Source organism: Marivirga atlantica, from assembly GCF_016734805.1.
GTDB classification, from domain to species: Bacteria; Bacteroidota; Bacteroidia; order Cytophagales; family Cyclobacteriaceae; genus Marivirga; species Marivirga atlantica.
In genome coordinates this window covers 922,743-980,413 of record NZ_JAERQG010000002.1, presented here as the reverse complement: position 1 = coordinate 980,413, position 57,671 = coordinate 922,743, and the positions used below count along the sequence as shown (strand labels likewise).

Here is a 57,671-nt window from a genome sequence, read left to right as displayed (position 1 = left end):
TTTGCGGTGCTTGTATATGATTCAAAATCTTCTGTAGATTACCCTGCACAAAGTGATCTTGCAAGGTTTTTACTTTATCGAGACTTCTTCTGAGCTTCTCTTCCGTGATCGGTTTTAGTAAATAATCGATTGAGTTAAACTCAAATGACTGCAGTAGGTATTTATCAAATGCTGTGGTAAACACAATAGGAAACTTAATAGGATGCTGTTTAAAGATCTCGAAAGAGTGGTCATCCGATAGCTGAATGTCAACAAAAGCTAATTCTGGCTCAGGATTATTTTTCAGCCAAGTGAGCGTGTCTTTTACACTTTCCAGTATAGCCACAACTTCAATAGATGCATCGATCGATTTTAGCATCTCTGCTAATTTGGCCTGCGCGGGTAGCTCATCTTCAATTATGATAACCTTCATTGTCTGTAAGAGGTGTTAAGGGTAAACTCACTATAAATTTATTATTTTCCTGATAGGCATCAATACCATGTTTCGTCACCAGCTGAAACCGCTCGTTAAGATTTTTCAAGCCAATCTTTGATGATGACTGCTTGTTCCCCTTCTCACGTAAATCATTGATCACATATAGTCTGTTGTCATCTATGTACAATTCCATCATGAGGGGACTATTTTCGCTAATCACGTTATGTTTTACAGCGTTTTCAAAGGCCACAAATACCGAAGTAGGAGGTATGAGGTAATCCTTTTTGGCTGTACTGCTGATCGCATTATTAATCTTCAGTGCACTCCCAAACCTGAGGTGGAGTAAGTCAATATATTGCTGGGTAAAGGCTAGCTCATCTTCCAACAGCACATATTGATAATCCTTCTGCATTAAAATATAGCGGTACACTTCAGCAAGGTTTTCGGTAAAGAGTAATGCCTTGTTCTGATCTGATTTCACCAAATAGGAAAGCGTATTCAGAGAGTTAAACATAAAATGCGGATCAACCTGATTTTTGAGCACGGCTAGTTCTGCCTCGGCTGTAGCTCTTTGTAGTTGCTCATTTTTGATCGTTTCACTTTCCTTTTCTTTAACCAGAAAAACGGTTTCATACACATGGGTTACAAAAAGCACACATATCACATTGATAAACACAACAATCTCGATAGCATTCCAATCTGTTTTGGGGAAACCAGCCATCGCATACCATGCACATAGCCAGGCAATGGTTAATGGGGCTGTATAAAAGATGTTATTCATGAAGAGCAGAATCAGTTTCTCCATAGGTTTATCGAACCAGGTAAATCGCTTACGGGTTCTGAATAGGAGGTATCTGTTACCCTGCCAAATCAAATAGGAGAGTCCGATAAAATATATATAGCCCAACCAGTATAAGGGACTTCCAAAGCCTAAATCACCAAATAGGCCTGCCACATTGGGAATCAGCAAACCGAATGACACCACCCCAATGAACATGAATTTACCATCGTTCAACTGAACTTCTGCTTTGGTCAGATTTTTTTCCGTTTTGTCCGCTAGTATTTCCGTTTCGGGCATTTTACCAATTTTCGTGTCGATAAAGTTTGTAATTTAATTTCATTATCAAAAAAAATAACGCTTACACTAACATTTAAGAACTATGGAAACTTTAAACTATTGGGCAATTTTAGTTGCCGCCATTTCTACTTTTCTCATTGGAGGTATTTGGTATTCACCTGTAGGTTTTGGCAAAGCCTGGATGCGTGAAAATGGCTTCACTGAAGAGGATTTAAAAAATGGCAATATGGCCAAGATCTTCGGAATAGCCTTTGTGCTTGGTTTAATTTCGGCTATTAACCTGGCCATGTTTTTAGGACCTGATGCTGATTTCTCTATGGGCGCTTTCTATGGATTTTTAGCAGGTTTCGGTTGGGTAGCCACCTTTATAGGTACACATTATCTGTTCGAAAGAAGGTCATTGAAGCTATTTCTGATCAATGCAGGCTACAGCATAGTAGCACTTACCATTATGGGATTAATTATTGGGGCCTGGAGGTAGACATTAAGAATGTTAAAAACTACTCTTACAACTGGTTATCAACATGATAAAAACTCTATCAGGTGGTTGATGGAGTTTCTATCATTATAATGTTCATGATATTTTATGCTATTTCAATACATGCTCAAAAATGGTGTTGAGCATTTCATTGCGCATTTTAGAATTGTTCTGGTTAATGAAGAAAAGAATTCCCCAATTGGCTTCTCTATTATAGCAAAGCATGGAAGATTGTCCCATTGAGTCACCGGATTTGAGGTAAATTGTTTGATCCGCTTCGAAGTATATATTAGTCCCCAAGCCAACCGCTTCATTTTCCTCTGAATAGTAAGGCACTTCTGTTAGCTTAGCTGCCTTACCTATAATGCTGTTCTCATCTAAAATAGCCCTTAAATAATTCAACATATCTGATGTGCTTGACTTCACTAAGCCTGAAGGCCCCAAAACATTCCATAAAAAAAGCTCCTGTTTTCCACCTTCTCCGTTATAACCTTGGGCTGTATTGACTACATCAAATTCACTGGTGAAGCTACTTTCCATGGCCAGTGGCTGAAAAATAAGTTTATTCAAAAGCACTTCGTAGCTAACACCATATATTTGCTCTAAAATTTGACCTAGCAGGGTATAACCTACAGTTGAATATCTATAGGTGCCATAGTCTTTTAAACTATTACAGTTATTAATCATGCTGGTAAGCATTTGCTGATCTACTATTTTGGTAGGCTGCTGCGGGTCTTTTTCTATTAGCTCTACAAAGTCAACATCAGGCAAACCAGATTGATGAGAGGCAAGGTCAGAAATACTGATTTTATGCCGAAGGTTTTTATTGAGTTTGTAGATTGTTGGCAGGTATTTATCTATATATTCATCTAGCTCTAGTTTTCCTTCTAATACAGCCTGAGCTATCAGGTTTGACGTCATAATTTTAGTAATTGAAGCAATCTCGAAGAGTGTATGTTTATTAACAGCTTCACTCACATCTCTACTTAAATTACCATAGGAAGTATAGAACTCTTCTCCATCCTGAAAAAAGCCCACACTTATGCTTACTTCAGGATTGGCCTTGTAGAAGCTGTTCACAATAGAATCTATACGTTCTTTGGTACCTTGAGCTTGTGCAACTGTGTTGGTTAATAGTAAAAGGGCAATAATTGTTAATGCAGTTTTCATCGTGTTTATTTTTTTGATTTAATGATGATACAAATCTGCATCTCAAGACATTTACAATCGACCGAGAACGAAATGTCGAACACATTTGTAAAAAATAGAACGTTCGACTTTTTGCAAGAAATTGATTAAGAGCAATTTGCTCTATAAGCCGTTGGTGTGGTGCCTGTATGTTTTTTAAAAGCAATATTGAAGGATGACTTCGAGTTAAAACCAACTTCATATAAAATTTCAAGAACGGTAAACGCTTTTTTATGAGGATCGCACAACAACTCGGTGGCTTTTTTGATTCTATAGGAATTAATGTAATCAAAGAAGTGACTGCCAATTTTATGGTTGATCAAAACCGATAATTCCCGAACAGGTAGGGCTATTCCATCGGCAAGTTCTTGCATGCTAATTGAGGGATTAAGGTAGGGTTGTTCCTGCATCATATAATCATGCAGTTGCCGAATGCGTACATCATCAAGCTTATCAGCATTTCGTAGATTACCATAATCCTCTTTCATAATGGACGATACCAACTTAAGTTTGGCATCAACATTTCTGAATAGCTCGGGATGTTTTAAAGATTTCAATAAATACCAGCAGATAATACCTAATTGGAATACATAAAGTGCCACACGAAATAGGTAGGAGATATGGTCGTAGCTCGAGAATTTTAATATGTTTTTGAGTAGAGCCATTGTGTAGAATAGGGAAATGGCTACAGCTAATTGAAATAACCAGTTATAGGCTTGCAAATTCCTTCCAGCCTTGTTTTCCAGGTAGAGCCTTTTTGCTCTGGTGATCACCAAAAAGATAAGTATGAGGTAAATGAAAACTTGTAGATGCAGCAATACATGATTTGATTGTACTTCAAATGCTTCTTTAAAATTGGAAAGCAGTTCAATTTTTCCAGCATCATCCTGCAGATAAAAGCGTGGCAAAAAAATCAGGTTAACTACCAAAAAGGGAATAGCATGTAGCAGATGTTTTGGCCTCAGCCTAAAATCAGAATAACAGGCCGATAATACATACAGGTATAAAGTAGGCAGTTGTAGAAATATAACCAGGTTACGTACCATGGCTAAATCAGACATTAAACCATCAGCAGAAGTTATGAAATATCCACTCACATCAATTACTGTAAGCAGCAAAAAGCTTGCAAATAGGTAGTTGCTTTGCTTGTTGGGCGATTTAAGCGAAAATAGAAAAACTGCCAGGAGTAAGGAAACAAAAATGGAAATGACTACAACAACAAAAAGCAGATTGGAATACATGAATAAATTTTCTTAAAAGCATCAGCTAAATTGTAGATAGCCGCTAAAATCAGCTTGGAAAATAATTGATTCCGCTAATAAATGCTAATTATTAAAGTGCATTAAAATACAAGCTTAAAAACATCCGGCAGAAATATGAGCGTGAAGCTGAAAAATTGCTGACTAACCTATTATCATTGCAATATGAATGAAGTCTCCATTGTCAGCATAATCAGTGTTTTCTTATTCATGCTTCTGGCTGTCTTCTTAGTCATTCATAAGTCTGAAAAGAGGGTAGGGAACAAGCTGTTTGCTCTTTTTCTGCTGCTAACTTCCATCGATCTATCAGGGCAGTTTTTAGGAGATTTCTATAGGAGCAATTCCATAATCAACCAGATTCGCTTAGGGCTGGCGTTGGTTCAAATGCCACTTTTCTATCTCTATGTGAAGAAAACTTGTTTTAATGATTTCAATATAAGTTTAAAATCATTGTGGCATGTTGTACCTGCCTTAATCTTTACAGTAGTATTCATAGGCTTGGGAGTTTCTCAGCAATTGGAAATAGTCTATATCATTACTATTCAGGTGCAGTACTATGCTTATATAGTAGTTATTATCTTAGTAATACGTAAATACAAGCACATTCACCTTAAATTTCATTCGCTGCAAAGTGAAACCTATAAATGGTTAATGACCATTACTATTCTATTTCTGATCGGTAATTCAATTGTGCTCTTCAGAGGTGTTTTTGAAGCTTTTAATGAATTTCAAAGATTCCCATTACTGAATTTAAGCATCGCTTTATTTGGCTTGGCAGCGGCCTCCTGGTTTGTGCTCAATACCATGCGCAATCCGGAATTATTCACTCGTGTGAATGAAAAATCTAGTATTGCTAATAAGACCATCGAAAATGGCGCTCAACTTGAAGAAGATATTGATGCACTTTATCAATATATGGAAACTCAGAAACCTTATCTTGAAGAAACGCTGACACTTCAAGATCTATCCACTAAAACCGATATTCCCGCTAAAAGATTATCCTATTTAATTAACCAGAAAATAGGTAAGCATTTTTTTGATTTCATTAACGATTACCGCATTGAAGATTCTAAAAAGTTGCTTCTGGAAACTGAGTTGACCATTCAGCAGATTATGTATGAGGTGGGCTTTAATTCTAAATCTTCCTTTAATACCGCTTTTAAGAAAAGTACTTCACAAACACCTTCAAGCTTTAGAAAAACTACTTCTTAGTTAAAAACAGACTTTTTTGTATTAAATGGTTCGACTTTCGGATAATCGAACCACCAATTAAACGCTATCACATTCATTTGTCGGAAAGTAAATCAACAACGAATTAAACCGAACAAATGAGCAAATTAAAAACTATTGGCGTTATAACGCTGCTGATACTAGCATGGACTGTTTTCGTGGTAATGGGCTTTATCAAGGGCTATCTGCTGCGTTCCATCAGTTCAGATGATTCTCCTGAAGCTTTTATTGAAGCAGTTAAAGCATATCCTGAGAAAGAATTTGTAGGCAGCCAGGCAATCGTATTAATTGAAGATGGAAAAGTAGCGGCAAAGGACTTTTATTCGCTTGATGAAGTGGTGGACAGCCAAACTGTTTTTCCTGTAGCTTCCATTAGCAAATGGGTAACGGCCTGGGGCGTGATGAAATTAGTGCAGGATGGAAAGCTGGAACTAGACGCAGCTGTCGATCAATATCTTAACAAATGGCATTTACCTAAAAGTAACTATGAGAATAATAAAGTAACCATTCGCAGGCTCTTATCGCATTCATCCGGAATAATTTGTGATATAGAAACAGATCAGTTTAATCCACAAGCCAAGGAAGTGCAGCAGATAACAGACCTACTCACTCGCTATAAAGGCGATGATTTTATTTATTTTGAGCCGGGTTCACAATATGCTTATTCCAATATTGGCTATGCCATTTTGCAGCTTGTAATAGAAGAAGTATCACAGCAATCCTTCGCGGATTATATGGAGCAGACTGTTTTTGAACCTCTGCAAATGACTCATTCTACTTTTTCCATAGATGATAGGTCGGACTTAAAATTAGCACAGCTCTACGATGAGAATCATCAGCTTACTAAACCTCATAGAGATGTACCGCTCGCAGCTGGTGGACTGTTTACAAGCGTGGAAGATCTTAGCACATTTATACAGGCGCATCTCGAGACTAATCCTGTTTTATCGCAAGAAACGCTTGACCTGATGCTAGCGCCTCAGACCTATATTCATAACATAGCTGTATATGGTCTAGGTCCTGATTTTTATAGCCAATCAGATAAAGCTTCAAAAATCATAGGTCATGATGGAGTAGGAGGCATTGCTGCCTTGAATACAGCCGCCAGGATAGATATGAAATCACATGATGGAATCATCCTCATTAGAATGGGCAGTTTTTACACCGCCTCTGAGTTGGCCGATGAATGGATGTTCTGGAAAGCAGGCATTACCGACCGTGTTGTGATGGAAAGAAATATGCCTTTTTTGGCCATCCTTTTAGGAGTAGGCTATCTAATTATAGGGATAAGCTTTTTCCTGATTAAGAAAAATACAAATAAAAGGAAGCAATCCTCTCAAGGATGATGCTTCCTTCTGCGTTTCTTTATCTTGGATCCAATAATTTACCGGAAAATAGGATGGTGCCACTATTTCTCTCTCTTATGAGGAAAATAAAAGGTTGATTCACTCTGGTGGAAGGAGAAACAGAGGTGGTTTCTATTCCTATAATGGTAACGGCAGCAGCCTCTGATCCTTCTTCATTCACTTCTAAAAAAGATTGATGGATCACCTTACTGATCGCTAATGGTCGCTCTTCCTTAAATAAATTATTTAAGCCTCCCAATGGCATTCCCATATTTACAAGAACATTTTTTAAATTAGACTTAAATTCAAGTTGAAACTTAGGAAGGTACAGCTCTCTAACATAAGTAGTGGAATCAGCCAGCGTATTATTTAGCGTATTTACATCAATTTTTGCTGCAAGCCCATTAATATCTGAAGGACTATCAGGCATAATCATAGTGAAGGCGTAATTTTCATTTCCATAAGGAAGCTCAATGATCTGAGCTTTTAAAGTTTCATCATAGGCCATCCAGTGTTTCACTTTTGCTGTCATGGTAGGCACTTCAACCGATTGACCATTCGCTAAGAGAAAGGTGGTTTCATTGGTAGCATCCGGGTCAAATTGGCTCGTCCAGTTGGCTTTAAAATAGATGGCATTGATTAAAAACATGACTTCATCAGGACTAATAGACTCCAGTGCATTTTTAATTTTGCCATTAGTTTCCTCTTCTATCCAGCCATTCAATTCATTTAGGGTCGCTTCACTTCCAAAATTACGTTCAAATATATCGGCCTGATAATGAGTAGTTAAAACATCGGCAAAATCCTGTTTAATGGTAAATTGATCTGAATACCAATTGGAGTTCGCTACATTTAAGCTTACAGAATTATCTAATCCGTAAATATATTCCACCAGAGAGCGGTAAGATTCATTCATTTGCTCCACTGATAATCCACTTAAACCTAAAACTTCCATAAATTCATCCTGGCTAGTCTGATCAGCACCATTCAAAAGCATGGAAAGAGCTGTATTGACACTAAAGGAAGAAATGAAATAATTTTCATTGGGCTGTTCATTCTCAATTTCTGCCATTAGATCAAAGGTGAAGTTGTTAGCTGAGCTGGCAATCTCAGCTTCACTGGCAGATAGCGGCCTTACTATTGGCTCAGGCAAATTGGCTTGAGTAGCTTCATCACAGGAAGTTGAAAAAGTAAATAAGGAAATGAATAAAAGGACAATTGAAAGCTGCTTAGACATAAGATTTAATTAATGGATTCGGGTTACAGACACATTATTTAACTATTGAGTTGGACTCTAGTCGTTAAATTCTGTAAATGGATAATTCCTAAATTCTTCTATCGTCAGTAGCATCACCTTTTTCATACTCAATCTTAAGTATCTGCCAATGGAATTCACCAGCAGGGGTTTTTACGATTGCTTCATCACCTGTCTCTTTGTTTAAAAGTGCTTTGGCAATAGGAGAGTCCATAGAAATATAATCTTTATTGCCAATAAGCTCCTCATAGCCTACAATGCGTAAGCGCCTTTTAAATCCTTTTTCACTATTTTCAATTTCCACCCAGGCACCAAACATCACTTTACCTTCTTGATGTGGGTGGTACTGTACTACTTTAAAGTTATCTATGCATTTGCGCAAATACCGAATGCGACTATCAATTTCTCGGAGGCGCTTTTTGTTGTAGTGGTAATCGGCATTTTCAGAGCGATCGCCCAAACTGGCTGCCCAGGACACCTTGGCTGTAACATCCGGACGGACAACTCTCCATAAATGATCATGCTCTTCCTTTAGTTTTTGCAATCCTTCAGCAGTAATCATTTGCGAGCGGTTGAGTTTTGGTAGCGTTGATTCCGGTATTTTTCGTCTCATGTGTAGATGATATTTTCTGAAAATGTTCGCAAGATAATATATTGATGATAAATTAGGGAGCAAGCAAATAGATGCATAATAGAAAACTCTCAACCCCGAGTGTTCTGGAAAGCTGGCATTGCTGACCATGTAGTGATGGAATGCAACATGCCTCTTTTAATTGGTCTCTTAATTCTTGGGTAGGTGTTTATTATCGGAGTGACTATTTAGTTTGTGAGGAAGGGGAGAAGGTAGTATTAATTTGATGAAAGATTATCTGCATCTTATCGGCCTTTCAAACGAAAAATGCCCAAGGTTGGGTATTTACATTGATCTATTTTGTAATGAATTTCACTCATGTAACTTACTTCAATAAATATGTCAAAATATTTTCTATTAGCTATTATATTTATTTTAAAGCTTAATTCGATTTTTAGCCAAGATGACAATTTGGAAGATTCCACTAAAATAGAAGGTTTTGATACTGAAAAAATTAATAATATTATTAAAGAGGCTAACCAGATTTACGATGCGAGTTCTCAGGAATCTGAAAATGTTATTGTAGTTCAAGAGCTGGATTTAGCGAAGGAATTAGAAAATGTAAATAGTTTTAATGAACTGCGACAAGCAATTGCAGCTATCAATGATAGTAAACAAGACAGATATAGCAAAGATCTTTCAGCCTATAAGCTCAAGTATAAAACCGCAATTGCCATAACACAAAAAATAATTCAAGAAGCAGGTAAACTAGAAGTACTGTATCGAACTTTAGAAATATATAGCGATTTTGCTCAAAATGCTAACCCAACTAACTATGATTCATTTGAAAATAATTTGGAAAGGATTAAGGGAGGAAAGTTTAAATCCAGGATAGAACTTCCTGACATAGAGATTTCAAATCCATATATTTCTATTGCATACTCTTTAATCGGAGGAATATTTTCAAAAAATAAAGATAGGCAAGAAGCGATTGAAAATATGACATGCGTAATCGATTACACAATGAATTTCAAAACAGATCTGAGATCAATAGATAATACTATTAAATATTTAGCCGCGTCTTCTATGAATCTTAAAGAAGAGGGATATAGTATTTTTACTATACTTTCTACGCATATCGACTATTCACATAGCTATGATGAATTTGCACAATTTAAAATTAACGGAGAAGACGATCCCATGGAAACTGCAAGAGCAGAGTATTTCTCACAGTTTGCTGATGGAGAAACACTTGATTATTTAATCAGTAGATCTTCCGAAATAAAAAAATTAGAAATTAAATTTTTGCTCCTGAATAGCTATATACAAAGTTATGAGAATTTATTATTTGAAGGTCTGAGTTATTATACATCATTTATTCGAGTTGTTGAGAAATATCAACAAAATGAATCCGATGATTACCCTTGTATCACTGATAATGATAGGAGTGACTTTGAAACCATGAGAGTAACTCTTGAAGAGACAAAGGAGACTTACAAACAAGCTTATAATAGTGTTATAACTACCTCAGATAAGTTAAAGCTCTTTTTTGGTGGCTAATACTCTTTTTGATTTGGATGTATTCTTATCTCTTAATTGATAAAATCTTAAGAATTTTTGGGAATAATAACATAACCTTCTTAATACTACTAAATGTTGTATTTCATATATACATCTCATCCAATAAGATAATTCTATTTCATTTCATTATATTCGATTTCCAATAATTGAAGTGTTAATGAACAGGATTAAAGAAATCCTTGAGTCCAAGGGAATCAAGCAAACTTGGCTAGCCGATAAGCTTAAGAAAAGCTATAACATGGTAAATAGCTATGTGCAAAATCGAAGACAGCCGAGTATTGAAGATCTCTACAAGATTGCCGAAATATTAGATGTAGACGCAAAAGAACTATTAGTCAGTAGTAAAGATGAAAAATGAAGCTCATGCACGCATAAGGATAAACAACCTCTTGGAGGAAGCTGGATGGCGGTTTTTCGATACAGACGAAGGACCTGCCAATATCTTATTGGAGAATCATGTGAAGATTACTCAAGCAGAAGTTGATGCATGGGGGAATGATTATGAAAACGTTAAGAATGGTTCACTTGACTTCTTGCTCGTTGATTCTGACAATAAGCCAATCTGTGTACTTGAGGCAAAGAAAGAGAGTCTTCATCCTTTAGTGGCGAAGGAACAAGCAAGAAAATATGCCAAGACAGTTGGCGCTCAATACGTTATCCTTTCTAATGGGATAGTTCATTATTTCTGGGATACTGCTAAAGGAAATCCTAAACCAATTTATAAGTTTCCTTCTCCCGATGAAATTGGAGCCATTAAGTCATGGAATCCTGATCGTACTTCTTTAGCAACTGAAACAGTATCAAGCGATTATATTGTCGCTGTTCAAATGCCTGATTATGCTGAAAAACCCAAATGGAATGGAAGCATTCAAGACAGCAAAGATTTTATTTGGTCAAATGGGTTACGGTTTCTTAGACATTATCAGTCAAAAGCAATAGAGCATTTACAAAAGGCAGTGGCCGCTGGGAAAGATCGGTTTCTTTTTGAGATGGCAACCGGAACAGGTAAAACGCTGACTTCTGCGGCTGTAATTCGACTATTTCTAAGAACTGAAAATGCCAGGCGTGTACTATTCTTAGTAGATCGACTTGAACTGGAAGACCAAGCATGGAAAGCATTTACCAATTATCTGAAGCCAGATTATAGCACATTCATTTACAAGGAACATAAAGGTGACTGGCGTAAGGCAGAAATAGTTGTTACTACTATTCAGTCATTAATGCATAATGACAAGTATCGTTATGAGTTTTCACCTACAGATTTTGATTTGCTTATCTCTGATGAAGCCCATCGATCAATTTCAGGAAATGCAAGAGCTGTTTTTGAATATTTCCATGGTTACAAATTAGGATTGACCGCTACTCCAAAGGATTACTTAAAAGGAGTTGATCCTGATAAGGTTAAGGACAATGATCCTAGAGAAATCGAGCGTAGAATGCTGCGTGATACATATTCTACTTTTGGATGTGAAGGTGGTGATCCAACATATCGCTATTCGCTTCTGGATGGAGTAAAAGACGGATTTCTAATTAACCCGAGTGTGCTTGATGCCAGAACTGAAATAACAACACAATTGCTTTCGGATGAAGGTTATGCTGTGATTGTACCAACTGAAGAAGGAGAGGAAACTGAAACATTTGTTTCAAGAGATTTCGAAAAGAAGTTCTTTTCTGAGAAAACAAACACAGTGTTTTGTCAGACATTTTTAGAAAACGCTCTTCGAGATCCTATTACAGGTGAAGTTGGGAAGACGATCATATTTGCAGTCAGTCAAAACCATGCAAGAAAGCTGACTGAGATATTGAATGATTTTGCAGAGCAGCTTTTTCCACGAAAGTACAATTCTGACTTTGCAGTTCAAGTGACTTCTCAAGTCGGAGATGCTCAGCAAATGACCATCAACTTTACAAATAACAATCTCAGCGGAAAAACAACATGGTTAGAAGGCTATAAGTCCTGTAAAACACGAGTTTGCGTCACAGTAGGAATGATGACCACAGGCTATGATTGTCCTGATTTGCTAAATATATGTATGATGCGACCAATTTTTAGTCCGGCTGATTTCGTACAGATAAAGGGGAGAGGTACGAGAAAGAATACTTTCGAGTTTACTTATAAAAATGAATTGAACGAAGAAGAAACAAAACGTGAAGAGAAAGAGGTGTTTAAGTTGTTTGACTTCTTTGCCAATTGTGAATACTTCGAAGAAAAGTTCGATTATGATGAAAAATTAAAATTACCTAAACCCAAAAAAGGTGCTGGTGAAGTAGGTGGCGGTAGTGTGGATTTAGATAAATACACAAACTACAATCCAGATCCCTTACTAATGGTTAATGAGCAGCAAATCGGATATGAGGGAATGCGCATCGATCGAGAGCTCTTCAAAAAGTTTGAAGATCGAATCATAATGGACGACATCATTAAGAAGAACGTTGAGCTTGGCAACTGGGAACAAGTAGTAAGCCACATTCAGCAAGAAATATTTGACAAACCAGAAGAATATTTCAATTTGGATAAGCTGCGAAAAGCAGCCAAAATCGACCGAAAGGTCAGTATACGTGAAGTTGTTGAGAAGATATTTGGGATTATACCAAATTTCAAATCAAAAGATGATTTGCTAGAAGAAGAGTTTGACAAGTTTATCTCAATTTATCCTCCAGAAGAAGACGTCAACTTGAGAGCCTTAAAGTATTTCTTCAAGGCCTACATTGTTGATCAAGATATACGGCAAATCATCGAAACAAAAGATTTCCATGCATTACAAACGCATCCAGCGCTTACTATATCACAGTTCAAGGCAGTAGCTAGCAAGTATCGTGAGGTAATACCAGTTTACATTAAAGATTACATTGATTTAGAGCGTTTTGCTGCTTAATTAAGAAATATGCTAGACACAGCAACAAAGAGACAAATAGACGATTGCAGGGATATCCTGGTTGGTAAGCTACCTGACCCTAAGGCTCAAATAGAACAGATCACCATTGGCCTGATTTACAAGTTCATGAACGACATGGATCAAGAAGCCATTGAGCTAGGAGGGCAGGCTAAATTCTTTTCCAACTATGAAGTGCCTGACCCTGAATTTCCAAATGACCCCTCAAAAAACAAAACCATAGAGTTTGAAAAATACAGTTGGGATAAGCTTTTTGATTCTAAAGTAACCGCTTCGGAAATGCTTCAGCTGTATTCTGAGGCAATTGAAGGAATGGAGCTTAACCCTAATATTCCTCAATTATTTCGGGACATTTTCAATAATGCATATCTACCATATCGCGATCCAGAAACACTCAAGCTCTTTCTGAAAACGATTGATGGGTTTGAATATACACATAGCGAAAAGCTAGGTGATGCCTTTGAGTACTTGCTATCTGTAATGGGATCGCAAGGAGATGCAGGTCAATTTCGTACCCCAAGACACATTATTGATTTCTTGGTGGCAATCGTTGACCCTGGAAAAGATGACACCATTCTTGACCCTGCTTGTGGTACAGCGGGTTTTTTGATTTCTGCATTTAAACACATCAAAAAAAAGAACAACAACGAACTCACACCAGATGAGCGAAAAAAGCTGATACGAAACTTCGTGGGCTATGACATTTCGCCAGATATGGTTCGTTTAAGTTTGGTGAATTTGTACTTACACGGATTCTCCGACCCACATATTCACGAGTATGACACGTTGAGCAGTGAAGATAGATGGAATGAAAGTTTTGATGTTATTCTTGCTAATCCACCGTTCATGAGTCCGAAAGGTGGAATTAGACCACATAAAAAATTCACTATTGATAGTAATCGAAGTGAGGTGCTATTTGTGGATTACATTGCTGAGCACTTAAACCCTAAAGGAAAAGCAGGAATCATCGTTCCAGAAGGAGTTATCTATCAAAGTGGTAGAGCTTATAGGGAGTTGAGAAAAATGCTTATTCATGACTCTCTCTATGCTGTAATAAGCTTACCTGCAGGTGTATTTAACCCATATAGTGGCGTAAAAACATCAATAATTTTATTAGATAAAGAAAGAGCAAAAAATAATGAAAAAATTCTATTTGTAAAACTAGATAATGATGGATTTAGTTTAGGTGCCCAAAGAACAGCGATAGAAGGCAGTCAAATAAAAAAAGCAACAAATGCTATCCGTAATTATTTGATTGAGGGTGAAATAGAATCAGATTTAGCTTTTACAATCGCAAAAGAAAAAGTCCTAGCAAACAACGAATGCAATTTAAGTGGAGAAATATATAAAATAAAGAATGTCGTCAACACAAAGTATCCACTCAAAAAGCTCTCACAAATTTGTTCAGTGCAAGCCGGAGGTACACCCAGTAGAAAAGAGCCTTCCTACTGGGGCGGAGACATTCCATGGGTAGGGTCCAGTGTTTGCAAAAACAGCTATGTAACAGCATCGGAAGAGTTTATAACCGAAGATGGTTTGAATAATTCTTCGACCAAGCTTTTCAAAAAAGGAACTTCGTTAATCGCACTTGTTGGTGCAACGATCGGTAAAACAGGGTATCTAACTTTTGATTCATGTACAAATCAAAATGTAGCTGGATTATATCCATTAGATGAAAAAAGTCTTAATAAAAAGTTTCTATTTCTAGCTCTTAAGAATTTATACTCTCATTTTATGAGTTTAGGAGAGGGTAAGTTTAGAATGGCAAATCTTACATTCGTAAGAAACCTAGAAATACCTGTGCCTCCCATTGATATTCAAAATGAAATAGTAGAAAGAGTGGAAAATTATCAATCTGAAATTTCTCAGCTTAAGCATGATATTAAACTGAAAGAAGAAAATATTCTTAGTACCGTGAACACCGCTTGGGAAACTGTTTGATATGGAGTCATTTGAACAATATCATCACTACAGCCAAAATCTACTTCTTGCACAGCATGAAGTATCTGAAATAATCAAACATAGTTTGACAAGGGGAGAGGTTCGTGAAGATTTCATCATTCAGTACCTAACCAAGACTATTCAAAATTGTCAAGATCATCTGAAACGTGGGTTTGTCAATCTCGGTGAAGAGGAACAAAGTGGTCAAGCAGACATTTTGCTAGTGAAGAAGTTTGCTGAAACTATTGATTTAGGAAATCGCGGGAATGTGATAGTCAATCCTGAAGATTGTCTTATGGTCATCGAAGTTAAAAGCACAATGACAGGAACATACTTGAATGATTTCAATGCTGAAGCAAAAAGAATTAAAGCATCGAATCCTGAGGTTGTTTGTGGGATGTTTGGGTACAAAGCTGATCTGGAAAAGAAGACAATTATGAATCGTTGCGGCTATGATTATGATTCCTCAACAAAAACCTATTTTGATTCAAAACGTGATCCACTGCCAACATTTTATCCATTCATAGACTTTATTCTGCTCTTAGATAAGGTAGATGACGATGAAACCGAAGAAGATTTAGAGTTTCAGGGAAGGAATCAGCTATTTATGAGGAAGTCCGTTGAGGAAGATGCTCGATACTATAAGGGAGCTGATGATCCGGTAGTGCGAAACTTGGTACGTTTAGTTAGAAGCCTTTTACTGTCATAAAATGAAAATGGATGTTTAGACTACATAGTTTCAAAGTAGGAGGGCACCCTCAGCTCGGATCATTAGAAATGGAATTTGCTCCTATTGATAGCAAATCAAAAGAACCATTTTCGAGTGTAATAATCGGGATGAATGGCACTGGGAAAAGTTTCCTTTTACGTACTATTACCGACCTCTTTGATGAAATCTATCAAATCCAAAATTCTGATAAAAAGCGAGATCGTATTCCTTATACCTTTCACATTAAATACTCTCTTGGAAAAAATACCTACGACATAGTTTCAAGCAAGATGCTGATGATGCTACATAAAAGCATTGACAGAAAGGATGTGCATGGCATTTATTACTTCAAAAACTTATCTGCTGACGAGAAATTATTTAACGACAAGTTACCCCTTGAACCAATTGTCAAGTCAAATCAAATTGATGTTGCCGAATTAGAACTGCCATCACAAGCTTTAGCAAGTTCAACACAATTGAATGACAGGTTCAGATTTAAAAAGAGCATTGAAGGTGATTTTTACCAGTACATGGGAGTAAAGCGAAGTGCACAAATAGCTTCGACCAAATCATTTGAGCGAAATACTGCTGGATACTTGTATAAAGCTGCTCAAAAAGAAGGGTTCTTAAGGAATATTGAAAGAGTACTGAGTGATTTCTTAAACTTTGAAAAGCACCTAAAAATCAGGTATTCTACTAAGTATAAGGAAGTGTTTTTTTCGGGTAATGTAACTCGTACTGATTTAGATAATTTTTTCAACAACTATCAAGAAAGAAGAAAAACAGAACCATGGGGAAAGTGGAAGTATGATCAATTAGTTAAAGAAAACCCTGAGAGGCTTGAAAGGATCATGAATTTTATGGATCGACTTTCAAATGTTCTCCTGCACAAAAAACGATCACCAGCACGATGGTTTATTGTTGACCTTATCGAAAGAAATATAGATAACCGAGATTTAGAGCTCATTGAAGACTTAGATGATCTAGATGTTCTTGTTATGGACAGAATTGAGGTGGTCAAATCAGGTAAATCAATGAGCCTTAGCCAAACTAGTGCCGGTGAAAACCATATTGTCATGTCGCTGCTTGGAATCTTGGCCAATATTAAAGATGATAGTCTCATTCTAATTGATGAACCAGAAATCAGTTTGCACCCAAATTGGCAAATGAAATATGTCCATTTGCTTAAACAGATGTTCAAAGAAGAGTATGGATGTCATTTTCTAATAGCTTCTCACTCACATTTTATAGTATCTGATTTGGAAAAAGAAAGCTCTTCAATAATTTCTATGAAACTGGATGATGGAAAATTAAGAGCTGAATCTCTGAGCCAGCCAGAAACTTTTGGTTGGTCAGCTGAGCAGGTACTTTTTGATGTTTTCAATGTAGCAACATCGAGAAATTACTACTTGAATAATCTGTTATCAGACATTTTAGAGTTGATGGCGGATGAAGATTCAAGTAACGAAGAGATAAAACAAAAAATTCAATATTTAAGATCCTTAAACCTGAACCTGAGTGTTGAAGATCCAATGAGTGAGATCGTAGAGGCATTATTTAAAAAATTAGATAATGCTTGATAGAGATAATAGATATACCGGAATTATTAGGCCTGCAACAAGCCTCAAATTACTCATACATAAAGAGGTCAAAAAGAAACCTTTATCATCTTCTGTTGACTGGTCAAATTACGCTACTGTAAAAGCTGAATTACGAAAATTTTACAGCACCGAACAGAAGGGGATGTGCGCGTATTGTAGGATGGATATTGAATATGATGGCAAACACGATGATCTTGAACATATCATTCATAAAGACCATCAATACTTATGGATGTTAGAACCTCGAAATCTTGTTTTATCTTGTAAGACATGCAATACCAGTAAACACACAAAGTATTCACTTAAAGCTGGTTATAGATTAATTACGGCATTTCCTTATGATACAAACCATTACAGAATTTTACATCCACAACTTGATCCTTATGAGAATAATATAAGAACGATTGACAATTATTTTGTACAAGCAGTAAGTCCAAAAGGTTTTATGACCATACTGATCTGTGACTTATGGAGGCCACATTTAGCAATTAAGAAAGCTAAATTGGATAAAATTGATAATCACGGGGTTGTTAAAAGGGCTGTGCACCGAATGAATGATTTATCTCTACCAAAATGGGAGCGTAAGAATTTAAGAAAATTGATAAAGGATGTGATTGCAAAGCGTCCTCTTTAAGTCGCAATTATTATGTTAAGTAGAATCAATTGAGCGTTGGCCAGCCAAAATACCCGGGCGTGGGTTGGCTTTTGTGCGGCTGATAGGTGATTCTTTTACTCATACGCACATGGCATGCCGCACAACCTTTCGTGAATCTCGTAAACTCGATTTGGCCAGGTTTTTTGAATACTTTTCATCAAGGGAAAAGTATGAGCCCAAGCGGCCTGAGCGTCAATGCGAACACTGATGAAAGCCAAATGACTCGTGAGCTATTCAGATTCCGATAATGGCTTTTAAGAGATTTCGGATATCCGCTGCGCTACTTCCGGAATGACGAATTGGTGGTGTGCTGTGCTAAAACAAAGCGTTGATAAGCAAGTGTTTTACAAGCAAATTCCTAATCGCTGAGAATCGCGTATTTGAAATCAAACTGACCAATCGTACGGATAACGAAAAATAGAACGATGCGGATGATGTAGCGCACTAGCCCCGTTATCGAACTATGTTGCAAAACTAATTTTATGTTAACCATCCGCTGCACGTCTGGACACAAATTCCTAATTATGTTATATAATTTATATTATGTTAAGTTACTAAATCTCATACCTCACCCTTCTGTTTCTATGACATTATCAAGTAATCTGATAACTACAGTTAAAACTGATAGCTAAGCCCTACTGAAGCAAAGTGAATTAAAGAGAAATTATATACCTGGCTGTTGTCGGCTCCGCCTTCAATGATTCTGTAACCGGCACGAAGCTTTAGTTTCTCAGGAATGAAATGATAACGAAGTCCAAGCAGCACATCTTCGGCTCGTCCTTGCGGTGCAGCCAGCGCATCACCTTTTAAAAGAAAGTCTAAATGCTCTGAGCAATTATATTGCACGTCAAAGCTCAGTAATGGAACTGCGCCTAAGTTTGTGGTTTCATCATTTGTATTATCATCGCTTACCGCAATGCGCGCATCACGAATTAAAACCGTAGCCCCTGCAGCAAGCTGCCATTTATCAGTATCAATAAACCTATAGCGGTATGATGCCCTGTATGTATTGAATTCATATCGGGCCGTAATGTCAGCCGTATTCGCACCATATATGTTGTCTCCAAACTCAATTGGTCTTGGGTTTGATTTCTCGTATTCAAAAGCCAGCGGTGCTGCTGTTAATTCAATAGTATGTTTTTGGCTGATAGTCCAGCTCAATTCAAAACGTGCGTAAATAGCGAGCTGCGTAGGTTCAAAATCATCTGTGAGTGAAAATCTACTTCCCCTATCGGTATCTCCATTCGGATACTGCACATCATTATAGCCATTAAAAGCAGCTCCACTTTCTGCTGTAATATTGACCTGTGCCTGGCTTGATGAAATGATGAAAAGTGATAATATGGTGATTCTTAAAAAGTAGTTCATGATTTTTAATTAAAATATGTTGTAGCAACAAGCGGACAAAAACATTGTTCATTTGCTTGTGATCAGCTTTTAGAAGCATCACTCAATAATAAATAAGAATCATTTGGTAAGCTTGTAGGTTACTAATTTTATTAAGCATACCTTTGCACAGTATTAGTTACTAAGAGAGTCGTTTTTTATTGTTTCTCATCATTGATGTTTCCTTAAAAGTTCAGCCCTGTTAGTTTAAAGTTTGCAATTGGCAAGCTGGCTGAGTTAAAGTCCATATTTGTATAGTGGATCTTTTTAAAGTGAATCTGCAAGACCTCCCTGACAAAGATTTCTTCATTATTCTCGCTCAATAAAACAAATGAGTAGTTACTTTCGGTTTAACCGGATATGCTTCTCACAAGCGAAATTTGAATATTATAAGCACTTATTATTAAGAAAATTAATTTTAACGCGGAAATCGACAACGAATTCCAGTCCACATTAAGACAACGCGTAAACGCCCATTTTAAAAACAACAACATTACCCGTTTCGGTGAAACACCAATGCTTTATAAAAGCATTTTTATGGTGAGCCTGTTCTTCGGTCCCCTATTGGCACTATGTATTTTTCAAGTTTCCAGTCCTTACCTATTATTTGCACTTTATATTATAAGTGGTTTTGGTATGGCCGGTATTGGCATGGGTATTATGCATGATGCCTTGCATGGTTCCTTCACTAAAAATAAGCAGCTTAACAAGCTGATGGGCTATTCCATTAATTTAATTGGCGCAAGTGCTTCTATCTGGAAAATTCAACACAACGTATTACATCATACTTATACCAATGTGCCTGAAGCCGATGACGACATTAATGTACCGGGCGTACTGAGGTTCTCCCCTAACAGCAAACATCGTTGGTTTCATCAATTTCAGCATGTATATGTATGGCCTTTTTACTGTCTGGTAACCATCATATGGACTACCGTAAAGGATTTCAGCAAGATCTCACGCTATTACAATATGGGCTTTCTGAACAAGAAAAATGAAGTACGAAATGAAATTTTGAAAACCATTCTCTGGAAAATTATCTTCTTTTCATATACACTCGTTTTACCAGCGCTTTTTATACCACAATCATTTTGGCTGATTTTGCTAGCACATCTGTGTATGCAATTTATTACAGGCTTATGCTTGAGTATCATTTTTCAAATAGCACATGTAATGCCTTCTTCTGAATTTCCTGTTCCTGATGAGGCTGGACTTTTAGAGAACAACTGGTCATTACATCAACTAAGTACAACAACAAATTTTTCTCCCAAAAACAGGTGGTTTTCCTGGCTGATTGGCGGGCTTAATTATCAGATAGAACATCATCTATTGCCAAATATTTCACACGTGCACTATCGTGATTTATCAGTAATAGTAAAGCAGACCGCTGAAGAGTTTGGCCTGCCCTATCACACCAGGAAAGATTTTTTAACAGCCATAGCGGATCATACAAGAATGCTCCGTGACTTAGGCAAAAAGGAAATGGTAACAGCAGTAGCTTAAGCCGGAGTACTTATTAATTAAAGCAATAAGAATGCAAGTTATAAATAGAAGAAAATCGAACAACAAACCAGCCAATGCTGCTGGCAGATACCGTTCAAATAAGCCAAATAATGGCAATAAGAAGAATAAAAGGGTTTCTACTTTAGACCCTAAGCAATTGATTAATAAATCTGTTCAACTTACTGAAGAACAGGATTTTATACCGAATCAATCATACGAGCAATTACCGATAAATATTAACCTGAAAGCTAATTTGCTAAAGAAAGGTTTTGTATTTCCTACGCAAATTCAGGAAGAAACTTTGGCTCATTTAAAAGCCGGAAAAGATTTAATAGGTATTGCGAATACTGGTACCGGTAAAACCGGAGCTTTTTTAATACCGATGATTGACCGTTTACTTGAGCAGCCTAAGTCGTTTAAAACTTTAGTGGTAGTACCTACAAGGGAATTAGCCGTTCAGGTGGAACAAGAGTTTTTAGCCCTTGCTGATGGACTTAATATACATTCTGCATGCTTTATTGGTGGTACCAATGTGCAGAAGGACGTAGCGCAGTTGAGAAGAAGAAAGGATTTAATAATCGGTACACCAGGTAGGTTAATTGATTTGGCCAACAGAGGAGATCTTCAGCTAGCTGATATCTCTAACCTGATACTAGATGAGTTCGATCGAATGTTGGATATGGGTTTCAAAAGAGACATCAAAAAGATGGTCGATCTGATGCCACAGCGTAAGCAAACTATCCTATTTTCTGCTACTGTAGATAACAGTCAGAAAAGCTTGATTGACAGCATGTTAAAAAATCCTGTAGAAGTAAAAGTTAATGCCGGAACTTCCGCCAGTGAGCGTGTAGAGCAAGATATTATCAGAGTACCTCAGGGAGCTGATAAATTTAAATTGCTTACTGACATGATGTATGATGCAGACTTTGAAAAAGTACTTATCTTTACGGAAACTAAAAGACAAGCTGATAAGTTAAGTAAGCAGCTCAACAATGTAGATATATCAGCCGATCAGATTCACGGAAATAAATCACAGAATTATAGAAACCGCGCTTTAGACAAGTTTAAAGCTGGCAAAGTAAGAGTTTTGGTTGCTACAGATGTAGCTGCCAGAGGTATTGATGTTTCAAACATCAGTCATGTAATCAATTATCAATTACCATTAAGTTTTGATAGTTATGTTCACCGTATCGGTAGAACCGGAAGAGCGGGTAAATTAGGTAAGGCTTTCACCTTTGTAGATTAAGCAAAGCCCATTTAAAAAGTAAATAATTAATACAAACAATAATATAATGAAAGAAGGAGTAGTAAAATTCTTTAATAACACCAAAGGTTTTGGTTTTATTAAGCCGTCAGATTCAAGTGAAGATGTATTTGTTCACGAAACTGGTCTTATTGACGAAATTCAAGAAAATGACAAAGTTCAATTCGAAGTTGAGCAAGGAAGAAAAGGTCTTAATGCCGTTAACGTTGAAGTTATCGACTAATTAATAGCTTTTATAAAAAGGTAAGGGGAATGCATTGATTTGTATTCCCTTTTTTTATGCCTATGTTTTATCGCTTAATCACATTAAATGCAACACTCAGATAATTACCTGATTCATCCACCACGTACATTTCATGGCTTCCAATACTCGATTGTATAGCTATTTGATGTGTTTCCTCAGTTTGGCCAACATAATCACCATCAACATACCAGAATACTTTGGCCGCTTTATTCTGATGGGCTAATTCAAAAATAGCGCTACCCTCCTTCCCATCTAATTCTCTTGGGATGAATATATTGGTAAAGTTTCTTGGGTAGATCATTTCCATCGGCTGTGAGGCTGATTGGCAGTCAGGCAACCATTTAGGTATTTCTTTGAAGTTGGCATGATGTGGCTTGTAGAAATAAGCCACAGCGGGCGGTAACACTAAATAGGATCGCTCTTTTGCTTTGTACATCGGATAGCAAGAAGCGTTTACCCTATACTGCTCACTTTCATTGAGGAATAGCCTTTCATGATAAGGACAAGTCTTTAGTAGCTTTTTGCTATTATTGATGTAGGCATAGTTTATTGCTTCACAGGCTTGAGTAGCAAGGTAACCACTCTCAGCGCACAACTTGGTTGACTTAAGAGCCTTTAAAGGCATATGAAAGTCTTGCGCGCCATCATCAGCAACCAAATCCATTAACTGAAATAATAAAGGAGCTGCAGTTCTCACACCCACTAAGCCAGGACGACCTTCTCCATCTGCATTACCTGTCCAAACCACCGCCAAATAGCGCTGGTTGATACCTACTGCCCAGGCATCTCTAAAACCGAAACTAGTACCGGTTTTCCAGGCTATTTCCTGAGAGGAAGTAAAGCGCTCCCAACCAAATTCTTCACCCGGTCGCTGAAGCTCTTTCATGGCCTGCAGTGTTAACCATGAAGCACCACTTGAAATGTTTAACTCACTGGACTTAAGTTTCTGATTTATTGATAGTTGAACATCTTCATTGATAGTGTTTTCTGAAGCACCTCTGGCTATTTGCATATACATATAAGCTATTTCCCAAGGACTTATTTCAGCTCCTCCTAGTATCAAACTCAGACCGTAATGAGAGGGATCATTCTTTAAATTCTCGAAGCCCATGCTCTTCAGGCGATCGTAAAAAGGTGCTACACCAAAATCTCTCAATAAGTTTACAAATGGAATATTTAAAGAACGCGCCAGCGCATCATCAGCTTTTACCGCACCATAATATTGATGGTCAAAATTCTTGGGGCTAAAACCTTCATAAAAGATAGGGATATCGGTCAACAATTGCTTGGGACTAATGAGCCCTTCATTCAAAGCATTTGCATACAAAATAGGTTTTAGCAGACTTCCCGGGCTTCTAACCGAACGAATGATGTCTACATCCTCTCCATGCGAAGCTCCTGAATTAGCATTCCCTATATAGGCTTTTACTTCCTGCTTCTGCCAGTCAACAATCAGTGCTGCAGCATTGTGGATTTGATTGGCCTTGAGTTTCTGCACATACTGATTTAGCAGGTCTCCTGCCCTATTTTGCAATCGCTCATTAATCGTTGAATGATGAATCTTACCACTTGCATGCTGATGTCTGTTGTACAACAGATGCTGTGTCTGTTTCGGAAAACTAATCTGCTCTTCAGGAATATCTTCAATTATAGCCAATTGATAGCTAGTTGAATCAATGATTGCTTCGGCTAACAGCTTTGATAATAAACGGTTTCGTTTTTCAATAAGCTGATCGTTATTGCTGCCGGGAAATAACATTGCAGGTTGATTAGGCAGAACGGCCAATAAGGCTGCCTCAGCCCATGACAAGGCATGTGGTGCTCTACCGAAATAGCGATAACTGGCAGCCTGTATCCCTTCTATGTTGCTTCCGAAGGGTGCATAAGTGGTGTAAAGTTTAAGAATTTCTTCTTTGCTTAATTGAGCTTCCAACCTCAAAGCCATTACCATCTCTTTGAGTTTCTGAATGATGGTTCTAGGCTGATTGTCATAAGCCATACGTGCTAACTGCATGCTCAAGCTGCTTCCACCTCTAACCACCTTTCCGGCTTTTATATTGGCCCAAAATGCTTTTGCTAAAGCTATCGGATTGATACCAGGATGCTGATAAAAATAGGCATCCTCAAAAGTGATAAGAGCTTTTTTGTATCTATAAGGTAAACTATCAACTTCAGGAAACCGCCATTGCTCATCTGCAGCTAAAACAGCTCCCAACAATTGACCATCTTCCGCAAGTAAAACTGTGGATAATGGCCGATTGACAATACGTTTTGGTAAAGGCCAGAATAGAAGCATTATAGCAGTAATTAAGATACTTACTGCTATAATGCTGTATTTGTGTTTCAGAAGTAGTTTCAAGAACGAAAGCTACTAAAAATCACTTCACTACATTCACCCATTTACCTCTTACTGAGGCAAATATGCTTTTATCATACATGGCTTCTGCCTGTACAGCTGGTAGGTAATATTTCCCTTGATAGGCGGCATTCAGATTCACCTCAAACCTTTTACTTTTACCAACATTCAGATCGAAATATGTAAGTACCCTATCATCTCTGATGTCTTTATAAGTTGCGCCATCTTTGCTTTCACTTCCTCCCGTTATGCGGCTATTCAATATTTCCCAACCTGAAGGGAATATTTGGGTGAGTGCCAGTTGCTCCAAATTGCCTCTACTGCCAGGGTTTGAAACTGTTACAATTGCTTTGAAGTCTGTTCCTTGCGTAATGTTTTCCACATTCATTTCATTGTCATTCGCATCATAGTATTTCACATCAATTTTAAGGTGACTATCATCTGGAAGCTCCACTCCTTCCAAAGGAATACCCTGACGGATCAAGCGTGCATAGATAGGTGCATCTATCTTGTTTGTGATGCTCAAATCCGCACCAGCATCTGGCTGCTCAATCAAATATTGCGTGAAATAACCATTGGTTTGCATTAAATGATCTTCTCCATCAATGCTTAAATTGGCCTGCAGGCTAGCACTGGAAGGGAAATCTTCCGTGTAGGCAGCTACAGCAATAAGACAATAGGCTGTAGTTTGTGTACTTAACCACTGATCGGCATCACCTAGTTTCTCAGCTAATTGATTAAGCATTTCAAAGGCCTCTTTACGCTTACCAAGCTTTACCAAGGTTTCTAAAATAATGGCTTGATCTCTTACAGAAGAGCCAAAAGTACCTCCCAATTCTCTATAAGCTTCAATCGTTTTGGTGGCATTCTCTACCATCTTCAAGCCTACATCGGTATGACCTGCCTGAGCATAGGCATTAGCAAGCATCCATCTGGCCTGAACGCTTAAATCGTTTCTTTCGCGCATTCTGTTCATGGCCGACATAGCCGGAGAACCATGTAAGGCCAGAGAGAATAAACGATATGCCTGAACGAGATCCGACCTTCGATAGCCGGAAGATGAACCCGTCCATTCATTAGCCAAGCGCTTTTGAAAGGATACAAAGTTTTGAATCATGTCATTAGGAACTTGATAGCCCTTTTTCTTAGCCATTAAAAGAAAATGACCTGCGTAATTGGTACCCCATTCATTTGCTGTTAACATGCCCGGCCAATAAGCAAAGCCACCATCCGAAACCTGGAAATTACGCAATCGGTTAATAGCTGCGTTGATATTATTCTGAATTTCAAACTTTCTGGACGACTCAATTGGCAATAAATCAGGAAGAAACAGTTGTGCAAAAACCGATGAGGTAGTCTGCTCCACACATCCATGAGGATACCTGATAAGGTAGTCAGTTCGCTGCTCTAAGTTAAGTGCTGGTAAGGTTGATAGTTCTACTGTAGCCTCATTAGTAGCAGTCATGCCTAGCGGTTTATAAGCTAAGTTCCAGCTTTTTCCTTTTTCCAGCAGTTGATCTTCCATAGCCAGCATCATTGGATTGGAAGGTCTTACCTGCATGGCTACATCATAAACAGCTTGATGCTTTCCTGAAGTAGCCTTAATTTGAACTTTACCATTGCCCAAGGCATTAACTGCTTCAATAGGGAAATAAACGATGGTTTCGGCATTGCTATTTAGGCTTACTGTTTTGGATTTTGTACCCACCGCAGTAAGCTGACCTGTAGTATTGACTGTAATAGTTGCTTTTGTAATTGAAGGATCTCTTACAAATATGGTAACAGGCATTTGTGTAGTTTCTCCTGGTCCCATCACTCGAGGAAGTGTAGCTAACATCATTAGCGGTTGGTTTATGGCTAATGAAGCGTCTGCTGCTCCATATTGACCTGCTTCATTGGCCGCAATAAGCATCACTCTTAACTCTCCTCTATACTGAGGAATGGTAAATTGATGCTGCTTTTGTTTGCCAGCCTCTACATAATAAGGCCCCATAAAGCCTACCACAGGCTTAAACCTGCTTTCACTCTTTTCTTCCAGCGGCCCGGCTTCATCACCACCTACTGCTAAGAGCTTGCCATACTTACCTGTAAAAGAACTCATTACGTCTTCAAATAAATCCCAGGTTTTTACACCTAAAGCTTCTCTCTCATAAAAATGATCCCAAGGCTGTGGTGTTTTGTAGTTGGTTAATCCCAGCAAACCTTCATCTACCAAGGCAACCGTGTAGGCCATTGGCTGATTGTTCTTTTCACTCACTTCAAATTGAATAGTCTCTCCAGGTTGGGCATTCTTGGCAATCTTTAGTTCAGGTAAAAGCTTGGTTCCTGCATCTTCTACCATAATGTTTCTTACGCCATAAAGTCTTATAGGCAAGTCATTATAAAGCTGTTCATGTGGTTGAATAACAGCTACATGAACGTAAACATTTGGAGTCATTTCTTCGGTAAGCTCAAACTCAAAAACAGTTTGCTCATCTTCTAAAGGAATATAGTGTTCCTGAATAACAGCCTTACCCGTTTCCAGTGAAATGTAGGCATGTCCTTCTTTGCCACCAGGAATAATTACTTGAACCTTTTCACCTGTTTTTCCTTTGTCAGCACTTAAGTTGAAGTTTAACAAATCTGCTCCGCCCATTGACTTAGCCATGGTACCATACCAATCTGATCTTCTGAAATAAGCTACCTGACCACTTGTATGACCAGATTCTTTGTCCTTTACTCTGATGTAATACCTGCCCCATTCATTATTATTAATGTTGAGTGTTTTACTGGCTTTACCATCCTGATCTGTGGAAACAGAATAAGTTGATACAGGCTTATTGTAGCTTCTGCTGACATAATTGCTCACATTGTCATTACCGTAATCCCACCACCAGCGCCAGTTTAACTTATAAAGCTCAATTTTTATATTTTTATTAGCCAGCGGTTCACCTTCCTGATTTACTGCGGCAAACTGAATGGTATTATCCTTTGAAGTATACATAAGTGGTACACGGCTATTCTCCTCAGTTGATGGTACATTAATACCTACATAACTCTTATAGGGAGAATACCTGACAGCAGCACTACCTATGCTGAAATCACCACCTTCTTCGAAAACTTTTCCACTTAATCGAAGATTCAACATACCAGGTGCTTGCTCTGTGTTTTCCACCTTTATTGGAAAACGCGCATTGCCCTGATTATCTATTTTACTATCAAAAATAACTTTCTTGGCGCTGTAAAAATCTTTGGCCTGGTCATCAAATTCATAAGCTAAGAAGTTATCGAACTTCGTGTTGGCTTCTGAAACACTCATTTCAAACTTAGCATCCAAGTTTCTTGCTGTAGCACCATGTAACCAACGTACAGCCAAATCAGCATAATTTCCTTCACCTCTCTTCAGGATTTCATCATCAAATGTTAAATCTATTTTGAGACGATTCGGCTTAACTGTCTCAATCTTAAGGTTTTTAGTGAAGGTAGCACCACCAGCATGCACCCTGCATAACCAGTTGCCTGTAGGTGATTCTTTATCTGTATGAGGCTCAAAATAATAGATAGGACCTTTCTTTTGCTGCGGCTTAATAGTAGCAAAAAGTTGGCCTTGAGGGGTCAGTAACTCCATGAACACAGGAGTGCCCTGGGCAATCTTCTTAAATTGATCTTCCAGTACAAAGTTAAGATGTAAAGTATCTCCTGGTCTCCAAACGCCTCTTTCGCCATAAACAAATCCTTTAAGTCCCTCTTTGGCAGCTGCACCAGCCACATCAAAATTACTCAATGATAAAGCATCTCCATCCTGAAGTTTTAAGTAGGCCTTTTGACCATCCTTTTCAGCTACAGCCAGAAACGGGGTTCTAAACATATCAAGTTGAACCAAACCATTTTTATCAGATTTACCTTCGTTGATTAATTGATTTTGATAATCGAAAACCTGAATATTAGCATCAGTTAATGGCTTTGAATCAACAAGATCAGTGGTAAGCATGTGTATTTTTTGGTTTTCAGCCAATTTAGCCGTCAATCCGATATCGGATGCAAAAAGAATTTGTTCAACACCTCTTCCCTGCCTGTAATACATACTGTGACACGGATTCTCTCGTTGGCTCCAATCGTAATCGTAGTAGTAATAATCGTTGTAGGTATCGTCCCAATCAAGAGTTCTTGGGTCTTCCGATATTTCTTCAATTTGCTCATCAGCATCCATTCCCTGACAGTTATAAACCGCCATGTCCATATTGAAGTCAACATCTACCTGGTAAATAGCACCAGGCTCAGCTCTAAAAATGTCATTAAGATCAAGTGAGATATTGCTCCATGAATAATAATCAGTAATTCCTGCTTTAATCAAAGGAATTATCTTTTTCACGATTGGTCTTCCCACTCTTCTGAGGTTATAATCGCCTCCTAAATTGTTATTTTGTAAATACTGATGGATGTTATTAGGGAATATTCTAACTACTGTTACTTCAAGGGCCTTTACACCTACTACCTGAAGTGGTAGCACCAATTTATTACTGGAGGGAATGATATAGCCATCTCCGGCTACTGATTTCACCTGCGGTTTATAAGTAGACACCTGTAGCTCAAATGAAGCAGCTTTGTCCAATCCGAGCCCTCTTCTGTTTTTTAGGTTAGTCAAAACGTTAAGATTAAGCTTACCACTGAAATCTTTACCTAGTGCATAAATTTTAAGGGTATTTTGGTCTACAGTAGTCCTGATATTATAACCTTTCACCTGCAAGCCATCCTCTAATACCTGGTTAGGATTAATAGGATCAGAAAAGACCACACTGATATAAGGTGCTCCTTCGCGCTCAACTTGAGCTGAAAGTACTTTAAAACTATCCTTAGAAGGGATTTCAAGTACTGTATTTCCTTCATCATTGATTTTTAGTGGTTCTCCATTCCAACTTACATTTAACTCACTATCATCTTTTTGTCTCTTTATTCCTTTGATAAAAAAAGTGTGGGTTTTCTGTTTAGGACCATGCTCATAGCTAATTTCTAAAGATTCTCCTTTGAAATTGGCCGCTAACATTTTTTCAACGGCATCATTATCTACCCAATCAGAAGTCTTAATACTTCCCTTATATTGAACGATGGTGTAATCTTCATCATTTGCATTCAATAGCTTATCAAATTCTACGGCATAACTTAAAGGAATAGTTTGAATAGGGAAGGTAAATTCCTTCGGGAATTCATCGTCTAACTCAAACAGCTGAGACAAGTGAATAGTAACCTGATAGGTTTTACCACTTTCCAGGTGTTCTTCAGGTTCAAGCATCAATACAGACTTAGATTGCCAGTTGGCTTTAACCTTTACCTTAGGACTTATGTTAAACAACTTTGCTGATGCCTCACTACCAGCTTCAATCCCTGCAACATCATTATTAAAAGTGATAATTATGGGATCAGTTTTAGAGATAATCCCTGAGCTTACGCTATTCAAGTATTCCGCAAACTGTCCAAGATTTGAGGGCTGTTCACTGTTATTTGGCTCATTTTTAGAACAAGCTGATAATAGAATAATTAAAGCGAATGGATAAAGCAGTTTTTTAAACATGGCTGTGGTTTGGTTAAGCTAGAGCTAAGTTATAAACTTAATAGGATAAATTTAATTGAGGGTTTTTAAATATATTAATAAAATCAGAAGACTATCCATACACCTTACTCAATAATTAGAAGTATTGTATAAATAATTGGTAAACTGACATTTATCATTCCTCAAAACATACAGAGCGTTAAGAAAAAGGAGATATTAGAACCTATAATTAAAAAGTCAGGATATACATAGGTTATAATTTATGTTATGAGAATAAGCTTTTGTTGATTGTAGTAAAAACAATAAGCTCTTAATTCTGTATATTCATAAAAAACAAAACTATGGATTTAACAGAATTTATTATCCGGCTTATTCTTTCAGCTATCGCTGTTTTTGTAACAGCTAAAATATTAAGTGGCGTAAAAGTTTCAAGCTTTGGTCAGTCTATCTTAGTCGCGATTCTTCTGGGTATAGTAAATGCAGTAGTAAAGCCAGTGCTCGTTTTTCTAACCATACCTATTACTATTATAACACTTGGCTTATTCCTGCTAGTTATAAATGCGCTAATGATTATGCTGGTTGATAAGCTCTTAAAAGGATTCGCTGTTAAGAGCTTCTGGTGGGCCTTTTTCTTCAGTATTATATTATCCATTCTAAATGGATTTCTTCAGTGGCTATATTGAGTATTTAGCGATTATAATCTTATAATCAACTATTGAACAGCTCGTTATTAATTAAAAAAAGTCTCAAGCACATAGTGCATGAGACTTTATATTTTAACAGGATTACTGCTATTAATATGTTTTAATTTTAGCCTATTCCCATAGCTATCAAATCAGCCAATACTACAATTGATTCTCTCAAATAAGGATCTGAAATTTCTGAATCAGAATTGATTTTTTTATCCTCTCCATCACTCTCCTTCAAGGACTCATTCATCGCACGCTCTTCATTATGTTTCTTCAATGCTTCATCATTCTCTTTCTTTCTTTGCTCATAATTGAGACTCAAGATATGTTTTTGCTGATTCACCAATGATTCCTCAACATCCTGCGCCAGATTTTTGAGATAAGGGGCCTCAGCTAAACGTTCTTCATGCTTGGCTTTTAACTTAGACCTTATATCATCTGTTATAAAATTAGTTTGCTGATAATCAGTGCCATCAATCTCATCCCATTCTAATGCTCTTTCATAAGAACTCTCTCCAAAATTCTCAGCCTCAAAAGGAGAAGGAAGTTTTACATCAGGTGTAACACCTTTATGCTGCGTGCTGCTACCATTTACTCTGTAGTATTTAGCTAAAGTTAGTTTTACCTGTCCGAGCTTATCTTCAACTTTTGGAACAAATTGGTTTAGAGAAATAAGGTTTTGTACTGTACCTTTTCCGAAGGTAGTTTCACCTACCAATACTCCCCTATTATAATCTTTCATAGCTCCAGAGAAGATTTCAGAAGCTGATGCACTAAATCTGTTCGTTAAAATGGTCATTGGTCCATTATAAACCATAGCAGGATCTTTGTCTTCCCCAACTTCTACTGTACCATCAGTATTTCTAATTTGTACCACAGGACCCTTTTCAATAAATAAACCACTTAAGTCAATGGCCTCTTGCAATGATCCTCCGCCATTACTTCTTAAATCTATAACAATACCATCTATGTTCTGAGATTCAAAGTCAGACAAGATTTTCTGCACATCGTTGGTTGTACTTCCATACTCTTCTCCATTTTGATATGCTTCAAACTCCAAATAAAATGATGGAATTGTTATGATGCCAACATTGTATTTTATTCCATCTCTGTATACTTCTCTCACTTCACCGATAGGAACTTGATTATCCAACTTAATTTTATCTCTTACTATAGTTATTTCTTCTGCAATACTGGTTGTTGGAGACTTACCGGCTTTCACGATTTTTAATCTTACAATTGTTCCCTTAGGCCCTCTTATTAACTGAACAACATCATCTAATCTCCAACCAATTACATTTACAAATTCACCTTTTACGCCTTGGGCTACAGCCAGTATTTTATCATCCGTGTTAATAAGTTTGGATTCAAACGCAGGTCCTCCAGGTACTACCGAAGCTACTCTTGTATAATCATTTTGAGTTGTTAAGGTAGCTCCAATACCTTCAAGTGATTGGCTCATTCTAATTTGAAAGTTCTCAGATGTAATAGGCGAGAAATAATTAGTATGTGGATCAAAGCTTTCGGCAAATGTATTCATATATAGCTGAAAAACATCTCTACCTTCATACTCTGATATAGTATTAGTTAGTCTTTCATATCGTTCTATTAACTCTGATGCTATGGCTGTATCTGCTTCTCCATCCAATTTTAACTCTAAGGCTTGGCTTTTAATCACTTTCCTCCATCTTTCATTCAAGGCTTCTTCATTAGCTGCCCAATCCAAAGAATCGCTATCAATAACTATGTATTCGTCAGTGGTGTAATCAAAATTGAAATCCAATTCATTGGCTACAAATTCAATACGTTCTACAAATCGTTCGCGAAATGTATTGAAAATCTCATAAGCTGATAGTAAATAACCAAGTTTTATATGATCATCTAACCTGTCTTCAAAGCGGCTCAAATATTCAATATCCTCTTTTAAGAAATATTGCTTATTGGCATCCAGCGTTTTGATGTATGAATCAAAAATTATTTTGGACAATTGATCGTCAATTGCTGTCTTTTCATAGTGATATTGTGATAACAAACCCGCTACTAAGCGCGCTTCCATTGACTCTTCTTTGGTAGGTGAAAGTTTAGCTACTTCTTCTGTTTCAACCTGAGAGAAGGCATTGAAACCAAACAAAAAGACCAAACTGTATATCAAAAATTTCTTCATATTATATCTTTATTATGACTTGTCGACAATCCTTTCAAAAGGAATTTCTACCTAATAACGTAAAAAGCCCTTGCTTGTGTTCGTAAATTTTGATGAATGGTTATACCGCAAGTGGTAAGATACTTTTTTCGGGACGGTTTTGCCAAAGAAAATCATTAGGATTTTCTGTATCGAGTGATTTGATAGCTTTATCCATCATATATTTAATGTATTTATTAAATCGATGTCCCATCCAAACACTTGAATTTAAAATTACAGCATAAGTGAAGCCATTGCTTTTCCGGTAAAGAAAACATGAAGTACCAGACAGCGTTCCGGTTCGCCACCAATTATCTCCTCTTGTTCCTTTCCAACCATAGGCATCTAAATAGCTGTTACCTCCGGTCATTAGCTTTATACTCTCTTTATTTAGAATACCTCCATACTTATTAGTAGGGTCGATAAGAGAAGCAATCTTTACCAGTTGTGTGGCATTGGCTATCCATCCTCCGGCTGCTCCTAGTGTTTTTACATCGTTACCACCATACGGTTTTGGGCACTCTGGGTAATTACCATCAAATGAAGGATATTTATAGGCTGAAGGATAATCATAATAATGAACTTCAAAAGGCTTTCTATCCCACTCATAATTGCCTGCGATTCGCATACCCTTTATACCATTTGGCTCCAGTATATTCTCATTTATATAGTTTTCATACGTTTGCCCGGTCTTTTGTTCAATGATTTCACCCAATATCATATAGCCAAAATTTGAATAAGCATATTGAGTTCCTGGCCTATACCGCAGTCTCCTTTTTTGTAACACAAAATCTACGATGTCATGAGCAGTTGGCGGTCCAGATAATTCCATTATTCTTTTAATTCTTTCCGCCTGAAACATAAAGTCTCCATCTCTCCAACTCCAACCACCTCTATGATTAAGCAGATGACTAACCGTTATTTCTTGATGCTTTTTATCTTTGATTTCCGAATAGCTGGATAAAATACCTGATTTACCAAATACTTTTTCGTTTAGGTCTAGCTTTCCATCTTCTACCAACTTCATAATCCCAACAGCTGTAATAAGCTTTGAAGCACTGGCAATACGCATCATATGGTAGGTCTGTAATTCTTCCCCCGTAGTCTCATTTGCAAACCCATACCCCTTGGAGTAAATCAACTGGTTATCTTTCAGTACAGCTACAGAAGCTCCTTTGATAGACCACCTTTTCATAAACTTCTCAACCTGGCCATCGAACTCCGGATTTATATCAGCAGAATCCATTTTGGGAGCAGGACTAACTGGTTCTAAATCAAGAAAATCGAGTTGATTAAGAGAGCTTGCATCACCCTGTTGAATAAACGCAACCTCTGATGTTGTATAAAAAGCTGCTCCTAAAAAAGTGAGCGCTAAAACCGCAATAGTAATGTAAGTCTTCTTTAAATTAAATTGCAAAACCCTATTGTTGTTGTAATAATCAGCGCAAATAGTCTATATTTTGACTAATTCGCAAATTTTAAGGCTGTATAACATGGGTAGCTTAAAAAAAATTCATTAAAACCTGATTTCTAACTCTACTAATATAAGATGAAACAATCAGATTAAATTTTACTTTTATGGTTCGATTCAGTTAATGTTTTAAAGTCATCGTTAAATTTAACACCTCTTTCATTGAAGTATTCAAACATACCTATAAACAAGAAATATGATTATATAATTGGAGGGGCTGGTCTTTCAGGCTTAACATTAGCCCTTAAATTATATGAATCTGGATTGCTTGAGAAGCATACGCTGCTTTTGATTGACCCAAGCGACAAATCCGAAAATGATAGAACCTGGTCATTCTGGAATAAAAAATTACCTAAGTTAACTTATTTACCTATAAAAAACAGTTGGGATAATGCCCTTATCAAATCCAATAGCCATAACCGCACTGAAGATTTACTGCCTTACACTTACTACAACATTGAAGGTATCGATTATTACAATTATGTAAAAAACAAGCTAAAAGATGTTGCCAATATTGAATGGTTAAAAGACACAATCATAGAGGATGAGCCACATAAAAAGGAAGTATTCACCAGTTCTGCATCAATAGCATATACACACTATTTCTTTAAATCACATTTTTTTTCTGATGAGTTAAGCACTCTTCTTTCAGATAAGGACAAATCAGATTTCTTTCTATGGCAACACTTTTTAGGTTATAAAATCAGATTTAAAGAAGACAGATTTAAACCTAATCAATTTACATATATGGATATGACTATACCTCAGCAGCAAGGAGGATTAAGTTTTATGTATGTATTACCTTTTTCTGAGAACACCGCTTTAGTTGAGTATACTTTATTTAGTAACAAGCTTCTTGAAAGAACAGCTTATGAAGAAATGCTCTTGTCCTATATTAAGACTGAATTTGGTGATGATTACGAAATCGAGGCTGAAGAGTACAATAAGATTCCGATGTCCACAAAGATTAAAATTGATAGAATCAACAATGTGATCCCTATAGGTACTTTAGGTGGTGTGGTTAAAGCTAGTACGGGGTATTCATTTTTAAGAAATCTTAAGCATGCTACTCACATTGTGAACCAATTGAAAAGAGGAACGGATAATTTTAAGTATCCTATTTCAAAAAGGCATCAATTCTATGATAAAGTGTTAATTAATGTAATAGCCAGCCAAAAGTCTGAAGGTTTAGCAGTATTTAATGCTTTATATAAAAATGATTTAAAACTGCTTTTCAAATTCTTAGATGAAGAAACTACTATTTGGGAAGACTTAAAGATTATGAGATCAGTACCTACCTGGCCTTTTATAAAGGGAGTTTGGGCCTCTCTGTTGGATTAGAATAATTCTTTTCCCAGCGGAATATTTGCTTCAAACATGGTTTCTTTTTCCGCATTTGAGTAATTGAGGATAATGCTTCCATTCAATTTTTTAGTAACAAGCTTACAGATGTAAAGCCCAAGACCTGGCCCTTTTGGTAGTTCTGAACCAACGAAAAACAAATCAAAAATTTTCTGCTGTTGTTCATGCTTAATACCTATTCCGTTGTCAGCAACTTGAATTTTTAAATAATCATCAACCACACGAATATCAATTTTTACCCACTTTTTCAGCTTCAAAGGATCATAAAACCTTATTGAATTAGCAATCAAATTCTTAAGAATTAAATGCGCTAGTGATGGGTCTATCAAAATATGATCTTTTACTTCTGAATTAACCTCTATATCTAAATGAGAATATGGCTCCTCATACTTTAACCTCGTGAAAACAGTATCCAGAATATCATCAATAGTTACCTTCTGCCTGGAGATAGGTCGTGCCGTTATTTCATATACATTACTTAACCTGGTAAGCATTGTATCCATTTGATCAGCTGATTGCTGTAAGTGGATCAAATGGTCTGTAATGTCATCACCATTACGATATTCCATGTTAATCAAATGACTAAGGCCTTTAAAGCGGGCAATCGGGCCTCTTAAATCATGAGCCGATTTATAAATAAAATCATCTAGCTCCTTATTTTTCTCTTGAAGTAATCTGTTTGATATAGATAGCTCTTCTGTTCTCTCTTGAACTTGTTGATCAAGGTTTCTGGCAATATTTAAGAGCTTTCTATTTTGCTCCTGAATAATGCGTTTGGCTTCATTCACCCTATTTCGCTCAAGATCTAAAAGCTCATTTTGAGATTGAATCTCTTCTAATGCTTCTCTATTTTCTTTATTCTTTATTAATAAATCTTGTTGAGCAGCCTCAATTTCCTCTTTTTGTTCTTTGATGAGCGAAAGAGCAGCTTTATAATCTTCGTTTTGTGCTAATAATTCCTGATGTTTTTTCTCGAGAATTTTGGTTCTATCCTTCACCATACTTTCTAAGTATTGGTTATGCATTTTAATGCGCTTGGAACCTAAATTGATAAAACCGAATGCAGTACCAAAAATACCGAACCCTAATGCAGTCCATATAAACAGACTAAAGCCATCATCTTCCGAAAATAGCGAAGCTGTATTATTAGCTGTCACAGACGAAGCCCATAAAGTTTTTGACTTTGATGGGTTTTGGTTAACAAACTCACTTTCAGAATAATGGAATCCTAAAAGCGAGAGGCTGCTAATAATAGTTAATACAATAGAGTAAAATATTATTTTCCTCACACAAATTGTTTATTAAAAAAACACAATAAAAGATTTAATTCGTTCTATTAATTATTAAATCTTTAAACTTACACATAATCAGATACTTAGCTTTTTGTAACTGAAGTGTTAATTTAATGAAAAATAAATCTGACAAACAAGATAAACTGCAATTATTTATACAGTAGTATTGAAATTTTAAGAATAATTGAACTTTACTCAGAATTAATGTTAAAATAAAAAAGCCTTCTTATTAGAAGGCTTAAGTTATTAACGAGTGAACTATGTTTTATTTGCCAAAAGGATTGAAACCGGCTAGGCCTCTCTTGCTACCACTAAGCTTATTCATGGTTTTCATCATTTTGCGCATATCCTTAAACTGCTTGAGGAGATTATTAATTTCTTGAACAGAAGTACCGCTACCTGTAGCAATTCGCTTTTTCCTGCTTCCATTCATTAACTCAGGATTGTGACGCTCTTCCGGTGTCATTGATCTAATGATAGCTTCAACAGGCTTAAAAGCATCATCATCAATATCTAAGTCTTTAATTTGCTTGCCCATACCTGGTAGCATGCCCAACAAATCTTTTATGTTACCCATTTTCTTGATCTGCTGTAGCTGAGACAAGAAATCCTCAAAATCAAACTGATTCTTTCTTATCTTTTTAGAAAGTCTGCTGGCTTCTTCTTCATCGAAAGTCGCTTGTGCTTTCTCAACTAAGGAAACCACATCACCCATACCTAGAATCCTTTGAGCCATCCTGTCAGGATAGAAAAGGTCTATGGCTTCCATCTTTTCGCCAGTACTTACAAACTTGATTGGTTTGTCCACCACGTTTCTGATAGAAAGGGCTGCACCACCTCGTGTATCACCATCTAACTTTGTTAGAACAACACCATCAAAATCAAGTCTTTCATTGAAGGTCTTAGCAGTGTTTACCGCATCCTGACCTGTCATTGAATCTACAACAAACAGCGTTTCTGAAGGATTAAGGCCTTTTTTCAATGAGGCTATTTCATCCATCATTTGCTCGTCTACCGCCAAACGACCTGCGGTATCCACTATAACTACACTTTTGCCATTATCTTTGGCGAATTTTAAGGCATTATTAGCAATTTCAAGGGCATTTTTATTCTCTGGTTCAGCATAAACCTCAACACCAATTTGCTCACCTAATACTTTAAGCTGATCAATTGCTGCCGGTCTGTAAATATCACAAGCAGCTAGTAAAACCTGCTTGCCTTGTCCTTTAAGTCTGTTGGCCAGCTTACCACTAAAAGTAGTTTTACCAGAACCTTGCAAACCAGAAATCAAGATAGTTGCCGGTGAACCTGATATCGTAATATCCTCCTGCTCACCACCCATTAATTTAGCAAGCTCCTCCTGAGTGATCTTAGTTAAAAGCTGGCCCGGAGAAACAGCAATTAATACATCACGACCTAAAGCCTCTTCTTTTATTTTATCAGTTACTTCTTTTGCTACTTTAAAGTTTACATCGGCATCAACCAATGCTCTGCGTATTTCTTTAACAGTTGTAGCAACGTTAACTTCTGTAATTTGGCCCTGCCCCTTTAAGGTTTTGAAGGCGCGGTCTAATTTATAACTAAGATTATCAAACATATTTCTATATACTAAAATCGTGAATCAGGCTGCAAAAATAATAAATTTATTGGCTTATGTGAAGGATTACCGCTAAAGTAAACCGATGTTGTTTATATTTGATCAAAACGCTAGGATACTATTTTATTTACAATAAATAGAAAGAGCATTTTGACCTTCGGCCTCCCCAAGCTCAGCTGATAAGTTAAAATACCTACACGCTTTACTTTGGTTATTCTGCTTAAGGTAAAGCTCTCCCAGATAAAAGTTGGCGAGAGGCAAATCTTTCTTTTTATTTAATGCCGCTTCAAGTTGTCTTTCAGCCTCTGAAAATTCTCCCTTCTTCAAGGCCAGCACTCCTAAGTTTCTATAGACATAAGGATTACGTTCATCAATCGATATACTCTGTCTTAAATCTGATTGAGCTTTTTCAAAATCACCTATCAAGGTATGTATATATCCCCTATTGTTTAAAAAGTAAGGCTGAAATTTATTAAGAGAGATGGCTCTATTGGCACTATTCAATGCTTCTTCTAACGCTTTTTGATCAGTTTGCACAAGAGCCAACAAATTCCATGCATTGGCTTCTTCATTATTTAGCGCGATTGCCTTTTCAACCAATTGCTCTGATATTTCCAAACTATCCTGAAAGTAATAAACACTAGCCAGATTGGTGAAAATCTCTGCATTATCTGGGTCTAAGGAGGCTGCTTCGTTAAAGCTTAGTTTGGCTGTTTCATATTGTTTTAAGCCTACTTGAGCTAATCCTTTTGCCAAATAAACAAATGATGAATCTTCATACTTCTTAAGTGCTGGCTCAAGATCATCAAGCGCTCTGTAATATTCACCGGCATCATAAAAGGCATTACTCCTATTATAATAAGCTCTCGTATAGTCCGGATTTAATTTAACAGCTTCATCGTAGGCATGAATAGCCTCATAGATATTCCCATTTTTGTATAATATAATGCCTTTAGCATTCCAGGCTACCGGATTTTTCTCATCCAATTCAATAGCCTCATCGATATACTTGATTGCCTTTGGAGTCTGCCCTTCAGCTACCAAATTAAAGCTCTTGTTAATCAGTTTCTGTTGTCTTTCTTCCTTTGAAGCACACGATACAAATACCAGCATGAAAGAAATGGAAACAAGAAAAAAAAGACTTGAACTTGATTTAAGCATAAGGTACTTTTTTCAGTTTCACGCCCACCTCATTCTCTATTTTCTTGATTAATTCCATGTCATACTTAGTAACAAGTGCCATGCTTATACCTCTATTACCTGCTCGGGCTGTTCGTCCACTTCTATGGATGTAGTAATCAATTTGCTTAGGAATCTCATAATGGACCACATATGCTAAATTAGCTACATCAATTCCTCTTGCGGCTACATCGGTAGCAATAAGCATTTGAAGCTTTTTGGTTGTGAATGAACGAAGCATCTTTTCTCGCTCCTTTTGATTCATATCACCTTCAATAATGCCTACCTCTAATTTTCTGGCTGACAGCTGATCATACAAGCCTCTAGCAGAAGCTTTGGTATTACAAAATATGATGCCTCTCTCCTTTTTCTGAGTTTGCAGAAAGTAAAGCAGTACATTGATTTTATCTGACTTTTCACACAATACGAATTGATGCTCAATTTTTTCGTTCACCAACTGATTACCTCTTACCTGAATATGATTGGCATCGGGCTGCAGAAATGTTTTGATCAGGTTTTTTATTTGCTGTGGGATGGTAGCGGAAAAGAGCCAAATCTGCTTTTCTTGCTTCATAGTAGCAAGAATAAATTCCAGGTCTTTTTTGAAGCCCATACTGAGCATTTCATCAGCTTCATCAATCACTACAGTTTTAGCCTGACGAATGTCAATATCCTTTCTTCTTATTAAGTCTGCCAAACGGCCGGGTGTTGCCACAACAATATGGGTAGGTTTTCTAAGCGCTTGAATCTGTTTCTCTATTTTCTCACCACCAAAAACACATTCTGTAAAGACTTTTTCAGTGTATTTAGTAAATTTAAAAAGCTGCTTATTAATCTGTTGAGCAAGCTCTCTGGTTGGTGCTATTACCACAGCCTGTATGTATTTGTCTTGAGGCCTAATATTCTCAAGAAGTGGTAAACCAAAAGCAGCCGTTTTTCCAGTACCAGTTTGTGCCTGTGCAACTAAGTCAGACTTGTTTTGAAGTAAAAACGGAATTACTTCTGCCTGAATTCCGGTAGGCTCTTTAATATTTAATTCATTCAGCCCTTTTATCAAGTCAGCTGAAACGCCCAATTCTTTGAATGACATTTTCTAATTTACTAGTTATTTATATTTCTTTTTAAAGGGCTTCTTACGATTCCCTCCTGAATGTTTCCTTTTGTTAAGCTCATACTTAGGCCCTTCTCCTAACCTACTTGGCAAACTTGTTGTTTTTGAAACCTCTCTTTCGATAAGCTCTTCTATTCGAGTGAATTTCTCAACATCCTTTTCGTTTATAAAAGTTATTGCCTCACCTTTAGTTGCTGCACGTGCTGTTCTACCCACTCGGTGCACATAATCTTCGGCATCTCCAGGCACATCATAGTTAATTACCAAGCTAATATTTTCAACATCTATTCCTCTTGAAATGATATCTGTACCTACTAGTACTTGTAGCTTTTTTGCCCTGAAATTTCTCATGATTTCCTCCCTTTCGGACTGATCCAAATCACTATGGAAAGATTTAATTTGAAGAGGCAATTCATTTAACTCCTTTGATAGTTCCTTTACCTTATCTTTAGTTGAGGCAAAAATGATAGCTGTTTCATATCTGCCTGATCCTAACAAAAACTTTGTTAATGGAATTTTCTGATTGTCGTAGGTCATAAAAGCTTTCTGAGAAATAGCTTCTGCCGGCTTAGAAATAGATAGCATCACCTCTTCAGGATCATTAAGTATCTCATTTGCCAGTTTCTTAATCTTTGGAGGCATGGTAGCAGAAAACAGGATGGTCTGTCTCTCTTTTGGCAATTGCTTTACAATCCTTTTTATATCGTCTGCGAAACCCATGTCAAGCATTCTGTCAGCCTCATCTAGTATGAGGTGCTTTACATTACCCAAATTGGTAGCTTCGCTATTTAATAAGGCAATGAGTCTACCGGGTGTTGCCGTAATAATATCAACACCTTCTCTTATGGCTTTCTTTTGCTGCTCCCAAGCTGCCCCATCACCACCACCATAAATAGCTATTGAGCTGGCATTTGTAAAGTATGAAAAGCCTTCTATCTGCTGGTCAATTTGCTGGGCCAACTCTCTGGTTGGAGCAATAATTACTGTGTTAACTTCTTTAGAAGGTTTAGAAGAAGCTATTTTATGTAATACTGGCAACACGAAAGCCGCTGTTTTACCAGTACCGGTTTGTGCGCAGGCAATAATATCTTTGTTTTGCAGAATAATAGGAATTGCTTGCTGTTGTACTGGAGTAGCATCCTTAAAATTCATCATGCTTAGACCTTCTACTAAGGTATCATGAAAATTAAATTCGGTAAACTTCAAAATTTTGATTTATGGTTTTAGATTCTAATTATCAAAGGTAAGTATTACTTTGATTAATCATAGATTATAGAAAAATAGACAATAAAAAAGGCGACCATAAGTCGCCTTCTAAAATAAATAAAATACTACAGATTAGTATAAGTAATCTAAAGCAGTTCTGTCATCGTTGTTGAATGGTCTGTTAGAGCCATCAGTACAAGCTAACATCCAAGAAGCTTTGCTTGCAGAAGCACCAGTTGGTGTACCTGGGATGTGATTAGCACCTACACCACCATCACCTTCGTTTGAAGTAGCTCCACCACAAGAGATCGATCTGTCAAAATAATCTGTGTGACGGAAACCAATGCAGTGTCCCATTTCGTGAGCAATTATAGTAGCAATACCATCAGTAGAAAGACCATAAGATGATTCTAACACTCCACTCATTTTGATTTCTCCATAAGGATCACAACCTGAAGTTGGGAAACCAGCAGAACCTAACACGCCTCTTCTTTCATCTCTTTTGTTAAGACGAGTCATTACAATGTCCGCTTGATTTTGGTTAGAAACTCTTCTAAAGGTTAAAGTTAAACCTTCAGCATTATATCTACTAATTGCTTCATCAAGACCAGCAATCATAGCAGGACTATAAGCACCCTTATTAGGACCTTTACTGCTTGCATCTTCCTCTTGAGCAAAAACGGTAATTTCTCTTGGTCCGCAAACCAAATTATCTGTTGAGTACTGTTCAGCAACAGGTAAGTGATTAGGCTTAGACATTTCAGCAATATTTTTATCCGTTAGGTAAATATCACCTTCAACTAAGTAACCATCTTCAAATTTAGTTGGTGCTTGATTAGTAACATCGAAGCCAAGATTTTTGATCTTCTGGATAGTTACGTCATCAACTGCCAAATTATCAATAGTTGCAGTTTCATCTTGCTGGCAACCTGCTAATACAAAGCCACCAAGAGCTAATACTGTAATAAATCTTTTAAAATTACTTAACATGATTATTATGTTTTTTGGTTATAAGCTCGAATATGTGGCAAGCAGATTGGAATTCCTAATTAAATTCTGAAGAATAAATATACCGCAGTATTTAATTGGCTATATTATTCAATAAGTACAACATTAATCTGAATATCTACAATAAAAGTATACAGATGTATTTTAATAAAACAAGAGCTTTCCTGAAGCTACTAGCTCTCCATTTTTAATAATCTGATAAAGATACAGGCCTGCATCTACCTGAGGCCTTTCAATAAATAAACGATCATCATCAAAATTGTAATGAAGTACTTCTTTTCCATATATTGTTGTAAGCCTAAATTCATGAATTTGACGAACCGACTTCCCAAATACTCTTATATCCTGATCTGAATTAACTGGGTTGGGGAATACAAGGAAGTCCTCATCTTTAACAAAAAAGGCATTGAGTTTATCACTTATTATCTGCTCGCCATTGATAAAATTAATAAGGAGTCGATAATTATTTAATCCATTATCAGGATTCTCATCCAATAGTTTTACAACCTCTTCTTTAGGTACTTCAGCAATCACATCTTGCCATGAATTACCGACCTCTTTCTGCATAATAACTTCTGAGATGTTATTTATACCTCCTAATTCAGAATAAATAAAAACACCCGAGTCCTGCTCAACATAGGTGTATAAATTATTGATATAGCAGAAAGCTCCTTGCAAGTCATAGTCTACGGTAAAACTACTTATTAATGATTTACCATTAATATAGGGGGTTAGACGCAGAAAATTTGAGGATAAAACAGCTTTTTGAATTGTAATACTTGTATCAGCTTGTTCGTATAACACCCGAGGTTGATCATTTTGAATATTACTTAACTTATAATAGTCAACGGACTGGAAGCTATTCCAACTCACAGCAAGAGAATCTTCACAGTTAAAGCTAACACTCAACCTGGTGGGTACTGAAATAGAGAAAGTATCCGAAATAAATTCATCATTACCTATTTCCATTTTTAACTGTGCCAACTCATTGATTTCAGGATTATTCCACCTGAAATTCTCAGAACGTAAATCAACAGTTTCGCTGACTAGTTTCCATTGATTGTCACTAGTGCCAGTCAGCCTGTAGTATAATTGACCTGTAGAGATATCATAAGAATTCTCCCAGCGCAAATGACTTGTGGTTTCACCATTATATGGAATGTTATCTGTTGAAGTTGGACTGGTCCATCTAAAACTATCTGCAATATCATATTGATAAGCTATGTAAAATTTTTGCTCTGTCGAGCTAATATCATAAGGAGTCACTTCTATGATTACTTCTTCTCCCGAAGGATTATTTATAAAAACTTGTTCAACGTTATTTAAATGATCCTGGCCTGTTATAGCTGCCTTATTTAATGAAGTTTCATTTGGTGATGAATCAAGTATAAATGGTAAATGTTCATCACCACTTACAGAGACAGATAAATCTAAGTCATTTATTAAGGCAATAGCGTCATTTGGATTGGCTGGAACATCATTCCAAACCAAAGTAACCTTTACGTTAATAGCATTATTTGGTATTTGAATAGACTGGCTGAAAGCGGAAGACTGAGAAGAAATCACCCCAGAAATAAAATGCTGATTTTTGATTGTTTCGATTGCAGCTAATGCATTTAGTTGCCCATAACCAGTTTTAAAATCAGGACCTAAGGTTCCTACATCGTCAGCCGAATTAATTAAAATAGCTTTAGCTAAAGCTGAGGGCATTGCTGAATCATAAAGCATTTTAAATTGCTGCTGCATTAAAATACCTGTTCCTGAAACCATTGCAGCAGAATTAGAAGTACCTGCTATACTATAAGTACTCAATTCTGGTTTAATTCGCCCATCAAAAGCAGGGCCTGAACTGCTATAAGGTACATGATTCCCAGTAGTATCCACTGAAGCAACAGCTAAGGTGTTTTTCGCATTTTTATAGTTACCAGTAAGGTTAGCAAACCCTGGCAATCCGGCATATTGACCTTCTTCAGACTCTTCCAATCCGCTATTACCTGAGGACTGAATATGAAGTAAAGTTTTATTGTTAAAAGCACTTTTATCATAGCTTTGAGCCAATACCCCATAAAAAGGTTCTATTGCAGTTCCATAAGAATGATTCTGTAACTGAACGTCATTTTCATTGTAGTAAGCATCAGTTTGAGGAGCAATATCGGCAAAGCTCACCGATGAATGATTAACATTGGTTGCTACTCCCCTCCCTGTAACAAAGGAATTGCCATTTCCTGCAATTATAGTTGCCATTTGTGTGGCGTGGTTCTCAGAAAATTCACTTTCTAAACCACTATCGACATAACGTCCTTTTAAATCTATATCATCAGTATCATAAAAGGATTCTTGAATGCTTATGAGTTCGTTCTCACCAGTTAGGTAAGGATATAAATTATGAACAGTATTGATTCTATTAGGATTAAGGTTGAGATCCAATACTGTAGCTTCACCCTTAGGTAGTAAACTTTCAATTGTAATAGCTTCAATGTTATTATTGGCTAAGAGTTCTTCTAATGTCACTCTTGTCAATCGCCCTCTATATTTATATACGTTATAGGCTATCCTCTTTAAATTATGAGACTTTGACAAATCATCAGATTCATTATTTACATAAATAAGAAAGTCATTCTGAAAGGTCTTAATTTGAGGATCATTGTATTGCTGCAATAGTTGTTCATTCAACTTCCATAAATTATTAGCTGGGTAAAATCTATAACCAACTGACTGATCACTATAGGCGTCTTTTAATTTTACGATAAAGTTTTGTTCATCTAACCTTCTGATAACCACAAATTTTTCTTGAATTTGGGCTAAAGAACTTACCCCAGCATTTTCATTAAATAGCAGATAAAACTGTGTGCTTTTTGTTGTTTTTTGCAGATCAGAGGACTTTTCAATGAATTGTGACCATTTAAGATTAGATTTTACGGTTTGAGCGTTACAATAACTAATATCGTAGTTGATAAAATATAAAATTACTAAGATAAATATCACTATTTTACTTTGTACGTTATTTAATATTGTATTAATATAATTCGCCATTTATAGCACACTATGTTATATTTTTTAAACTATAACGAAAATAAATTGCATTTATTCAATAATGTTTAAAAAAATGTTATCGTTTATTTTCGCTTTTGTAAAGAAAATAATATTATTCGAATCTAACCAAAAACTTACTGTAATATGTGTAATTTTAAAAATCGCTTGATGATTGTTTTGGCAATCATAGCAAGCACAGTAGTAATGAGTTCTTGTCAACAAGATGAAGAACTGAATGTCGATCTTAATACGATCAATGATGACATTAGAGACAAGTTCGTTGAACTTGGTTTTGATGCCAGTGACATGTATGTTGATCAGATCGATAACCCTTTAACGGGTGAAGTAGAAAAGTTTTATATGCTGGAGGGGGATATAGCTATTTCTGCAAAACAAATGGAAGAAATGTTAGATAGTGATATCGCTCACAAAGGATTGAATGGTGAGCAGTATCGTACTAACAACCTTGTTAGCCAGGGAAGAACTATTCGTGTAATAGGCTACACTGGCAACAATGCAAATGGCTTGGATTCTAAAATGCAAACTGCTTTGCAGTGGGCTGTTGCTAATTATAACAGAATCAATACAAGCTTAAACTTCACTTTAACATTTGGTACTAACTACAACTCATATGACATGGTTGTTTATAGAGTATCTGGTGGCGGTGGCGGTAGCGCTGGTTTCCCTAGCGGTGGTCGTCCTAACAAATTCATCAGAATTAACTCTGGAACTAGCAACTATGACACTAATGTAGTTGAGCACGTAATTACTCACGAAATGGGTCACTCTGTAGGTTTAAGACATACTGATTATTTTGACAGATCTTATTCTTGTGGATCGGGTGGAAATGAAGGTGATGGTGGCGTTGGTGCTATCCATGTTCCTGGAACTCCAACTGGAATTGATCCTAACTCTATCATGTTAGCTTGCTTTGGCTCAGGTGAAGATGGTGAGTTTGGTAACTATGATGTAACTGCTCTTGAGTATTTATATTAATTTAGTAACCAACTAAAAAATTTAAGGTCAGATGCCCTCCATCTGACCTTTTTTATTTACGACAATTCATGTTATGCTAAAGCTATTATACCTGACATAACTGATAACAACATGAATAATTTCAAATCATTATTTTTTAGGAGGTTGACTTGGTCGCACTTCAATTTTACTAGGTAGTGTTCTTGAATCCATTTCAAACAAATCTACCACCATCTTACCCAAATCCTCTGGCTGAATCTTCCATGCATCAGCTTCATTAGGTTCATGGTTATTAAAGTGAGTAGCCACTGAGCCAGGCATTATGGTACTTACATTTATACCCTCATGACGTAAATCAAGCATTACCGCCTGAGTAAAACCTGTTAAACCAAATTTACTGGCATTGTAAGCTGATCCGCCAGGAAAAAAGTTAGTTCCAGCTAAGCTAGAAATGGTAATAAAATATCCTTTAGACTTTTTTAAAGCCTCAAGAGAAGATTTAATTGTATAAAATGGTCCTGTAAGATTTGTATCTATAACCTCATTCCATTGGTCAGCAGACAAATCTGCTACACTTGCAAAGTGCCCTAAACCAGCATTGGCAATCACATAATCTAACTGGCCCCATTTTTCAATAATTTTAGTCACGCATGACTGCTGGCTTTCGAAACTTCTGACATCAGCTTCCAAAGCTAGCACCTTATCTGGACCACCCAAGGATTTTGCTGCTTCATCGGCAGAACTTTGTGATCTACTGGTTATGGCAACTTTCACACCTTTGTTAACCAATGCTTCAGCTATACCGTAGCCTATTCCTTTACTTCCACCAGTTATTAATGCTACTTTATTACTAATATTCTGCATATTTAAATTGATTATTTGTTTAAACTTACCAACTCAACTATGCCCACAGAGTTTAATTTTTATGGTTTATTTGATATGAAAACATCAGATTCCAGCTTTTCTACAGGTATATCAAGTTTTCTTACCATATATTTTTGAATAGCCTCTTTGTGTTTAGGTTCGCTAGAAAGCAATAAAGTCTGGAATTGAATTAATTTTCCATCAACCATTAAAGTGTCAAAAGGGCTGAAACGGTGAAAAGCAAAATTTTTATCGTATGAATAAATATCCAGTAAGTAATTCGCTATAGCAATATACTTCCAACCACTCGAACCCTTACCTCCAAAATATCCTGCTTCTTCTGAAGTCCCTAATAGCTCCTCTCCTTCCTTTAAGGTCCATATTTCAGACTTAAGACCAGATTTTAGAGCCTCCTGTTCTTTGGTTCGGCAATAATTTCGATGCTTCTGAATATCAAAAGGTGAATAATTATGATATAATTCATCGCGTAAAGTAATTAAGCGATACTTATTAAAATGAAAAGTTGGTTCGTAAATAAGATACTTTTGGAATTCAAAAAGATATATAGTATTAAACTTGAGCGTTTTACCTACCAAATCAGAAGAGTTTAAGCCAAATTCCTCTAAAGTATCTTCTAATTTAATAGTATCATTGAAGTCCTTTATAGTAAATTCAACTGAACTTATTTCATTTCGACAGTTTACTTCTTCTAAGAATTTATTAATGATTTTCCATTCGTAAGGAATTGCCAAGGATTTTAGCATGCTATTGAGTGGAATTTTGATTGGTTAAGAAAGCAGCCGCTCAAATAATGAAGCATCTTAAAGATTATAACCAAAAACCTAATGTAAAGTGCAATAAAATTCTTACGGCTGCTAATTGGGTGCAAAAGTACGACTTAATTCTTTTAATACTAACCCCTATCTAAATTTTTATTAAATATCTCCATCGTTATTATCTCCTCTGCCCCCTTCACTTCTACCTCGTTGTTTTTTACTGTTCAATCTATAGTCTAATGTAAGTCTGAAGGTTCGCGTTCTCCATTGGAATTCTGAATCATATTCAAAGCTTGAGCCATCAGAGCTACTACCGCTGGTAATTGTTCTCCATTTTCTTGAATTAAACAAATCTCGCACACTTAATGAAATTGTCCCTTTATTATTGAAAATTTCTTTACTCAGCCCTAAATCCATCATATAAAAAGCCTTTCTGTAACGCTGGGGCTCCCTTTCTGGTGCTCGATAGAATCCACTTAACTGAAAGGTTAAATCATCCCAAAAAGTCATCTGTGATGTTAATCTGGAACTCATTGTAAAGGTTTGAGCATACAAGTCAACCAACCTACCTTCATCATCTATTGTTTCTCCATCTGTTTCTTGATAGAACACGTTGACATTAGCATTTAAACGCCACCAATCATTTAAATCGTGCGAATAGGTGTTTTCTAAACCAATGGCATTTCTAAAGCCAATATTCTGAGGCTGTCTATATATCACACTGTCAATTAAAGTATTGACTCTTTCAATCAAACCATCCGTATAACGGTAATAAATGCCTGCATACAAACTGGCATTTTTAAAGTTGTTCATAACACCTAATTCATATGAATCAGTAAATTCAGGATTCAAATTAGGGTTACCTATTCTAATATTGGTGTTATCTCCAAAATTTGAAAATGGGTTCAAACTTCTAAAACCTGGTCTGTCAAACCTCCTACTATAACTTGCCTGAACATCGGTTAGCTTGCTCAATTTGTAGGTTAAGAATACGCTTGGGAATAAGTTGGCATACGGATCTCTATCTAATAAAAGGCTATCTCCACTTTCACCAAAATCAGTGCTGATATCTGTATATTCTGCTCTCAAACCAGCCTGAAAGCTTATTTTATCCCACTCTGTATTATATATAGCATATAGCGCATGAATATTCTCTTCGTAAATAAAATCATTAGTAAAGTCCGCCAAACTCACAAATGATCCTTCTTCAGTTCGCTGTTCTACATTGTAACTGTTGGTAATAGTTCTAAGATTTGATCTCCATCCTACTTCGAAAGATTGGTTTTCACCTATTGGTTTAAAGTAACTTGATTGTAACAAAAGATTGTCCGAAAACTCATCAATTAATGATGTTTGAAAAATATCTTCGTAAAATTGATCATCCTCAAAGTTTAAGGTGTCGGTTGTAATATCAGAGTCTTCTACCTCATTATTTTGACGATACTGGATATCGGCTGTTAATTTATGATCTTCGTTATCTTCGAATTTTTTGGTGAAATTAATACTATACTCCAATACATTTTCAGCTTCTAACTCAAATTGAGACCTAATATCTTTACTTTCAAGATTTCTATTTTCATCATAGTATGACCTGGTATTATAAGTCCTATTATCTTCGTCCGAATCTCTGTATAAGAAAGAAGCGGTGATAATAGTATTGTCAGTTATATTGTAGTCCAGCCCAAATCTGAAATTGTGTGAAATATCTGATCTTTCTCTGTCAATATCGTTATAGAGATAGTCTGATACATTACCCAAGGAATCGAAATTAGTTTGATCCCTGTAACCACCACCAAAGTTTTCATCATAGCGGAATCCATAACTTCCAAAGAAATTGAAATTATTTTTTCGGTAGTTTAAGTTGGCGCTTCCTCCTAATATCAATGGATAGCCTAAATTGGCACTAAAACTACCATTAACACCTGCTTTTTTATCTTTCTTTAAAATTATATTAATAATACCAGCATTACCTTCTGCGTCATATCGTGCTGAAGGATTTGTAATTACTTCTATGCTTTCAATTAAATCTGATGGAATGGATTTTAGTGCAGAAGCGCCATCAATACCTACCAAGCCAGAAGGTCTTCCATTTATAAGAATCCTGACGTTTTGGCTACCTCGAAGAGAAACATTACCATCAACATCCACAGTAACGCTCGGTAAATTATCAAGAATACTTTCCGCACTCCCTCCTATATTGCTGAGGTCCTGACCTACATTAAATACTCTTTTGTCTAACTTCATCTCCATTTGAGGCCTTCTGGCTTCTACTGTAACTTCCGAAAGTTGATCCACATCTTCAGAAAGTGAAATTTTACCTAACTGTAAATCATCTTCATTTACTTGAATGGGGACTTCCTTAGTTTTGTAAGAAACAAACTGTACTCTAAGAGTATACGAATCAGGTAATGCCTGAAGTACAAATTGGCCGTCTTCTGAAGTAACCGCTCCTGTTATTAACTCTTGATTTTCATTGAAGAGACTTACATTGGTGTAACCCATTGGCTTACCAGATTGATTATCTACAACCTGACCTGTAATTTTAGATTTTTGTGCTGCTAATTGGAATGATGAAATTAGAAAAATTGCGATGAATGCTGTTTGAATTATCTTCACTAAAATACATATTTTATTTATATCTGATTAACATTAGCTTTTGTTAGATGTTTATATTCAACCAATCAATTTTTAGTATTGCTTCTTAATAAAAATTGATAACTCTTTTCGAATGAAGCAATTTTCTAGCTCAATAATTGGTGATTTCTTCGTATAAATTAATTTTATCAACATACTTTATTTTATATTAAGCCTTACTTTAAACCCGACTTCTCCCCAATAAAATGTTAAAAGAAGATATCCAGAATCGAATTGATAAAAACTACAATTTCAAATTCAATCAAAACGCTCAAAACTTAGAATTATACCCTTACTTTAATGAAGTTTCAACTGCTTCGAGTCCGGTAATCAAGGTGAATGGGGCTAATATGCTCAACTTTGGATCCAATAATTATTTAGGACTAACTACTCATGAAAAAGTCTTAAGCGAAAGTATTGCTTCACTCAAGAAATATGGTTCTGGTGTCACAGGTTCAAGACTGTTAAATGGCACACTTGATGTACATAAAAAACTTGAAAACAAAATAGCAAATTTTTACAATAAGGAAGCTTCGTTGGTTTTTCCTACAGGTTATACTACCAACCTAGGTTTGCTTAGTTCGCTTTTAACAAGTGAAGATATAGCTATTATAGATGCTCAGATCCATGCTTCGGTATATGACGGCTTAAGACAGGCCCGATGTACGATAAGAAGTTTTAAGCACAATAATATTGAAGACTTAGAAAAGACAATAATGAGTTGTAAAATCAAACCAACCGTTTGTGTTGTAGAGGGATTATATTCAATGTTTGGTGATGCTGGTAATATTAAAGCAATCTGTGGAATTTGCGAGAAATACAGTATCACACTAATTGTTGATGAAGCACATAGTGTTGGAGTTTTAGGCAATAAGGGAAGAGGTGCTGCAGAACTTCAACAAGTAATGGATAAAGTTGATGTATTTACGATCACATTTTCCAAAAGTCTCGGTAGTTGTGGAGGTGCAATAGTAGGACCAAAAAAAATTATCGAATTCGTTAAAGTAAATGCTAAACCCTTTTTATTTACTGCAGGAAACACTCCTGCTTCGTTAACTTCTGCCTTAACATGCTTAAATCTATTGGATGCTAATCCATCATTTATTAAGGAGCTCCATCAAAAGAAGGATTTCTTAATAGCCTTACTAAAAGAAAAGGGAATTACACCACTGTCAAAAGACGGTCCAATCATTTCACTTGCATTAGGTAATGATGATCAGGTCATCACTACTTGGAAAAAGTTAATGGATAAGAGGGTATTTTGTAATCCTGTGTTATTTCCAGCAGTTAAAAAAGGGAAAGGTTTAATCAGACTTAGTATTATGAGAACTCATACAATTGAGCAATTAAAGTTATTAGTTAGTTCATTAGAAAGTGTAATTCAGTCAAATACAATATAATTCTAAATCAATCTGCACTTCACTGTAAGAATTTGAAATATTATTAATTTTTATGGTCATTGATTGGTATTATCAAAGTTATACTTGTTCCTTTGCCCACTTCTGATTTAATTGAAATTTCTCCTTTTAGTTTTTCGAGTGTAGATTTCACGATGTAAAGTCCTAATCCTGAACCATCTGAACCTTCATGTCCACGGTAGAACATTTCGAAAATCTTGTCAATATGAAGTTCACTAATACCAATACCATTGTCTTTTATATCAATTATTAACTTATTATTTTTAGCTACTGTATTGATTTTGATAAAGGGCTTTTCAATATAAGGATTCCGGTATTTAATAGCGTTTGATACCAAATTATTTAACACTATCTCAATTCTAGACCTATCACCTTTTATATCACGTGCACCATCGACCTTAAATTCAATATTGAAAGTTTTAATATCTTCAACAAAACTGTTATTCTCAATTACTTCTTTTAATAAACCCTCTAAATCAAATTCCTCCATTTTTATTTCTGTTCGCGAATTTCTAGATATCTCTATCACCTCTCGAATAAAATTATTCAGTTTGTGTACTCTGCTTTCAATTTTTTCAAAATACTCGATTGAAGAAGGGTCTTTAATTTCGTATTTCGCTACATTGACTAATCCTAAAATAGATAATAGAGGGGCTTTTAAATCATGCGAAGCACTATAAACAAATTGATCGAGCTCTTCATTTATCTCTTTTAGCGCTTTATTTTTATCTTCTACCATATTCATAGCTTCTTGGCGCTTATTCTCGATTTCCTCATTAAGCTTATCAAATGATATTAATGAGACTATTGTTACAGCAACAGCCGTCACCAGATTTAACAAATATGAGGATTCACTTACTACTTCCAGAAGCACTGTATTATAGCCAAACGGATTATAATTGGTTAATTCTAAAATAAGCAACAACAAAAGCGCAAAGCTAACTGAGGCATATTTATACAGATTATCCTTTAACTCAAATAATAAAAAAATGATGGTAATTATAGGGAAGAAAATAAAGTATACACCAGTTTCTTTGGGCAATAAAGAGGCATATAAAAATATCAATGTAGGCCCTACAAAAACAAAGATTAGCTTAGCAGCTAAATGCTTTTGACTTTCATTCAATAAGTAGGTGACAAAAAATACCACCACCAAAACCGAATCTAGCATTACAGTAATTGCAGATTCAAAAATTGCGTCATGAATAGCAGCAGCCAAGGATCCTAAAACAACTATTAAGGCAAATTGTGATAGAAATATATTAGACTTCTGCTCAACAGTTTTTTCTAACCGGGACCACATGCGAAATTTAAAAATTTTACTCATCCTCAAGCAGAATTAAACTGTTTTATGTATTCGCCACTTAACACTACCATTTATATAAATAACTAGAAGTTATTATAACAATTAGTTATTTAAATGGTCATTCATTTTTAATTTAAAAAAAATTAAAATTATCGTTATGAAGTTTTCTATAATTATTGGCTATTTAACGTTTAGTCTACTATTTATTTCTACGGCCGATGCCCAGTTCTTTGGAAAAAAGAAGAAAAAGGAGGAACAGAGTGCCTCAAAAAAATCGGAAAAGAAAAGTGAGTTTGAAAAATATAGTGAAATAGTTAAGAAAGGTACTATTACTGATGATGGTCTTTTTAAAACTCACATGAATAATGACAAACTGTATTTCGAAATACCCTTCAATCTATTAGGAAAAGATATGCTTTTGGTAAGTAGAATTGCCAAACTACCGGACAATTTCGGAGGTGGTTATGTAAATGCCGGCTCTAAAATTAATGAACAAGTTGTTCGCTGGGAAAGAAGAAAAAATAACATTGACATAAAGGTTGTTAGTTTCGAAAACGAAAGTGATGAAGAATCACCAATATACAAATCGGTTGAAGCTAATAACTTCTTTCCTATCCTTTTTAGTAGTAAAATAGAGGCTTTCAATAGTGATAGTACGAGCTTATTAGTAGATGTAAGTGATATTTATCAAAAAGAAGTAGCCTCATTAAATGCGATGTCTTCACGAATTAGAAAGCGTTATAGTGTAAAAAGGCTTGATCAAAGTAGGTCATATATAGAGTCGGTTAATTCTTACCCACAAAATATTGAGGTAAAACATGTAATGACCTATGATGCTGATAACCCACCAGAAAGAGATCAGGCTAATACTATTTCCATGTTGCTCAATCAATCTATGATTCTACTTCCTGAAGATAAAATGATGCCTCGCCTGGCCGATTACAGAGTGGGCTGGTTTACCATAGAAAAGTATAATTATAACTCTGATGAGCTTAAATCAGATAATTATGAAATTCTAAGAAGATGGAGGCTTGAACCCAAAGATGTTGAAGCTTACAAAAGAGGAGAGTTAGTAGAACCTATAAAGCCTATTGTATATTATTTAGACCCTGCAACTCCTGAAAAATGGAGACCTTATTTTAAGCAGGGAATTGAAGATTGGAATGTGGCATTTGAAAAAGCAGGTTTCAAAAATGCCATCATTGCTAAAGACGCTCCTACAAAGGAAGAAGATCCTGAGTTCAGTCCAGAAGACGTCCGCTATTCGGTAGTCCGTTATGTGGCAAGTACAACCAGAAATGCTGTGGGTCCATCTGTATCAGATCCCAGAACAGGAGAAATATTAGAGTCTGATATTATATGGTATCATAATCATTTAAGAAGCTATAGAAATAGATTCATGATTGAAGCAGGTGCTCAAAATCCTGATGCAAGAACTTTACAAACTCCTGAAGCTGAAATAGGTGAAATGATGCGCATGGTAATAGCTCATGAAGTGGGTCATGCCTTAGGCTTACCCCATAATATGAAAGCTAGCTCAGCCTACCCTACTGATTCACTACGCTCAGCAAGTTTTACCCAAAAGTATGGCCTCACTCCTTCCATTATGGATTATGCACGAGTGAATTACGTAGCACAGCCGGAAGATAAAGGTGTGAGATATATTAGAATGATGGGACCTTATGACGAATATGCTATCAACTGGGGCTACAGATATTTACCTGATGCAGAGACAAAAGAAGATGAAAAAGCTACTCTTGATAAGTGGATTCTCGAGAAGGCGGATAATCCATGGTACCAATTTGGAGGCGGTTATGATGGCGTAGATCCACAATCTCAAAGAGAAAGTCTTGGTAAAGACCAGGTTAAAGCAAGTGAATATGGTTTGGCAAATTTAAAGAAAGTTGTACCGAATCTAGTGGAGTGGACCAGTGCAGATGGAGAAACTTATGCTGAGTTAGAGGAAGTATATCGTGAGCTTGGCTATATCTGGAGGAGATATGTTGGCCATGTAACTACGAACATTGGTGGTGTTTATGAAACACGAAAAACTGCCGATCAGGAAGGTGTTTTATATACCCCCGTACCAAAAGGTATTCAGCGCTATGCATTGAGCTTTTTACTTGACCACGCCTTCACTACACCAAATTGGTTGCTAAATAAAGACATTTTAGACAGAATAGAATCCAATGGTGCTATTGACAGGGTTAAATCAATTCAACTGTATAATTTAAACCAATTGCTGGATGAAGATAGACTCATCCGAATGGTGGAAGCTGAAGAACGTTATGGAAATGACGCTTATTCGGTTATCGAGTTTTTAACCAACCTAAGAAAAGGCCTATTTTCAGAACTTTATAGCTATAAAAAAACAGATGCTTACAGAAGAAATATCCAACGTGAATATGTTGAAATAGCAGGTAATTATATCCATCATTTAGAAGCTGAAGACCCAGAAAACGGCATTCTAATTTCTGATATCATTTCATTAATGCGAGGTGAATTGAATAGGCTCAAAAATGATTTAACCAGATATGGTAAGAATAACGACCAATTAACAGCCTATCATTGGGATGATCTTTCAGCAAGAATTGATAAGATTTTAGCAAACGATTAATTCATCTTTGTAATTCATCCTATGCTTCATGTGTAGGATAAATTACTTTCTTCTTTAATAATTTCGCTACTTTCCTTCCCATTGCGCTTATCATTCACTTATTTTGCGCCAAAATCAGATCAAATGGCCTTAAAAACTACTGTTAAAATTTCTTCAGTTAATAATTTAAGTGATGCACGCTACTGTGCCGGAATGGGTGTTGACTTTATGGGCTTCCAACTTTCCAAAAATGCTGAAACCTATGTGGATTATCAGAATTTTGTAGAATTAACAGGCTGGGTATCAGGTGTTGAATTTGTTGGTGAGTTCACTGATTCTTCAGAGCAAGAAATTATAGAAACAGCCAAGCAGTATGAGTTAGATTATATTCAAATACAAGATGCCTCACTCATTCCTGCTTTAAAGCCATTAAACAAAAAGCTTATGCTTAAGTACAATATGGAAGAGTTGGCAGACGCCTCTGCTGTTGC

At 36.3% G+C, this 57,671-nt stretch carries 41 protein-coding genes (2 of these 41 cut by a window edge); 19 read left to right on the top strand and 22 right to left on the bottom strand.

Features of this window, described 5'->3' with window-relative positions; all coding sequences use genetic code 11:
* Together JKP34_RS11295 and JKP34_RS11290 are read right to left on the bottom strand one after the other, a co-directional pair.
* Positions 1 to 412, bottom strand: the 5' portion of a protein-coding gene (locus JKP34_RS11295; RefSeq protein WP_201921211.1) for a LytR/AlgR family response regulator transcription factor. The gene continues 329 nt to the left of window position 1, outside the view; the window shows 412 of its 741 coding nt (coding positions 1-412); its start codon is at positions 410 to 412; its stop codon lies beyond the left edge, outside the window.
* Entirely contained in the window at positions 393 to 1,493 is a 1,101-nt protein-coding gene (locus tag JKP34_RS11290; protein ID WP_201921209.1) for a sensor histidine kinase, read from the bottom strand. Before JKP34_RS11290 ends, JKP34_RS11295 begins: the two co-directional genes overlap by 20 nt.
* 82 nt (positions 1,494 to 1,575) lie before the next feature.
* Between JKP34_RS11290 and JKP34_RS11285 the strand changes: the two genes are divergently transcribed.
* Positions 1,576 to 1,974 (top strand): DUF1761 domain-containing protein, encoded by a 399-nt coding sequence (locus JKP34_RS11285; protein WP_201921206.1) that lies wholly within the window; start codon positions 1,576 to 1,578, stop codon positions 1,972 to 1,974.
* A gap of 108 nt (positions 1,975 to 2,082) precedes the next feature.
* Here the strand turns inward: JKP34_RS11285 and JKP34_RS11280 are convergent, their stop codons facing one another.
* Together JKP34_RS11280 and JKP34_RS11275 are read right to left on the bottom strand one after the other, a co-directional pair.
* The gene (locus JKP34_RS11280) at positions 2,083 to 3,141 is read right to left on the bottom strand and encodes a serine hydrolase domain-containing protein (protein ID WP_201921203.1); all 1,059 of its coding nucleotides are present in this window, start codon (positions 3,139 to 3,141) and stop codon (positions 2,083 to 2,085) included.
* A 125-nt stretch (positions 3,142 to 3,266) separates the two neighbouring features.
* Complete coding sequence (locus JKP34_RS11275; RefSeq protein WP_201921201.1) at positions 3,267 to 4,400, bottom strand: helix-turn-helix domain-containing protein; 1,134 nt, start codon at positions 4,398 to 4,400, stop codon at positions 3,267 to 3,269.
* A gap of 183 nt (positions 4,401 to 4,583) precedes the next feature.
* On the opposite strand from JKP34_RS11275, the gene JKP34_RS11270 reads away from it, so the two are divergent.
* Positions 4,584 to 5,630, top strand: coding sequence for a helix-turn-helix domain-containing protein (locus JKP34_RS11270; protein ID WP_201921198.1), 1,047 nt, complete (start codon positions 4,584 to 4,586; stop codon positions 5,628 to 5,630).
* A gap of 116 nt (positions 5,631 to 5,746) precedes the next feature.
* Positions 5,747 to 6,994: a serine hydrolase domain-containing protein gene (locus tag JKP34_RS11265; RefSeq protein WP_201921196.1), complete on the top strand. Its 1,248-nt coding sequence runs from the start codon at positions 5,747 to 5,749 to the stop codon at positions 6,992 to 6,994.
* 19 nt (positions 6,995 to 7,013) lie between these two features.
* On the opposite strand, the gene JKP34_RS11260 is transcribed toward JKP34_RS11265, so the two are convergent.
* Together JKP34_RS11260 and greB are read right to left on the bottom strand one after the other, a co-directional pair.
* Positions 7,014 to 8,231, bottom strand: a complete 1,218-nt coding sequence (locus tag JKP34_RS11260) for a serpin family protein (RefSeq protein ID WP_201921193.1) — start codon at positions 8,229 to 8,231, stop codon at positions 7,014 to 7,016.
* Between the two features lie 88 nt (positions 8,232 to 8,319).
* Complete coding sequence (gene greB / locus JKP34_RS11255; protein ID WP_201921190.1) at positions 8,320 to 8,862, bottom strand: transcription elongation factor GreB; 543 nt, start codon at positions 8,860 to 8,862, stop codon at positions 8,320 to 8,322.
* Between the two features lie 357 nt (positions 8,863 to 9,219).
* On the opposite strand from greB, the gene JKP34_RS11250 reads away from it, so the two are divergent.
* The 7 genes from JKP34_RS11250 to JKP34_RS11220 all read left to right on the top strand — a co-directional run bounded on the left by JKP34_RS11250 (position 9,220) and on the right by JKP34_RS11220 (position 18,180).
* Positions 9,220 to 10,380 (top strand): hypothetical protein, encoded by a 1,161-nt coding sequence (locus JKP34_RS11250; RefSeq protein WP_201921186.1) that lies wholly within the window; start codon positions 9,220 to 9,222, stop codon positions 10,378 to 10,380.
* Between the two features lie 178 nt (positions 10,381 to 10,558).
* Positions 10,559 to 10,759 carry a helix-turn-helix domain-containing protein gene (locus tag JKP34_RS11245; protein WP_201921183.1) on the top strand — a complete coding sequence of 67 codons (201 nt, stop codon included), beginning with the start codon at positions 10,559 to 10,561 and terminating at the stop codon, positions 10,757 to 10,759.
* Complete coding sequence (locus JKP34_RS11240; protein ID WP_201921180.1) at positions 10,749 to 13,277, top strand: DEAD/DEAH box helicase family protein; 2,529 nt, start codon at positions 10,749 to 10,751, stop codon at positions 13,275 to 13,277. Before JKP34_RS11245 ends, JKP34_RS11240 begins: the two co-directional genes overlap by 11 nt.
* A gap of 9 nt (positions 13,278 to 13,286) precedes the next feature.
* Positions 13,287 to 15,236: an N-6 DNA methylase gene (locus JKP34_RS11235; protein ID WP_201921177.1), complete on the top strand. Its 1,950-nt coding sequence runs from the start codon at positions 13,287 to 13,289 to the stop codon at positions 15,234 to 15,236.
* Position 15,237: 1 nt separating this feature from the next.
* Entirely contained in the window at positions 15,238 to 15,945 is a 708-nt protein-coding gene (locus JKP34_RS11230) for a DUF6602 domain-containing protein (RefSeq protein WP_201921172.1), read from the top strand.
* Between the two features lie 11 nt (positions 15,946 to 15,956).
* Entirely contained in the window at positions 15,957 to 17,525 is a 1,569-nt protein-coding gene (locus JKP34_RS11225; RefSeq protein ID WP_201921169.1) for an AAA family ATPase, read from the top strand.
* Entirely contained in the window at positions 17,518 to 18,180 is a 663-nt protein-coding gene (locus tag JKP34_RS11220) for an HNH endonuclease (RefSeq protein WP_201921166.1), read from the top strand. Before JKP34_RS11225 ends, JKP34_RS11220 begins: the two co-directional genes overlap by 8 nt.
* Positions 18,181 to 18,816: 636 nt before the next feature.
* Here the strand turns inward: JKP34_RS11220 and JKP34_RS11215 are convergent.
* Positions 18,817 to 19,569 carry a porin family protein gene (locus JKP34_RS11215; RefSeq protein WP_201921163.1) on the bottom strand — a complete coding sequence of 251 codons (753 nt, stop codon included), beginning with the start codon at positions 19,567 to 19,569 and terminating at the stop codon, positions 18,817 to 18,819.
* Positions 19,570 to 20,103: 534 nt separating this feature from the next.
* Here JKP34_RS11215 and JKP34_RS11210 point away from each other — a divergent pair.
* From JKP34_RS11210 to JKP34_RS11200, 3 genes are read left to right on the top strand one after another with little or no spacing between them, the layout of a single operon-like run.
* Positions 20,104 to 21,090 (top strand): fatty acid desaturase family protein, encoded by a 987-nt coding sequence (locus tag JKP34_RS11210; protein ID WP_236664967.1) that lies wholly within the window; start codon positions 20,104 to 20,106, stop codon positions 21,088 to 21,090.
* Between the two features lie 31 nt (positions 21,091 to 21,121).
* Positions 21,122 to 22,336, top strand: coding sequence for a DEAD/DEAH box helicase (locus tag JKP34_RS11205; RefSeq protein WP_201921160.1), 1,215 nt, complete (start codon positions 21,122 to 21,124; stop codon positions 22,334 to 22,336).
* A 46-nt stretch (positions 22,337 to 22,382) separates the two neighbouring features.
* A complete protein-coding gene (locus JKP34_RS11200; protein WP_201921158.1) occupies positions 22,383 to 22,577 on the top strand; it encodes a cold-shock protein in 195 nt (64 codons plus the stop codon).
* 67 nt (positions 22,578 to 22,644) lie between these two features.
* Here JKP34_RS11200 and pbpC read toward each other — a convergent pair whose 3' ends face one another.
* On the bottom strand, positions 22,645 to 24,894 hold the full coding sequence (gene pbpC / locus JKP34_RS11195) for a penicillin-binding protein 1C (RefSeq protein ID WP_201921155.1): 2,250 nt from the start codon (positions 24,892 to 24,894) through the stop codon (positions 22,645 to 22,647).
* Positions 24,895 to 24,976: 82 nt separating this feature from the next.
* A complete protein-coding gene (locus JKP34_RS11190) occupies positions 24,977 to 30,502 on the bottom strand; it encodes an Ig-like domain-containing alpha-2-macroglobulin family protein (RefSeq protein WP_201921152.1) in 5,526 nt (1,841 codons plus the stop codon).
* A 320-nt stretch (positions 30,503 to 30,822) separates the two neighbouring features.
* Between JKP34_RS11190 and JKP34_RS11185 the strand changes: the two genes are divergently transcribed.
* Positions 30,823 to 31,164, top strand: a complete 342-nt coding sequence (locus tag JKP34_RS11185) for a phage holin family protein (protein WP_201921149.1) — start codon at positions 30,823 to 30,825, stop codon at positions 31,162 to 31,164.
* 127 nt (positions 31,165 to 31,291) lie between these two features.
* On the opposite strand, the gene JKP34_RS11180 is transcribed toward JKP34_RS11185, so the two are convergent.
* On the bottom strand, positions 31,292 to 33,334 hold the full coding sequence (locus tag JKP34_RS11180) for a carboxy terminal-processing peptidase (RefSeq protein ID WP_201921146.1): 2,043 nt from the start codon (positions 33,332 to 33,334) through the stop codon (positions 31,292 to 31,294).
* A gap of 100 nt (positions 33,335 to 33,434) precedes the next feature.
* Positions 33,435 to 34,769 (bottom strand): serine hydrolase domain-containing protein, encoded by a 1,335-nt coding sequence (locus tag JKP34_RS11175; RefSeq protein WP_201921143.1) that lies wholly within the window; start codon positions 34,767 to 34,769, stop codon positions 33,435 to 33,437.
* Between the two features lie 216 nt (positions 34,770 to 34,985).
* On the opposite strand from JKP34_RS11175, the gene JKP34_RS11170 reads away from it, so the two are divergent.
* Complete coding sequence (locus tag JKP34_RS11170; protein ID WP_201921141.1) at positions 34,986 to 36,164, top strand: lycopene cyclase family protein; 1,179 nt, start codon at positions 34,986 to 34,988, stop codon at positions 36,162 to 36,164.
* Here JKP34_RS11170 and JKP34_RS18350 read toward each other — a convergent pair.
* From JKP34_RS18350 to JKP34_RS11135, 7 genes are all read right to left on the bottom strand, one after another.
* The gene (locus JKP34_RS18350; protein WP_201921137.1) at positions 36,161 to 37,474 is read right to left on the bottom strand and encodes a sensor histidine kinase; all 1,314 of its coding nucleotides are present in this window, start codon (positions 37,472 to 37,474) and stop codon (positions 36,161 to 36,163) included. The two genes, JKP34_RS11170 and JKP34_RS18350, sit on opposite strands and share 4 nt — an antisense overlap.
* Before the next feature lie 268 nt (positions 37,475 to 37,742).
* Positions 37,743 to 39,074, bottom strand: coding sequence for a signal recognition particle protein (gene ffh / locus JKP34_RS11160; RefSeq protein WP_201921132.1), 1,332 nt, complete (start codon positions 39,072 to 39,074; stop codon positions 37,743 to 37,745).
* A 123-nt stretch (positions 39,075 to 39,197) separates the two neighbouring features.
* Positions 39,198 to 40,235 carry a tetratricopeptide repeat protein gene (locus JKP34_RS11155; RefSeq protein ID WP_201921130.1) on the bottom strand — a complete coding sequence of 346 codons (1,038 nt, stop codon included), beginning with the start codon at positions 40,233 to 40,235 and terminating at the stop codon, positions 39,198 to 39,200.
* A complete protein-coding gene (locus JKP34_RS11150) occupies positions 40,228 to 41,343 on the bottom strand; it encodes a DEAD/DEAH box helicase (RefSeq protein WP_201921127.1) in 1,116 nt (371 codons plus the stop codon). Before JKP34_RS11150 ends, JKP34_RS11155 begins: the two co-directional genes overlap by 8 nt.
* A gap of 15 nt (positions 41,344 to 41,358) precedes the next feature.
* Positions 41,359 to 42,570: a DEAD/DEAH box helicase gene (locus JKP34_RS11145; RefSeq protein ID WP_201921123.1), complete on the bottom strand. Its 1,212-nt coding sequence runs from the start codon at positions 42,568 to 42,570 to the stop codon at positions 41,359 to 41,361.
* 132 nt (positions 42,571 to 42,702) lie between these two features.
* Positions 42,703 to 43,560: a M57 family metalloprotease gene (locus JKP34_RS11140; protein ID WP_201921120.1), complete on the bottom strand. Its 858-nt coding sequence runs from the start codon at positions 43,558 to 43,560 to the stop codon at positions 42,703 to 42,705.
* Between the two features lie 162 nt (positions 43,561 to 43,722).
* Complete coding sequence (locus JKP34_RS11135; RefSeq protein WP_201921117.1) at positions 43,723 to 46,611, bottom strand: S8 family serine peptidase; 2,889 nt, start codon at positions 46,609 to 46,611, stop codon at positions 43,723 to 43,725.
* Positions 46,612 to 46,755: 144 nt separating this feature from the next.
* On the opposite strand from JKP34_RS11135, the gene JKP34_RS11130 reads away from it, so the two are divergent.
* On the top strand, positions 46,756 to 47,607 hold the full coding sequence (locus JKP34_RS11130) for a M57 family metalloprotease (RefSeq protein WP_236664966.1): 852 nt from the start codon (positions 46,756 to 46,758) through the stop codon (positions 47,605 to 47,607).
* Between the two features lie 129 nt (positions 47,608 to 47,736).
* Here JKP34_RS11130 and JKP34_RS11125 read toward each other — a convergent pair whose 3' ends face one another.
* The 3 genes from JKP34_RS11125 to JKP34_RS11115 form a co-directional block, all read right to left on the bottom strand.
* The gene (locus JKP34_RS11125) at positions 47,737 to 48,450 is read right to left on the bottom strand and encodes an SDR family oxidoreductase (protein WP_201921114.1); all 714 of its coding nucleotides are present in this window, start codon (positions 48,448 to 48,450) and stop codon (positions 47,737 to 47,739) included.
* 59 nt (positions 48,451 to 48,509) lie between these two features.
* Positions 48,510 to 49,214 (bottom strand): DUF7255 family protein, encoded by a 705-nt coding sequence (locus JKP34_RS11120; RefSeq protein WP_201921112.1) that lies wholly within the window; start codon positions 49,212 to 49,214, stop codon positions 48,510 to 48,512.
* 171 nt (positions 49,215 to 49,385) lie between these two features.
* Positions 49,386 to 51,842, bottom strand: coding sequence for a TonB-dependent receptor domain-containing protein (locus tag JKP34_RS11115; RefSeq protein WP_201921109.1), 2,457 nt, complete (start codon positions 51,840 to 51,842; stop codon positions 49,386 to 49,388).
* Between the two features lie 224 nt (positions 51,843 to 52,066).
* Between JKP34_RS11115 and JKP34_RS11110 the strand changes: the two genes are divergently transcribed.
* Positions 52,067 to 53,260 (top strand): aminotransferase class I/II-fold pyridoxal phosphate-dependent enzyme, encoded by a 1,194-nt coding sequence (locus JKP34_RS11110; protein ID WP_201921107.1) that lies wholly within the window; start codon positions 52,067 to 52,069, stop codon positions 53,258 to 53,260.
* Between the two features lie 43 nt (positions 53,261 to 53,303).
* Here JKP34_RS11110 and JKP34_RS11105 read toward each other — a convergent pair whose 3' ends face one another.
* On the bottom strand, positions 53,304 to 54,581 hold the full coding sequence (locus JKP34_RS11105) for a sensor histidine kinase (protein WP_201921105.1): 1,278 nt from the start codon (positions 54,579 to 54,581) through the stop codon (positions 53,304 to 53,306).
* Between the two features lie 160 nt (positions 54,582 to 54,741).
* Here JKP34_RS11105 and JKP34_RS11100 point away from each other — a divergent pair, with 160 nt between their 5' ends.
* The gene (locus JKP34_RS11100) at positions 54,742 to 57,201 is read left to right on the top strand and encodes a zinc-dependent metalloprotease (RefSeq protein WP_201921104.1); all 2,460 of its coding nucleotides are present in this window, start codon (positions 54,742 to 54,744) and stop codon (positions 57,199 to 57,201) included.
* Positions 57,202 to 57,324: 123 nt separating this feature from the next.
* A protein-coding gene (trpF, locus tag JKP34_RS11095; RefSeq protein ID WP_201921102.1) for a phosphoribosylanthranilate isomerase crosses the window boundary here: on the top strand, positions 57,325 to 57,671 show its 5' portion. 277 nt of this gene lie beyond the right edge of the window; 347 of the gene's 624 nt are visible here — the first part of the coding sequence; its start codon is at positions 57,325 to 57,327; its stop codon lies off the right edge, out of view.

What these genes read in the sequence shown, in the direction of transcription:
- JKP34_RS11290 (WP_201921209.1), bottom strand. Translation starts at nt 1,493, where the DNA reads ATGCCCGAAACGGAAATACTAGCGGACAAAACGGAAAAAAATCTGACC.
- JKP34_RS11285 (WP_201921206.1), top strand. Translation starts at nt 1,576, where the DNA reads ATGGAAACTTTAAACTATTGGGCAATTTTAGTTGCCGCCATTTCTACT.
- JKP34_RS11280 (WP_201921203.1), bottom strand. Translation starts at nt 3,141, where the DNA reads ATGAAAACTGCATTAACAATTATTGCCCTTTTACTATTAACCAACACA.
- JKP34_RS11275 (WP_201921201.1), bottom strand. Translation starts at nt 4,400, where the DNA reads ATGTATTCCAATCTGCTTTTTGTTGTTGTAGTCATTTCCATTTTTGTT.
- JKP34_RS11270 (WP_201921198.1), top strand. Translation starts at nt 4,584, where the DNA reads ATGAATGAAGTCTCCATTGTCAGCATAATCAGTGTTTTCTTATTCATG.
- JKP34_RS11265 (WP_201921196.1), top strand. Translation starts at nt 5,747, where the DNA reads ATGAGCAAATTAAAAACTATTGGCGTTATAACGCTGCTGATACTAGCA.
- JKP34_RS11260 (WP_201921193.1), bottom strand. Translation starts at nt 8,231, where the DNA reads ATGTCTAAGCAGCTTTCAATTGTCCTTTTATTCATTTCCTTATTTACT.
- greB (WP_201921190.1), bottom strand. Translation starts at nt 8,862, where the DNA reads ATGAGACGAAAAATACCGGAATCAACGCTACCAAAACTCAACCGCTCG.
- JKP34_RS11250 (WP_201921186.1), top strand. Translation starts at nt 9,220, where the DNA reads ATGTCAAAATATTTTCTATTAGCTATTATATTTATTTTAAAGCTTAAT.
- JKP34_RS11245 (WP_201921183.1), top strand. Translation starts at nt 10,559, where the DNA reads ATGAACAGGATTAAAGAAATCCTTGAGTCCAAGGGAATCAAGCAAACT.
- JKP34_RS11240 (WP_201921180.1), top strand. Translation starts at nt 10,749, where the DNA reads ATGAAAAATGAAGCTCATGCACGCATAAGGATAAACAACCTCTTGGAG.
- JKP34_RS11235 (WP_201921177.1), top strand. Translation starts at nt 13,287, where the DNA reads ATGCTAGACACAGCAACAAAGAGACAAATAGACGATTGCAGGGATATC.
- JKP34_RS11230 (WP_201921172.1), top strand. Translation starts at nt 15,238, where the DNA reads ATGGAGTCATTTGAACAATATCATCACTACAGCCAAAATCTACTTCTT.
- JKP34_RS11225 (WP_201921169.1), top strand. Translation starts at nt 15,957, where the DNA reads ATGTTTAGACTACATAGTTTCAAAGTAGGAGGGCACCCTCAGCTCGGA.
- JKP34_RS11220 (WP_201921166.1), top strand. Translation starts at nt 17,518, where the DNA reads ATGCTTGATAGAGATAATAGATATACCGGAATTATTAGGCCTGCAACA.
- JKP34_RS11215 (WP_201921163.1), bottom strand. Translation starts at nt 19,569, where the DNA reads ATGAACTACTTTTTAAGAATCACCATATTATCACTTTTCATCATTTCA.
- JKP34_RS11210 (WP_236664967.1), top strand. Translation starts at nt 20,104, where the DNA reads ATGCTTTATAAAAGCATTTTTATGGTGAGCCTGTTCTTCGGTCCCCTA.
- JKP34_RS11205 (WP_201921160.1), top strand. Translation starts at nt 21,122, where the DNA reads ATGCAAGTTATAAATAGAAGAAAATCGAACAACAAACCAGCCAATGCT.
- JKP34_RS11200 (WP_201921158.1), top strand. Translation starts at nt 22,383, where the DNA reads ATGAAAGAAGGAGTAGTAAAATTCTTTAATAACACCAAAGGTTTTGGT.
- pbpC (WP_201921155.1), bottom strand. Translation starts at nt 24,894, where the DNA reads ATGCTTCTATTCTGGCCTTTACCAAAACGTATTGTCAATCGGCCATTA.
- JKP34_RS11190 (WP_201921152.1), bottom strand. Translation starts at nt 30,502, where the DNA reads ATGTTTAAAAAACTGCTTTATCCATTCGCTTTAATTATTCTATTATCA.
- JKP34_RS11185 (WP_201921149.1), top strand. Translation starts at nt 30,823, where the DNA reads ATGGATTTAACAGAATTTATTATCCGGCTTATTCTTTCAGCTATCGCT.
- JKP34_RS11180 (WP_201921146.1), bottom strand. Translation starts at nt 33,334, where the DNA reads ATGAAGAAATTTTTGATATACAGTTTGGTCTTTTTGTTTGGTTTCAAT.
- ffh (WP_201921132.1), bottom strand. Translation starts at nt 39,074, where the DNA reads ATGTTTGATAATCTTAGTTATAAATTAGACCGCGCCTTCAAAACCTTA.
- JKP34_RS11155 (WP_201921130.1), bottom strand. Translation starts at nt 40,235, where the DNA reads ATGCTTAAATCAAGTTCAAGTCTTTTTTTTCTTGTTTCCATTTCTTTC.
- JKP34_RS11150 (WP_201921127.1), bottom strand. Translation starts at nt 41,343, where the DNA reads ATGTCATTCAAAGAATTGGGCGTTTCAGCTGACTTGATAAAAGGGCTG.
- JKP34_RS11140 (WP_201921120.1), bottom strand. Translation starts at nt 43,560, where the DNA reads ATGTTAAGTAATTTTAAAAGATTTATTACAGTATTAGCTCTTGGTGGC.
- JKP34_RS11135 (WP_201921117.1), bottom strand. Translation starts at nt 46,611, where the DNA reads ATGGCGAATTATATTAATACAATATTAAATAACGTACAAAGTAAAATA.
- JKP34_RS11130 (WP_236664966.1), top strand. Translation starts at nt 46,756, where the DNA reads ATGTGTAATTTTAAAAATCGCTTGATGATTGTTTTGGCAATCATAGCA.
- JKP34_RS11125 (WP_201921114.1), bottom strand. Translation starts at nt 48,450, where the DNA reads ATGCAGAATATTAGTAATAAAGTAGCATTAATAACTGGTGGAAGTAAA.
- JKP34_RS11120 (WP_201921112.1), bottom strand. Translation starts at nt 49,214, where the DNA reads ATGCTAAAATCCTTGGCAATTCCTTACGAATGGAAAATCATTAATAAA.
- JKP34_RS11110 (WP_201921107.1), top strand. Translation starts at nt 52,067, where the DNA reads ATGTTAAAAGAAGATATCCAGAATCGAATTGATAAAAACTACAATTTC.
- JKP34_RS11105 (WP_201921105.1), bottom strand. Translation starts at nt 54,581, where the DNA reads ATGTGGTCCCGGTTAGAAAAAACTGTTGAGCAGAAGTCTAATATATTT.
- JKP34_RS11100 (WP_201921104.1), top strand. Translation starts at nt 54,742, where the DNA reads ATGAAGTTTTCTATAATTATTGGCTATTTAACGTTTAGTCTACTATTT.